Source organism: Halomonas sp. AOP7-E1-9, from assembly GCF_052376035.1.
GTDB lineage: Bacteria > Pseudomonadota > Gammaproteobacteria > Pseudomonadales > Halomonadaceae > Vreelandella > Vreelandella citrativorans.
This window is the reverse complement of record NZ_JBQSVC010000006.1, coordinates 55,329-111,650: the sequence shown is the minus strand read 5'-3', so window position 1 is coordinate 111,650 and position 56,322 is coordinate 55,329. Positions and strand designations below refer to the sequence as shown.

Here is a 56,322-nt window from a genome sequence, read left to right as displayed (position 1 = left end):
CGCAGCGGCCACCGTTAGGTGCATCGCCTTGTTAACGATAGCGCTGAGCATCCTTGACATTAATCCTCCTGCAGGGCGCGAGCCAGCATATCGTTGATCGGCTTGGCAATATAGCTTGCAAACGTGCGCTCACCGGTGCGGATCATTACCTCAGCGGGCATGCCTGATAAAAGCTGCATCTGCTCATTCATCTGCTCATGCCCTGAATCTGTCACGCGTACTCGCGCCTTGTAATACTGCTGCTTGGTCGCTTCATCTTCAAAGCTGTCGGCGCTTATGTAAATAACTTCGCCGTCAATGATATCGGTGAGTCGTTGATTAAAGGCACTAAAGCGAATTTCTGCAAACTGGCCTAAAAAGATGTTATCGATATCGCGGGTAGGGACTCGTGCTTCCACCACAAAACCATCGTTGGAGGGCACAACATCCATGATGGTGTCGCCTGGGCGAATAACCGCACCCACCGTATTCACTTGGCGCCCTACCACCGTGCCTGTAACAGGCGCAGCGATGACGGTGCGCTCAACCTGGTCAGCGTATGAAACAATTTGCTCTTCCGATTGGGCAATTTGCGACTGGGCTTCCCGTAGCTGTTCGCCTACTTCTTTTTGAAACTCCTGCTGCTGAATTTCACGCTGCATACGATTTTCGCTAATTTGCGAACGCAATTGCGCGATATTGGCTCTGAACTCAGCGTTATCGCCTTGATACTGGAGTATTTGCCGCTCCAGCTCACGCAGGCGCTGGTTGTTGCCCAAACCTTCGCGATAGAGAGAGCGAAAATCCTCAGCTTCTGAGCGTAGTGAGGCAGTGCGCTGGTTATTGACACTGATGCGCTGCTCTAGTCCTTCAATTTGCTCCTGCATCTGGATGATCTGTTCGTCCAGAGACTCCAGGGTACTGATGAGCGACTGTCGACGTGCTGTAAACAGGCTTTGCTGAACGGCAACCACCTGCTGAACGCGAGGGCTTTCAACATTTTGGATATCGTCAGGAATAACCATCATGTCTGCGCCTTCCTGCTCGGCCAGCAGTCGTGCTTCCATCGCCCGGCTAATCAGGTATTGGGAACGGGCGATTTCAAGCTGCGAACGCGCCTGGGTATCGCTAAGGATAACCAGCGGCTGCCCGGCTTCTACCTTGTCGCCATCTTCTACCAGCAGCTCACTCACAATGCCGCCTTCCAAGTGTTGCACCGTGCGTTTAAAAGATTCAATAGACACACTGCCAGGCGCTACGACGGCGATGGCCAGCGAGGCAGTTAGGGACCAGAGTATAAATCCGCCCAAGGCAAACAGCAGGATAAACATACCGAGCTTACGGTAGCCCTTGTCACTGGTAGGTAGATGCTCAGTTGCCTCGCCATCAATGGTGGCAGGCCCGCTGGGAGTGACGTCGATTTCTTGGCGGTTTTGAACGTTACGTTGCTCATCGCTCATATTACTTCTCCTCGCCCCCGTGCCCATTGGATACGGCTGAAAGTCGTGCGGCGTTTTGCTGGCTTACCTGTGCACGCGGCTTTTTGGCAAATTGCGCAAGCACCTGGTCACGTGGTCCAAACATGCTGACCTGCCCCTCTTTCATCACCAGCAGTTTATCCATATTCTTTAAAACATTGGTGCGGTGGCTAATCACAAAGAGCGTGACGCCTTCTGCTTTAAGTTGGGTAATGGTATCCGCCAATGCCCTTTCCCCGGCCTCGTCCAGGTTAGCGTTGGGCTCGTCCAGCACCACCAACACTGGGTTGCCGTAAAGCGCTCGCGCTAACCCGACCCGCTGGCGCTGCCCGCCGGAGAGTGCACCGCTGGTGGATGAAATGATCGTGTCATAGCCATTGGGCAGCTCAAGAATCATTTCATGCACGCCTGCTTTTTTAGAGGCATCGACCACTTTTTGAGGGTCAATATCACCAAAGCGGGCAATGTTTTCACTTACCGTGCCGTCAAACAGCTCGATATCTTGGGGTAGGTAACCTATAAAGGGGCCAATTTCGTCACGGTTATACTGCGAAATAACGCCACCATCCAGGCGGACATCACCTACCTGGGATGGCCAGATGCCTAACAACACGCGAGCCAGCGTAGATTTACCGGCAGCACTAGGGCCAATGATACCGACATGCTCGCCCTTCTCTACGCTAAAGTTAATGCCTCGAATCGTCGCCATGCGTGAGCCTGGCGGTGCGGCGGCCACCCCTTCCATGTCGATATCCCCCCTTGGGGCCGGTAGGGACATCTTGCGCTGCTCAGCGGGAATTTGCTCCATCAGTTCATTCAAACGCCCATAAGCGCCGCGTGCGGCGACAAAGCCTTTCCAACCGCCAATCATTTGATCAATCGGCGCCAGCGCACGGCCCATTAGGATTGAGCCCGCAATCATCATGCCCGCCGTCATCTCTCCTTCCAGCACCAGCAGGGCACCGAGCCCAAGAATTAATGACTGAAAGAGCAGGCGTAATATTTTCGATGTATTGGTTAGCGCTCCCGCGCGGTCACTGGCCTGGGACTGTTTGGAGAGAAACTCGTGATGACGCTTGGACCAGCGCCCCATGATGCCTGGCAACATGCCCATGGCGTGCAGCACTTCGGCATTGCGCAGATTAGAGTTGGCCAAGTTTTGTGCTTGAATGTGCTCGCTGTTGGCGTCTGCCAGAAGTTTCTTGGTGGCTTTTTCATTGGCAATTGCCAGCGCTACCAGAATAAGGCCAGCACAGGTTGCAAAGATGCCTAGCCAAGGGTGAAACAGAAAGAGAATACCAAGATAAATGGGCACCCAGGGCGCATCAAAAAACGCAAACAGGCCATTACCGGTTAAAAACTGGCGCAGACTGGTCAGATCGTTCAGCGGCTGGGCGCTTTGAGAGCCCTGCGCTACCAGGCTACGGCGGAACATGGCGCTATACAGACGTTCATTGATAGTGGTGTCTAACCGGTTCCCCACCCGTACCAATATACGCGAGCGCACCAGCTCAAGCCCGCCCATAATCATGAATAAAAATACGACTACTATCGTAAGCATCAAGAGCGTATCAAAACTCTGCGTGGTAAGTACGCGGTCGTATACCTGGAGCATATACATCGGCGGCACAAGCATCAGCAGGTTGACGAACATGCTAAAAAAACCGACCGATATAAACGAACCTTTGCAGGCTTTTAGTGCGCGCTGCAGATCCGTTGCTTCCTGTTGCTTTGACATGAAGAATTCACCGTTGAATCGAAGAGGCGTCACGTGCGGAAAAAATTAATCGCGGCAGCATACCAGAACAAGCCTTGCAGCGGTAGGCTGGATGCTTGTACGTCGACAAGCCCAAGAGTAATGAGCTTTTTGGGGAGGCGCGCTTACCAACCTTACAGATAAAGCGCGCGCTCTTTGGGTCTACCGTGATCAACGATTTAGCGTCATTTAAGCATTTATGCGATGCGCTCTTGGCCAACCGCATGACAAGCGAATTAAGCGATATTACTGAGAAAGCTCATCCACGTGACCTATTTGGTTGCAATTGCGGTGCGGTGCGCCTCGCCGCTCTGCCCGGCAAAGCTGCTGATGACATTGACTGGATAGGCACCATAGAAAACGGGCACCCTTGCGGGTGCCCGTTTTTGGCTGTCCTTAGCCGGAGAACTGGTTAGCCTGTAACGCAGCGTTGCGCTATTTGCTTTTCTGAATTACTTATAAACCGGGAGGCGGGCACATACCTCTGCCACTTTTTCAGCTACTTGACCCTCAATGGCGCCAGTGTCTTCGCCTTTGGCCAATACGTCCAGAATATCACAGATCCAACCGGCAAGCTTGCCGCACTCTTCTTCACCGAAACCACGCGTTGTAACCGCTGGCGTGCCGATGCGCAGGCCTGACGTGACAAACGGGCTTTGCGGGTCGTTAGGCACGGCGTTTTTGTTAACGGTGATATGGGCACGACCTAGTGCCGCATCGGCATCTTTACCGGTCACGCCCTGCTTGATTAACGAGAGCAGGAACAGGTGGTCTTCTGTACCGCCGGAAACGATATCAAAACCGCGCTCCATAAACACACCGGCCATTACCTTGGCATTTTTAACGACCTGCTGCTGGTAGGCTTTAAACTCAGGCGCCATGGCTTCTTTAAAGCAGACCGCTTTCGCCGCAATCGCATGCATCAACGGGCCGCCCTGGCCACCGGGGAATACGGCAGACTGCAGCTTTTTCTCAATGTCGGCATCGTTTTCAGCCGACAAAATCACGCCACTACGCGGGCCACGCAGCGTTTTGTGTGTCGTTGAAGTGACCACATGAGCATGAGGCAAGGGGCTTGGGTAAACGCCCGCGGCGACCAGACCCGCCACGTGGGCCATGTCGACTAGCAGGTAAGCGCCTACTTCGTCAGCGATTTCGCGGAATTTAGCCCAATCAACAATTTGTGAGTAGGCAGAGAAACCGGCAATGATCATTTTCGGCTTGTGCTCGCGGGCCAGTTCAGCGACTTGATCATAATCGATCAGGCCTTGCTCGTTTAAGCCGTACTGAACCGCATTGTACTGCTTGCCAGAGAAGCTAGGCTTGGCGCCATGGGTCAAGTGACCACCTGCGTCCAGGCTCATGCCTAAAATGGTGTCGCCCGGCTTAACCAGCGCTAAAAATACCGCGCTGTTGGCTTGGGAGCCGGAGTGCGGCTGAACGTTCACGTAGGTGGCGCCAAACAGCTCTTTTGCGTAGTCAATCGCGAGGTTTTCAGCGATATCGACAAACTCGCAGCCGCCATAGTAGCGCTTGCCCGGATAACCTTCAGCGTATTTATTGGTCAGCTGGCTGCCTTGCGCTTCCATTACGCGGGGGCTTGCGTAGTTTTCGGAAGCAATTAATTCAATGTGCGCTTCTTGGCGGGCCACTTCTTTCTGCATGGCGTCAAACAGCGCATCATCAAATCCGGCAATTGTCATATCACGGCTGAACATTGGCGGGAAACCTCGTAGATAAGGATCGTTCATGAAAGGAATCAGACCGCTATCATAACGCAGCCTGAGGTGACTTTCATCGCATCCGCGTCAGGTACTGCATGAATGGCTCTCATGAGGAGTATTTTGATAAGAATGAAGCCGTGCTTCCGTTGAGTTTTTTAGAGCGAGCGCTTTTCAACAAGCATTACGCACTTGGTAAAAAGACACATCGACTAGCGAATTTGAGACGTTGCGTTGCGATCTACAGTTTGCAGCTTAATCAGCAAATGCCCCTCGTTCGGATAACTCACAATGGCTTCATATTGATCAGGCTTCTGACTGACCTCTGCATGAAAACGCTCCATCACATCGACAAGCTCACGGATGAGTGCTTCTTTTTCTGGTATTTGCATCACATCCTCCCCACCAAACGCTTGGCGAACATCCGAAGGCACAGCTAGAAACCCACACTTCACCGTTAATTTTAATTTAATATTAATTAAGTTTAATCGTAAAGAAAGCTATCAAAAATGCTTTATTTTCCATGATGGCGAATGCCTCAAGGTTTGCCCAACCCAGGAGGCTTGATGTGGTTATGGAAGCAGGCTTCAGCCAGCGATGGGGTTGGTACAACCCCAAAGGCCTGATAAATATTGTGGAAGCAGGCTTCAGCCAGCTGATAGGGTTGGTACAACCCCAAAGGCCTGATAAACATTGTGGGAGCAGGCTTCAGCCAGCGATGGGGTTGGGCCAACCCCGGGAGGCCTGATGAGCCTGATAAATTGGGCTCCAAAAATGTTTACCTACCCACAAGGCTTGATGAACCAAACTTCCAATGTTTGCCTATCCCCAGAGGCCTGATAAATATTGTGGGAGCAGGCTTCAGCCAGCGATGGGGTGGCCTCCCTCAACAATAAACCGGGCTTCAAAGGTGGATAAATGTTCGACATCTAATTAAAGCCATACTGCATTCCAGTAACCATATTGATTCACATCCTGCACTAAATTTGCTCTTAGCGGATTGCCTACAATGTATCTGGCTACCTCTTTTAATGATCCTTCTTGGCGAATCATTCGATCATGAAAACCTCGTTGCCAGATGCTTTTTCCTACCCCTAACGAGACATAGCTTTTGTAACGGCGAACGGCTTCTGGGAGGCTGCCAGTAAGCTGAATAAGCCAGTGAATATGGTCTGGCATGACGACAAACGAAAGTGTCGATGCAAGCTCCTGGACACGAGGATGATAGAAACATTTGGAGGCACAGCAGGCCGCCTCAAACTGCGTGAAGACAGGATGGCGGTTTTGAGTGGTAATCGTAATTAGATAATAGGCATTCTCTAGCGAATACCTTCCCTGCCTAAGCCGATGACTTGTTTGCATATCATCTCCCATCGCTCATTTTAATTAGTCACAACATTATTAATTGAGGCAGCGCATGAAATAAAGTTGTAAATGCAGGCTTTAAAATAGAATCTGGTATTCAGCTTTAGTCGGCGACAGGATTAGCCAACATCGGGAGGCTTGGTAATCACTGTGGGAGCAGGCTTTAGCCAGCGAATGGGTTGGCTTAACCCCGGGAGGCCTTCGGCCTCCTTCGCCCAGTGGAACTGGGCTCCCACAATGTTTACCCACTCCCGGAGGTTTAATGGATTGGTTTTCCTGTATCGGCCCAGCCCCCTAAGGCCTGGTAAACCTTGTAAGAGCAGGCTTCTCCTTCGCCCAGTGGAACTGGGCTCCCACAATGTTTACCCACTCCCGGAGGTTTAATGGATTGGTTTTCCTCTATCGGCCCAGCCCCCTAAGGCCTGGTAAACCTTGTAAGAGCAGGCTTCTCCTTCGCCCAGTGGAACTGGGCTCCCACAATGTTTACCCCCCCGGAGGTTTAATAGATTGGTTTTCCTCTATCGGCCCAGCCCCTAAGGCCTGATAAACCTTGTAGGAGCAGGCTTCAGCCAGCGATGGGGTTGACTCAACCCCAGGAGGCCTTAGGCCTCCTGGGGTTTTCCTACAAAATTACGTCATGCCTCACCCAAAAGCCCCAGGCTTGCTGCAGGCGCCTGGCGGCGTAGCCCACGCGATAACGCATGGCCGATAAATCCGATCAGTAGCGCGCCGCCAAGGGGTAGCGTTAGCCAAAGGGTGAGGTGAAAGCGCGGCGGTAGTTCTAGCCAGTAGAGATAGAGTGCGGCGGTCGCGACTTCGGCCAGTACAGCGCCCATTAAACCGCTGGCAAACCCCAACAGGGCATACTCAGCCCCTTGGACCCGGGAAATCATTCGCTGGCCTGCTCCAAAGACACGCAGTAGGCCACTTTCATGGGCGCGTACCGGCTGGCTTGCGGTCAAGGCAGCATAGAGCACGCTGACACCCGCCAACAACACCAGTACCAGTACAAGCTCGATGGCACGCGTCACCTGAGTTAGCACATCACGTACCTGGCCTAAAATGGCATCAACGTTTATTAACGATACACCGGGGAAGTCGCTCACCAGTTGGCGGATTAGGCCTTGCTCCTCATCAGGCAGATGAAACGCGGTGATATAGCTATGTCCAAACGACTCCAACACGCCCGGCGGGAAAATCAAAAAGAAGTTGGGCTTAAAAGTGTCCCAATTGAGGCTGCGCACGCTGGTGATACGTGTTATCAGCTCATCACCGCCCACAGAGAAGGTGAGCGTATCATTGAGTGATAGCCCCAGCCGGTCCGCCAGGCCTTCTTCAATGGAAACAGGCACAGTATCGTCAGATACTGCATCAACCGCGCCTAGCCAGCCTTGTGGTTTATAAACGGAAGGCTCATCAACGGGTGCTTCACTTGTGAACCACTCCCCCGCCACTATCTGGTTATCTTCCGGTAGTTCGGCCTGCCAGGTCAGGTTCAGTTCGCGGCGCAGAGAGCCGTCGCCTCTGGCATCCTCAGGTACCGCTTCCATGGGAGGCTGCTGATTAATAGCGGTAATACGCCCACGCACCATGGGATACAGCGTGCTTTGGGCATCAATACGGGGCGCTACGGCTTGCTCAAAGGGGTCACGTTCATCAGGCTGGATATTAATGGCGAAGTAGTTGGGCATGTCATCGGGCAACTGGGCCTGCCAGGTTGAAAGCAGGTCACCACGCACCAGAACGATCATCGCCATGGCAAAGAACGTGACAGAGAATGCCAGTAGTTGGCCCACGCCTGCCTGACGGCGACGCGCCAGTTGGCGCCCGCCCAGGCGCAGCGCCTGTATCCACTCGCTTGTACCCGTTAGCTTTTTTATGCCGTAAAGAATGCTATTGAGTAGCAGCGCGCTGATGCCCCAAAGCGCACTAAGCATGATACCTCCCCCCAATAGCAGAGCGACCGCCAAAGGCGCACTACCGGAATAGAGCCATAGCAGGCCGCCAAATACGGCAGCGGCAACACCGGCTACCCACCAGGCGGCAGGAGGCAAAGGGTCCAACTCTCGACGCAGCACTTTCAGCGCACTGACCTGTTTAATGCGTAATAGCGTTGGCCCGGCAAACCCTACCAGCACCGCCATCGCCGTTAATACGCCCAGCCATAGCGGCATAATGCCCGGCGGCGGTAGCGTAATAGGTAAAAAGCTGGTCAAAAGATGCAGCAACAGCGCCTGTCCCGCTACGCCGAGCAGTGCGCCAAGCAAGGACGCCGCCAACGCCAGCCCGATCAGCTGTAGGCTAAACAGCATGACAAGCTGTTGCTGGCTAGCGCCAAAGCAGCGGAGCAATGCTGCCGTGTCCAGATGGCGTTCAACATAGCGCTTTGCTGACATAGCGACCGCGACCCCGGCCAGCAGTACGGCGGCAAGCCCTGCCAACCCCAGGTAGCTGTCTGCACGTTGCAGTGCGTTACCTAGTTGCGGCCGGTCCACCCGAACATCACGCACCTCGACCCCTTGCTGGCGCAACTCGGTGAGTAATCCTTGCACGTTGTCGATGGCTTGAGGAGGCCCGGCCGCCAATAATTCGAACTCGACACGCGAGCCTTCCTGAACAAGACCGGTTGCTTCCAGGTCCGCCGTATTGAGCATCAAGCGGGGATTAAAATTACTAAAGCCAGCGGATTGATCCGCTTCGCGTTCGATAATGCCGCTGATGGTTAACTCGGTTCGCCCTACCTGTACACGGTCGCCAAGCTCTATCTCAATCAACTGTGCCAAGCGCGGGTCTGCCCATGCCTGGCCCGCTGGTGGCCCCGAGGCTATCTGTTCGGCCCCCTCCCCTAAATCGACACGCGATACGCCATAGTGCGGGTACACGTCGTCCACGGCTTTAAGGCTAGCGGGTTGAAAACGGTCCCCCAAGCTGATCATGGAGACCAGCCCGACCTGGTCGCTTAGCGTAAAGCCTGCCTCTTCCAGCGTCGTGCGTAGCGCTTCTGAAAAAGGGGTGCGCTGCTCCAATACGATATCCCCTCCCAGCATTTGCCCAGCCTGACGCTCAAGGCCGCGCTCTAGCCGGTCGAGAAAAAAAGCGATCATGGTGGAGGCGGCAACCGCCAGCACAAGGGCGACAAAGAGCGCACGAACATCCGCCGAGCGTAAGTCACGCCTTAAGCTTCTGGCGGCCAGCCGCCATGGCATATCGCTCATTGCCCCTCTCCTGCCACACTGGATTCAGCAGGTGCATCAGCAGGTACAAAGGGGATTAGTTGCCCTTGGGTTAATTGCAGGCATCGATCACAGCGGCGTGCCAAAGCGTGGTCGTGGGTGACCAGGATAAGCGTTGTTCCAACCTCGTGATTTAAGGTAAACAGCAGGTCGATCACCTGAGCGCCGGTATCAGGGTCGAGGTTGCCGGTCGGCTCATCCGCAAACACCAGTTCAGGGTCGGTGACAAACGCCCGGGCAATCGCTACCCGCTGCTGCTCGCCGCCTGAAAGCTGCTTGGGTAGATGGTCTACGCGTTCACCCAACCCCACTTTAGCAAGCCATGTTTGGGCAATATGGTCTTCTCCGGCACGCGGTGAAAGCTCCAAAGGCAGTAACACATTCTCTAGCGCGCTTAAGGTGGGTAGCAGCTGAAAGTTCTGGAACACAAAGCCCACGCGCCCAGCTCTTAACGCCGCGCGGCCATCCTCATCCAAACGGCTCAGCGACTTACCAAACAGCGTGAGTTCGCCATCGCTGGGGGTATCCAACCCGGCAAGCAGACCCAACAGTGTTGATTTTCCAGCCCCGCTTTTGCCTAAAATGGCAACGCTCTCTCCGGCCGCTACGCTTAACGACAGTTGGTCCAGAATAGTTAGCGTGCGTTCGCCACTGGTCACTTTCTTCGATAGCATTTCTGCATGCAGCACAGGCCGACCCAACGCAGCATGGGGAACCTTGTTCTGCGCAATACCGTCAGTGATAGAGTGACTGCCTGCTTGTGGCGACGCATCAGCGCTGGACGAGTATGCAGCTTTATCTGAGGAGTGAGGCATGAAGCGAGGCATCCCTGTGACATGGCAAAAACGTAACCGTATGGTAACCGGCTATCTGGTGGTTCTGATAGTCACCTTAAGCGTTCCTGCGCTCAACGCAAGTGAGCCTCCCACCATACTCGTTATGGGTGATAGCCTGAGTGCTGCTTATGGTATTGAGCACGAGCAAGGCTGGGTTCCTCTGCTAGAAGAGCGTCTGGGCGGCCAAGCAGACGTGGTCAATGCCAGTATTAGCGGCGAAACCACCTCAGGTGGATTACAGCGGTTTAGCACCATTTTGGAGAAGCAGCAGCCTGATATCGTGCTACTGGAGTTGGGGGGCAACGATGGTTTGCGTGGGCTGGCACCCAATCAGATGCGTTCTAACCTGGCCAGTATGATTGAGCAAAGCCAAGAGGTTGATGCTCAGGTACTGCTGTTAGGTATCGATATCCCACCCAACTATGGCCAGGCCTACCGGGATGCCTTTACCGGCGTTTACCACTCCCTGGCCGAAGAGTATGACGTACCGCTGTTGCCGTTTTTATTAGAGGGCGTGGCGCTTAACGAACAGCTTATGCAGGAGGATGGCATCCACCCCACGGCCGAGGCACAGCCCCTGATTCTAGATAACGTGTGGCCTGAGCTTGAACCACTTTTGGGCGGTGGTTATCAGGCATCGGCCAACTGATCACAAATGGTCTTCGCCGCCCCAGGTTGAGGCAAGGAAAAGCTACGCTGGCCCCAGAGGCTCCGACACATAGAGCGGCTTGATGGCGCATCATGCTTTTCCTGTACCTAACCCCATGCGCAGCGGGCGATAAAAATGGGACTTATTGCTCGACAGCAACAGGCTTCACCTGAAGCTGCTGAAGTGCCAACCCAAATAAAATCAATCCCAATCCAATAAACGTAGAGAAAAGCAGAGGCTCATCAACCACTAAATAAAGCAGCATCAGCGAAACCGGAGGCGAAAGAAAAATCAGGGTCGAGACTTTTGCTGTGCGCGAAACCTTATGAACGGCCATTTGCCACAGGACAAACGCGATTCCCATTTCGAACAGTCCAACATAGACCCCAGCACCAACACCTTTCCAGCCATGCCATTGAAGCCCAGGCCCCATAAGCAATAAAACGGTTAACACCGGTAGTCCAACGGTGAAGTTCTGCCACTGCCCGACGATAGGCTTGCGACGATCGCGTGCGTTAAGCAACCAGTAAAGCGCCCATAACAGAGTCGATGAAAGCGCGAACAGCACGCCAACAGGGTCCGCAAACGACACATTGAGTACCGCGCCCCGTGTCGCAATTACCCATACGCCCGCATAGGCCACCACACCTGCCAAAATATCCACCCGGGTTAACCGCTGCCCCAGTATGGGAACCGCCAGGAATGCCATCGCTAGCGCCCACGTATAATTAAGCGCCATCGCTTCCTGGCCAGGCAGGCGATCATAAGCAGCAAACAGCACCAGGTAGTAAGCCACGGGATTCATGATCCCCGCCCATAAGGCGGTTTTCCATCCGCTGGTTAGCGCCTGCCTCATAGCACCTTGTTTAAGCACCAGAGCGCCCATTAAAAGCCAGGAAACCAACGCCGCAAGCCACATTAATTCAACCGGCCCCATCAAACCCAGGCCGACTTTAAAAGCAGTCGCCACCGTTGACCACAGCGCCACAGCACCTAGCCCGTAAAGAATAGCCTGACGATCCTGGTTCATCGGTCGATATGCCCCAGGTCACGGTGCGGTTCGATCTGGTCGCGAACGCGCTGTTTCAGCACTTTGCTGTCCGGGAAGCCGCTATCACGCTTGCGCTCCCAAATTAAGGTGTCATCACACCAAATTTCAAAGGTACCACCATGCGCAGGTGCAAGGGCCACCTCATCTAAATCCTCCCCGAAAGTGGAGAGTAGCTCCTGAGCGTACCAGGCACTGCGTAAAAGCCATTGGCATTGCGTGCAATAGCGAATCTGGATCCGTGACACTTTCGCTCTCCTTACCCATATAATGGTGGCATTCTGTCGCTGCATTTTGTCATTCCGGGAGTATAACCGCCAAGGAGCTGTCATGGCTGGACCCAATATTTCTCAAGCGCGTGTTTTTGAGTGGCTAACGGGCGATGAGGACAGCCGACTCTGTGCTGATATTCCGGAGCAGGCCTGCGCCGAACAACCACGTAATTTTTTTCTGCACTTATGGGCCTCCCTGGGGAATAAGCTTGCTGACGAGCTATCCAGCGCACGCTTGGTGCTTCCCTGGCTAATGGGGATTATTGGCGCGCCCATCTGGATGGTGGGGCTGTTGGTGCCTATCCGTGAGTCTGGTGCCCTGTTACCCCAGATATTCGTGGCGGGCTTTATTCGTCTAAAACCCAAGCGTAAAGGCGTTTGGGTTTTAGGTGCGCTGTTCCAGGCACTTGCCGCATTTGCACTTGCTGTCTTGGCACTTGTGGGGAGCGGAAGCCTGGGTGGCGCTGCGGTGTTAGCTGTACTTGTGCTGCTCTCCTTGGCACGCGGGCTTTCATCAATTGCCAGCAAAGATGTCATGGGCAAAACCATTGCCAAACGCCGCCGAGGCGCCCTGATGGGGTGGAGCGGTAGCCTAGCGGGCGGCGCAACCCTGGCGGCGGGTGGCGTACTGATGTTGCTGGGTAATCAACCAGGCAACCTCTCCCTGGCGGTACTCTTAAGCGTTGCCGCCTTCAGTTGGCTACTAAACGCGTTCTGTGTTGCACGTATTAAAGAAGTACCAGGTGCAGTGGAAGGTGGAGAGAGCGCTTGGGACAGCATCAAGCTTGGCTTATCGCTCTTAAAAAAGGATCGCACGTTTCTACATTTCAATGTTGCCAGAGCATTGCTGCTCTCCAGCGCACTGGCGCTACCCTACATTGCGCTACTCGGCCAGCAGCAAAGCGGCTCTGATTTGGGTGGGCTTGGTCTGCTTGTCGTGGTATCAGGTCTTGCAGCAATGGTGGCAAGCCCTGTCTGGGGTAAATTAGCCGACCAATCCAGCCGCCGTGTAATGCGTAATGCGGCTATTGGCACCGTTACTTGCTGTTTACTAGGCGCTGGCTTGGCCTGGCTACCCGGTGCCTGGACTCAGAGTGTTTGGCCATATGCCTTGGTGTATGCGTTGCTGGTGATCGTCCATCACGGTGTCCGCCTGGGGCGCAAAACCTATATTGTGGATATGGCAAGCCAGGATGACAGGGCTCTGTATGTTGCTCTTTCCAATACCTTAACCGGCCTGCTCATGCTCGTCGTCGGCGGCATTATTGGCGGGCTGGCCCAATGGCTGGGTAGTGCGGCGTTGCTGTTGCTTTTGGCACTTACGGCGACTGGGGCGGTGCTTAGTGCGCTGAAACTGCCCGAGGTGGAATAACAGACATGATTGCAATGCAACGCTCTCCACAACACCCGTTTTTGATGAAACAGACCAGCTGATGTATTTCATCGGCGTACAAAAAGATGTTCCTGAGCGCGTGGAAGCACAACTGGCTTTAGCTGAAGCTGAATGACAACGCAGTGATAACACCGCCCATAAAGCACAGGACTCATTAATTAACGCCAACACTTGACCTTCAGCCCATGTAGCGCTATATAGCGGCTAGGCGCTTCTTTCAAACGAAGCCATCGTGACGCCGGCCTGCCGGCCTGGGTTGGAGGGCATACCATGAGCCGTGACCCCTTAAATCGTGAGAACTACTCAGCAGAAAACCTTGAAGCTGACGAATTCGATAATCTTGATGCCGTAAACGATGATCAATACGGCAAGCATAAACCAAGCAAAACCGACTCGTTACGCGCCCGCCGACAGGTGGAAGCGTGGCTTGAGGAGCGTCGTTTACAGCGTGCCATTGAAGATGATTGGGATGCGTAAATAGCTGCTTTAAGTGGGCAGCGAGCCAGTTGCCCTCTTCATCACCATCCAACACATCACAAAACCCACGCTTTCTTTTTATAGCCATTGGATGTTGCCCGGTGGCATCTTCTGGCCTTTCCAAGCACAGAGCACTATCATCTGAGGCTACTCAGCACGTTGCTGTCTCATTCATCAACCTAACGGATTTCCATGGCGCAATACGTATTCACCATGAACCGGGTTGGCAAAGTTGTGCCACCCAAAAAACAAATTCTCAAGGATATTTCGCTATCGTTTTTCCCGGGCGCCAAAATCGGCGTTTTGGGTTTAAACGGTGCCGGTAAATCCACACTGCTGCGCATTATGGCGGGTGTCGATAAAGAGTTTGAGGGTGAAGCTCGTCCGATGCCGGGTATCAATGTCGGTTATCTCCCCCAAGAACCGCAGCTTGATGATGAGAAAAATGTCCGCGACACCGTTGAAGAAGCACTAGGCGCTATCAAGGAAGCGCAGGAGAAGCTGGACGCTGTTTATGCTGCCTACGCTGAGCCTGATGCCGACTTCGATGCACTGGCAAGCGAGCAAGCACGCCTTGAAAACATCATTGAAGCCGCCGATGCCCATAACCTTGAGCGTAAGCTTGAGGTCGCTGCCGAAGCGCTTCGCTTGCCACCGTGGGATGCCAAAGTAGGCAACCTTTCAGGTGGTGAGCGACGGCGTGTCGCGCTTTGTCGCCTACTGCTTTCAAGCCCGGACATGCTGCTTCTGGATGAGCCAACCAACCACCTGGATGCCGAATCGGTTGCCTGGCTGGAGCGCTTCCTGCATGACTATAACGGTACCGTTGTGGCGATTACCCACGACCGTTACTTCCTGGACAACGTAGCGGGCTGGATTCTGGAGCTCGACCGTGGCCAAGGCATCCCGTTTGAAGGCAACTACTCTCAGTGGCTAGAGCAAAAAGAGCACCGCCTGACCCAGGAAGCCAAGCAGGAAGCATCGCGGCAAAAAGCCATCAAGCAAGAGCTTGAGTGGGTGCGTAGTAACGCTAAAGGTCGTCAGGCCAAAAGCAAAGCCCGCCTTAACCGCTTTGAAGAAATGCAGTCCGGCGACTTCCAGAAACGCAATGAAACCAATGAGATCTATATTCCGCCTGGCCCGCGCTTGGGTGATAAGGTCATCGAGTTTCATAATGTCTCCAAGCGCTTTGAAGACAAGCTGCTGTATGAAGATCTTTCCTTCACTATTCCCCAAGGTGCGATTGTTGGCATCGTCGGCGGAAACGGTGCGGGTAAATCGACCCTGTTTAAACTCATCACCGGTAAAGAGCAGCCAGACACGGGTGAAGTGGTCATCGGAGACACGGTTGAGATCGCTTACGTTGAGCAGCTACGTGATGCGCTTGATGACAAGCAGACGGTTTGGCAGGCGGTATCTGGCGAGCAGGACATTCTCAACATCAACGGCTACGAAGTGTCTTCACGTGCCTACGTTGGTCGCTTTAACTTTAAAGGTAATGACCAGCAGAAGCGCCTGGATGAACTGTCCGGCGGTGAGCGAGGACGCTTGCAGCTTGCTCAAACGCTCAAACAGGGCGCCAACGTACTCCTGCTGGATGAGCCATCTAACGACCTTGATATTGAGACACTGCGTGCGCTTGAAGAAGCCCTTCTTGCCTTCCCAGGCTGCGCCATGGTGATTTCTCATGACCGCTGGTTCCTGGACCGTATTGCCACGCACATTCTGGCGTTTGAAGGTGATTCTGAAGTCGTCTTCTTCGACGGTAACTATACCGACTATGAAGACGATCATAAAAAGCGGGTAGGTAACGATACGCCCAAGCGCATGAAGTACAAGCGTATTGATGCCTGATTTTTTAGCGTTCCATACCCGGTAACAGTACGGCTGCCCCGTATGCAAAAAGCCCCAAACGGGGCTTTTTGTTTAGCTGGTTCTATCAAAAGTCTTTATGAAAAGCCTTTATGAAAGGTCTCTATGAGTAGCCCTTATGCTAACGGCGTCGCCCTGTAAAGAGCGATACCACAAACAGGATGAGAAACAGAACGAATAGAATTTGCGCGATGGTCGATGCAACCCCCGCGATCCCCGAAAACCCAAGCACACCGGCGATAATCGCAATAATCAAAAACAGCATCGCATTGCCTAGCATCGTCTTTCTCCTTTTCCCTGGTGACGCTTTTCTGCTTTAGAAAACGCACGTTACCTTACGTACGATTAGCGTTGACATGATTAAGCGTTGGCGATAACTCGCCATTCGTCAAGAATTTAAGGATAACTTGCCTTCCTTGCTGATGCTTTTCATTCCCGATGCCGGTACTAAGCAATAGCACGTCAGAAATAGCACATCAGAAATAGTAGGCGCCTTTAGTGGCACCTTGAGCGATAAACCGTAGCCCCCATTTAATCGGCGCAGGGAAACGCAGGCCCCCCGCCTCTATCGCTAAATGCGCCTGGTGCACTTCATCCGCAGCCATCTGACGAAGCAGCGCATGCGAGCGCTGATCGTCTGCCATTAGCCTGGCCTGCTGCTCTTCAAAGTGTTTACCTGAAAGCTCGCAGGTAGCGGCAATCATACCAAGGCTTAGACGCTCGCTGGTTAACCCAGAGATAGCCCCAACCCCAAATGCAGCGGTATAGAAAAAGGGCGTAAAGTAGCTGGTGCGACTATTCAGTTGCGCCAGCCGCTCTTCACACCACGCCAAGTGATCAAACGCCTCCGCAGCGGATTGCACCATTTGCGTACGCGCGTGGGGAAGCGCTGCGGTAATACTCTGGCCCTGATACAGCGCCTGATTCGATACACCAATCACATGATTAACACGCATCAGGCCTGCGGTATGACGTCGTTGGTGGCCATCAAACACCCTATCTGCAAGTTTACTGGCGGGGTGGTTACGCTGTGATGTAGCGGCGCGAGGTATCAGCGACCGTAACGCTGTATCAAACTGATGAATTAAGCAATCAGACCGACTAAGCTGGCGCTTCATGGCTTACTCCGCTTAACAGCAAACTGTCTTAAAGGCTGTCTTAAAGATAGCTTGAAGGCCGTATGTTAGCCCGCAGGCCACGTAAACTGACGGCCACCTAATAAATGCATGTGCATGTGGTACACCGTCTGACCGCCCTTTTCGTTGCAATTCATCACAACACGATAACCGTCTTCGGCAAAGCCCTGCTGCTTGGCAAGCCTGGCAGCAGTGAACTGCAAACGGCCGACCAGCTCAAGATCACCTTCTTCAATGTCATTTAAGGTTGCGATGTGCTTTTTGGGAATAATCAGCTGATGAGTGGGCGCCATAGGGCTAATGTCGTTAAAGGCAAGAACGCGCTCGTCTTCATAAACGATATCAGCCGGGATCTCACGATTGATGATTTTGCAGAATAAACACTCCATACCCACTCCTTGTTATCGTTGCAGCTTGTCGCCCGGCATTTGCAAACGCGGTTAACGAAAGCGGCGCTGGGATAATAAATGGCGCACCAGGGGTGCCAAAATCAGCTCCATGGCTAATGACATGCGCGCGCCAGGCACGACCAGCGTATGTGGCCGCGTCATAAAGGCATCCTTGATCATTGCAAGAAGCCAAGGAAAATCAACGGTTGATGGATCACGAAACCGGATCACCACAAACGATTCGGCATCTGTGGGGATATCCTGCACTTCAAAGGGGTTGGACGTATCGACGGTAGGCACCCGTTGAAAGTTGATATGGGTGCGGGAAAATTGCGGCTGAATATAGCGCACGTAATCGTTCATGCGGCCCAGAATCGTATCGATCACCGCTTCCTGGGAGTAGCCACGCAGCTTGGTATCACGGTCAATCTTCTGAATCCATTCAAGATTCATGGTCGGCGCAACGCCTACCAACAGATCCACATGGCGAGCAATGTCATACTCTTGGGTTACCAACCCGCCATGTAAACCTTCATAGAACAACAGGTCGGTACCACATGGGAGCGACTGCCACTCCGTAAAGGTGCCTACGCGGTAGCCCGCTTCGATTTTCTGCTTGTCTTCCGCGTGAATATAGTGCCGAAACGTGCCCGTACCGTGCTCGCCATACTCGGCAAACACCCCTTCAAGGCGGTCAAGCAGGTTGGCTTCGACTGCAAAATGCGAGAGCTCATGCTTACGCTCAGGCTCTTCACGAAACATGCGGTGAAGATCATCGCGTGTATAGCGGTGAAAAGCGTCACCGTCCACCATGGCCGCATGTACATCTTCGCGTAGAAACATGCGCTCAAAGCTTCGTCTTACGGTCGTCGTGCCCGCACCCGAAGAGCCTGTCACGGCGATAATGGGGTATTCCCGCGACATTAAGCGCTCCTCGCTTGGGCCAAGGCCTGCTTGATGGGCTCAGGTATCGCAACCGGCCGCCCAGTATTGGCGTCGATGAGCAACTGGTTAACGCGGGCGGTCGCCACGATATGTTCGCCGTCGCGCTGCAAAATACGCTGGTAAACGGTTAATGCCTTGCCCTGCGGCTCAGGCACCGCCGTTTCAATGGTCAACGCATCAGGCCAACGCGCTTCACGTTGATACTGCACGGCCAAGTCGGCCACCACGCTTGGATAGCCGTGCATGTCCCATTCCGATAGCGCCAGGGCGGAAAAAGCGTGAACGCGGGCTTCATGTAGCAGCGAAACCACTGTGTCATGCCCCAAATGCCGACCGTAATTCATATCGGTTACCCGCACCGTTAAAGGGTGACGATGAATAACCGCGTTAGCGGGAAAATCCAGCGTGACACGTTCCATACCTGTTTCCTTTCGGTGGTGATAAGTGGCCCGCCCCTTGCGCTACGGTATCAACGCGCTTATTACGCTTTTTCTCTCGCAATAGCACGGTAAGCGATATCACGGCGATATTCAGCGCCCTCCCAGCGAATCTCCTTGACGCCTTTGTAAGCCTGCTGCTGTGCGCTAAAGACACTCTCACCCAGTGCCGTCACACACAGTACACGACCGCCGGAGGTCGTTACCTCGTTGTTCGCGTTCAGCGCGGTGCCCGCATGGAACACCTTGCTGTGCTGCTCGGCTTTTGCCAAACCATCAATGACATCGCCTTTACGGTAGCTGGCTGGATAACCGCCCGCCGCCATGACCACACCCACCGCGGCACGTGAATCCCAATGGCACGTTTTACCCGCCAACTGCCCCTGGGCACCGGCAAGGCAAAGCTCAGCAAGATCCGACGTCAGGCGCATCATGATGGGCTGAGTTTCGGGGTCACCAAAGCGGCAGTTATATTCAATCACTTTGGGCTGCCCGGTCTGGTCGATCATCAACCCGGCATACAAAAATCCGGTATAGGCATTGCCTTCAGCGGCCATCCCTTTAACCGTGGGCACGATGACCTGCTCCATGATGCGGGCATCAACGTCTGGCGTAACGACCGGCGCAGGTGAGTAAGCGCCCATGCCGCCGGTATTAGGGCCTGTGTCGCCATCATAGGCGCGCTTGTGGTCTTGGCTTGTGGCCATGGGAACGATGTTTTCGCCATCGACCATGACGATAAAGCTCGCTTCTTCGCCTTCCAGAAACTCTTCAATGACAACGCGAGCACCGGCATCGCCAAAGGCATTGGCTTCGAGCATATCGCGAATGGCGGCTTCGGCCTCCACTTCGCTCATGGCAACGATCACGCCCTTACCTGCCGCCAAGCCATCCGCCTTGATAACGATAGGCGCACCGACCGTGTGTAAATATGCCAGCGCAGGCGTTACCGCGGTAAACGTCTGATAAGCCGCCGTTGGAATAGCATGGCGCGCCAGGAAGTCCTTGGTAAACGACTTGGAGCCTTCAAGCTGGGCCGCGGCTTGGGTAGGGCCAAAGATGGTTAGGCCAGCCGCTTGAAAGCGGTCAACGACGCCTTCGACCAGAGGCGCTTCCGGACCGACGACGGTCAAGCCAATACGCTCCTGGAGCGCAAATGCTTCCAGCCCGGCCAAGTCGGTGGCCGCAATATCGATATTGGTCAGCTTATCTTCGGTCGCCGTACCGGCATTGCCGGGCGCTACGAATACCTGCTCAACATTATCAGATTGCGCTAATTTCCACGCCAACGCATGTTCGCGGCCGCCGCCACCTATCATCAAAACCTTCATGTTCTTCCTTCTCGAACGGGAGAGCGATTATGCGCCGCATTATGCCACAAGGTGACCACTCGTGGCGTTAGGAGGATTTATCCTCATCCTTGTCGCTGGTGGAGGGCGGCTGGTTCAAGGTGCTTTGCCAAAAGCGCATATTTTCTTCGGCCAGCTCGCGCATAAACTCCATGGGCGTATGGCGCATGGCCTGCTGCCATTGGCTTTGCAAACGCTTTTGCTGCTCCAGCATAAGCTGCGTGCCTTGCTCCAGATAACGCGCCAGCGGTAAAGGCGACGACATATCATAAACCCGGATGAGCTGCGCCAGCAGGTCGTTAGAGAATACTTCGGCTTCGTTATCCGACTGCTCCTGCTCAATAATGATGGAGAGCAGAATGGTACGCGTCAGGTCTTCACCGCTTTTGGCATCCTCAACCCGAAACGGCGCTTCTTCAATAATAAGATGGCGCAGATCTTCAAGCGTGACATAACGACTTTGCTGAGTGTCGTACAACCGGCGATTGGCATACTTACGAATTACGCGCACAGCGCATCTCCTTAAACGCGATAGGGGGTGTTCCCCAATGCTATTATTGTGCCTGCACCACGCGCCCATGCAAGCCATGTGAGTAGAATATTGCGCAACAGCGTGCCCACCCTTCGACCAATAGATGCCGATTATGAACTTGATTTTGCTTCACCCCAGCGACCTCGACCACCAGGGCCATGCGCGCATAACAGATGCCCGCAGATTAGCGCATTTACGCGACATCCATCGCGCTGCCCTCGGTGACCGGTTAACGGTGGGTATTCAGGGTGGCTTAATGGGAAAAGCACAGCTGGTCGAATTAACCACTGAGCTTGCCGTATTTGCCCTTGGCCCGTTAGCTGACGTGCCTCCCCCCGCTCTTCCCGTGCATTTGGTACTCGCGCTACCTCGACCACGCATGCTGGCGCGAACGCTTGAGCATGTGACAGCGCTAGGGGTGAAGGAAATTACGCTACTGCATACCAAGCGCGTAGAGAAAAGCTATTGGCAATCACCAGAGCTTCTTCCCGAGAAAATTCATCAGCACCTGGTGCTGGGTCTGGAGCAATCACGTGATACCCAACTACCGAGCGTGACACTGACCAAAGGCTTTCGGCCCTTTCTTGAAGAGCAACTGCCTGCTTTACTTCGCGGTCGCCGTGGCCTTGTGGCTCACCCGGGCATGCCGATGGCCTGCCCACGTGGCATCAGCGACAATACGCTGCTGTTGGTCGGCCCAGAAGGTGGGTTTATCCCATGGGAAGTTGAAAAACTGCTGGACGCTGGCTGTGAGGGGATGCATCTTGGGCCGCGCATTTTACGCGTTGAAACAGCCGTCACAGCATTGCTGTCACGGCTGTTTTAGAGCCCAACACCTAGGCTTGCTGGTCTTCCGGATCGTGAGGCACCACCTCAGCATCGTCACTGCAGGATGGCTCTTGCTGGAATGTTTCGCGCACGTCCAGCAAGCCTAAATGGCTGATGGTACGCCGGCCAAGCAGCAGTGGATAATGCATTTCTTCGCGATCACGTAGGCTAAATTGCTCTTCGTAAACCGTATCGCCCATGCACACATTCATTAATACAACGGGGCGCTCATCACGCCCGCCCGCGCCGCGCACTGCCAACTCACGATAGAGCGGCCGTTCAAGACGGTCGCTAAACACTTCGTCGTTCTGCTGGTCTGTTAGCTTTAAGCGAAAGCGCACCCACTCCTCGCCCTCTTTCTCAAACACTTCGATATCACGCGCATCCAGAGATGACGTCAGGGCACCACTATCAAGCTTGGCCTTCACCATAATGCCCCAGGGCTCTATGGTGGCATTTTCAACCCAGCCAAACACTTTATCATCATCGCTTGCCACTGCGCTGGCGGCTAATGCACTTACCAGCACACTACTTAACAGCGTTTTTGCCACAAATCCCATAGCATCATCCTTGGTGAAATAAGTGATTAATCATTAACTACGCACCTAGCGCAGCCTTTCAAGCAGCGCCTGAGTAGCGAAGCCATCCGGCGTTAGCCCTTGGCTGCGTTGAAAGTCACGCACGCCTTGGCGTGTATTGGGCCCCATCACACCGTCAGCCCCGCCTACCGAATAGCCCGCTTCATTCAAGCGCCGCTGGAGTTCTTTGACATCGTCGCGGGTTAAAGGTGTCTGCCCTCGCGGCCATGTCTGGCGTATTCCCTCACGCCCGGCAATTTTATCAGCCAGCGTCGCCACGGCCAGGGCGTAGCTGGTGGCATTGTTATAGCGCAAAATCGCTCGAAAATTAGCGCCTACCAAAAAGGCGGGCCCTTCCGCCCCGGCCGGAATGGCGATAGCCGCGCTCTCGAAATTGGGCAGTTCACCCTGCAGGGCGCGTACACCTTGACTCGCCCACTCAGCGCTACTGCGGCGCTCGGTCTGTGAATAATCAAACGATGCAGGAAGCGCTAACTCAACCCCCCAGGGTTCGCCTGCTTGCCAGCCTGCCCGCGCCAGATAGTTGGCGGTGGAGGCCATCACATCGGGGATACTGCCCCAGATATCACGGCGGCCATTGTTATCACCATCCACGGCATAAGCTTCAAAGCTACTGGGGATGAACTGGGTATGCCCCATAGCCCCCGCCCAAGAGCCTTTCATTTGCTCGGCTGCGATATCGCCCTGGTCGATAATACGTAACGCCGCAAGCAGTTCACCGCGTGCAAAATCCCGGCGACGCCCGTCGTATGCCAGGGTAGCGAGCGCCTCAAGGGTTGAGAAATCACCAAAATTGCTTCCGTAATTGCTCTCGATGCCCCAAATCGCCACGATGATTTCTGAGGGCACGCCGTAGCGTTGCTGCATTTCTAATGCCGTCTGGCGGTGGGCGTCAAGTTTCTCACGGCCTGCATTGACGCGCGTATCGGAGGCGGCGGTGTCGAGATATTCCCAAATAGGCCGCACAAACTCCGGCTGGTAACGATCCAGTTCAATCACCCGTTCACGGTAGCGCACGTTATCCAGTGCGGTGGCTAGCGTTGATTCACTGATCCCCTGAGCAGCTGCATAACGACGGAACTCATTGCGCCACTGTTCAAAGTTGGCATAGCGTAGCTCTTCGGCACCGCGGGCATCCACTTCTGTCATCAACTGCGGGTTAGCGTAGAGGCTTCCGCTAAACATTACCGATAGCACCCCGGCAGTAACTACCAGTGATGTATGACAAAAAGCGCGACGTAATGGCAAATTAATCTTGGGCAACATGGTGTCTCTTCCTGGGCTGTCCTTGGCATGCCTGATGATGGCCTGGAAAACAAGCAGATACCAGAATTTGTACGAAAACAACGCGTGCTTAGCCGTTGTGGCGTAAACCCTGCCTACCAACCTTTCACCAGATAAAGTCACGGCGCTGACATTTCCTGCTGATACATTGTGTTATAAAAAAACCACCCGAAGGTGGCTTCTTATCGATTAGTTATTTACTAGCCGCTAAATTAGTGCAATACATCAGTCGGGATCCGTCGCTCGTGGCTGACGTTTAGCATTTTCATTCGTTTCCATGCCGCTTTTTAATTCGTGGGTTAACGGGTCGTAGTTGGGACGAAGCTCATCCTTGACCGTACCACTCCAAAGTCGAGAGCCCACAAAGTAACCCGCCCGTCCTATCACATGCGCCGCAACGGGGGCTGTCATCAGGATAAACACGATAATCGCAAAGGAGCGAGCGACCACGCCTACCTCAGAAAAATGCATTGCCGATGCCAGCATGATCAAAATAACGCCTAATGCCGCCGCTTTGGTAGTGGCATGCATACGTGTTAGTAGATCCGGCAAACGTAGCAAGCCAATAGCCGCCAGGAGCATAAATAAAGAGCCTGTCAGCAATAGCGCACCTTTAATCGCTTCAATCATCGCGAGGCCCTCCCCGTTCCAAAAAGCGTGCAAAGCCAATCGCGGCCAGAAAGCCCATTAGCGCGATAACGATAGCGGCATCCAGAAAGCTGGCTACCCCGGATTGAATGGCGTAAACGCCTACCAGCCCGACCACCGTAGTAGAAAAAAGCTCAAGCGCCACTACTCGGTCAGGCAGGCTTGGCCCGCGCACCACACGCACAAATGTCAACACTAGCGCCAGCCCCATAATGATCTGGCTAATCAAGAGAACCGTATCCATTAGCGAAATAACTCCAGGGCTCGATGCTCCATTTCTTTTAAGTTGCGTCTTAGCTCTTCTTCATCATCAAGAAACATGGCATGGATATAAAGCACCTTGCGGTCATCAGAGACGTCCAGGCTCAGCGTTCCCGGGGTTAAAGAGATCAGGTTAGCCACCAGGGTAATTTCCATTTCCGTGCGTGCGGAAAGCGGCATGGCAATCACGCCTGGCTGCATGTGCCAAGGCGGCGTCACAATATCAAACGCAACACGCAGGTTGGCTTGAACAAGCTCCTTTAGAAAAAAGCCCAGAAAGCCAATAATGCGTGGAATCCTGGCCGGGTAGCCTTTTAATGCGCTGACTTGCGGCTCAATCATCACCAGCGCGATATAGCCGAAAATCATGCCTACCAGCAGGTTTAAGCCAGTGAAGTCGCCGCTTAGCAGCACCCACGCCAATCCTAACAGCAGGTTCCAAATAGCACCGGTCATGGCGCGCCCCCCCCGCCTATTATTTCTACCTGCAACTCGCCTGGTATCAGTAGCGCATCCTCAGCGCTCGCGGACACGCCCAACACCGCATCAATATAGCCTCTGGGGGCCAGCAATTGATCACCAATAGTGGTCATCACATGCATAATGGGTTCCGCAAAAATCCCGATGAGCACTGAAAACAGAGCCAGAACCACCACGGGCAAATACATCATCCACAGGCTGGGTTTAATAAGCCGCCCGTCATCCCCAGAGGGGGTATTCGATACAGGCACCTGGTTATCGTCTGGTAAGGATTTCCAGAAGACTTCGTTCCATATCTTGACCATGGAGTAGAGCGTTAATAACCCCACACCCAAGGCAATGGCTGTAATCACATACGCCTCGGCTTCAATACCTGCCCGCACGATGACAAACTTGGCGAAGAACCCGGATAACGGAGGAACCCCCGCGAGGGAAAATGCTGAGATAAAAAATGCAACGGCAAGCCAAGGACGCTCTTTATAAAGCCCACCCATCTTTTTTAGCTGATACGTGCCCTGCAAGCGGTGGGTGATACCGCTAATCAAAAACAGGTTCGTCTTGACAATAATATTGTGCATGATGGCAAACACGCCGCCAGCAATCGCCAAGGGGGTATACAGCGCCAACCCCAGAATCATATAGCCGATCTGGCTGACGATATGAAACGACAAAATACGCCGAAACTCATATTGAGCGGCCGCACCCAGCACGCCGGTCACCATGGTAAGCACCGCCCCCCACAACATTATCTCCTGTAGGTAGCCCATCGTCTGGTCAAAGATCAAGGTAAACACACGGAACAGTGAGTACACGCCTACCTTGGTGAGAAGACCTGCAAAAAGCGCTGAAACGGCAACCGGCGGCGTATGGTAAGACGCAGGCAGCCAGAAAAAGAGCGGAAAGGCCGCCGCCTTGATCCCAAAGGCCACCATAAACATCACCGCGAGCACCTCGACCATCCCGTTGTGCTCAACAGCATTCATGCGCAGTGCGATATCGGCCATGTTAAGCGTACCGACCGTGCCGTACAGCAGCCCCACCGCTGTCAGAAAGATCACCGACGCCAGCAGGTTAAGCGTTACGTACTTTATTGCTCCCTCCATCTGGGCCCGCTCGCCGCCCAAAATCAGTAGCGCAAAAGAGGCCACCAGCATTACTTCAAACCATACATACAGGTTGAAGATATCGCCGGTCAAAAAGGCTCCCGCCACCCCGGCTAACAACAAGTGCATTAACGGATAATAGCCAAATTTCTCATGGCCACGGCCGGTCGTCGCCAAGGAGTAAATCCCCATGGCGAGGCCGATGATACCGGTCAGCAGCACCATCACCGCACTTAACATATCGGCGATGAGCGTAATCCCAAACGGTGCAGGCCAGCTGCCCATTTGCATGGTGACATAGCCTTCGGAAAGGGTTGTCGTAAACAGCCAAAGGCTAACGATCAGAAATGCTATATTTCCAGCAACGGCGATAAAGCGTTGCATTGGCCTTGAACGCCAAAACAGTAGTGAAATAGCCCCTGAAAGTAAGGGTAAAAGGACGGGAAGAGCAACTTCAGGCCTCACGTATCAGTATCCTTCATCTTATCCAGGTCATCCGCCTTAACCACTTCATAGGCACGACGAATCAATACAACAGCAAAGGCCAGCACACCAAATGCGATAACAATAGCCGTCAGTACAACGGCTTGGGGCAACGGGTCAGCGACATCGCCCATAGGCTGAACCATGCCTTCTGGAATCAGCGGTGGCGCGCCCCGCGTCATTCCGGCAGTAGTAAAGATCAATAAGTTAGCAGCGTTGGAAAGCAGCAGTAGTCCAATAACCAGTTTTACAATGGAGCGTCGCAGCATCATAAAAATAGCGGTGGCGTACATAACCCCAATCGCTAGCGCCATTACCGGTTCCATGCGTATCCTCCTGCTATGTTAAGGCTCATCCTTATCCACCTCCATCAACGCCATCACCATGCCAATCACCGCTCCCAACACCGCCAAGTAAACGCCAATATCAAAAATCAGCGGAGTGGAGGCTTTAAAATCAATAACCGGAATGGTCCACCACTGCGCGGTTAAAAACGGCTGACCCATAAACCAGGCAGGTACAACAGAAATCATGCCTAACAACAGCCCCACGCCAATCAAGTCGCGAGGGTCGACCATACGTAATACCTCTTTTGTGGCACTGACGCCAAACGCCAACAGGTACAAGGTAAACGCCCCCGCCGCCACCAACCCTGCAATAAACCCACCGCCGGGCTCGTCGTGTCCACGAAGCAGCAAAAATATCGAAAACATGAGTTGCAGCGGCATTAGAAAGCGGGCCGCCGTGTTTAAAATAATCGTTCCCGATTTAACCATCGTACGGCTCCCTGCTATCAGTATTCCCACTATCATTGGTGGGCTTAGCGCTTTCTGGCTCATGGCGCAGCTTCAGCATAGCGATAACGCCAATGGCGGCTAGCGCCAGTACAAACATCTCGCCCAACGTATCCAGTGCCCGGTAATCCACCAAAATGACATTGACGATGTTGCGGCCAAAAGCGAGCGGTGCGCTGTTTTCAACCATATAGGTAGAAATGGACTCGAACTGGTTAATACTCCAGGCCGTCATGATCAGAAGGAAAATCAATATCCCCATCATCGCAGCTACCGAGCCATCGCGAATGCGCTCCAGGCTGGTCGAAAGATGCGAGAAGCGAGGCAGCCTGAACAGTACCAGCACCAGTAAAATAACTGTGAGCGTTTCAACCAGAAGCTGGGTAATCCCAAGATCAGGGGCGCTGAAAAGAATAAAGACCAGCGCGATTGAGAACCCCATAATACCCACTGACACGACGGCACCCAGCCGGGAGCGGGTGATCGTTGCATACAGGGCACCCATCACCATTGTGCCGACGACGATGGCCTCATGAAACCGTACATCAAGTTCAAAGGCTAACAGCGGAGAGTGGCGTACCAGAATGGAGTTGCCCAACAGCGTAATCAGCACGACCAGCATGACCAAAATATAGTTGCGCATATAGCCATTTTGCAGCACACGGGTTTGCCATTCCGCAAACCGAACCAGGCCATTTAACAAGCCTTCATAGCCCGCTTCCGGGCCGTAACGCATAACAGGGGCCAGCAACGTTAGCTTGCCTCGCATGCTGTCCCAGTACTTGAACAGCAAAAAGCCCAACCCCAGGCTAACAACGGACATTATCAGCGCCGCATTAACGCCGTACCAAAGTGACAGCGCCACCTCGCTCGGCTGCCCAGCCACCGCGCTTGCCGCTGACGTTAAAAGAGCGTCAACGCCAAACATGGCGGGCGCCAGACCAAAAACCAGCGAGCCTACGCTTAGCAGTGCGGGGCCCATTAACATGCCGAAAGGTGCTTCATGCGGCGTTTTTGGGGTTTCGTGACGCTTCCCGTAGAAAGGCCGTAGCGCAACAATCGCCGCCACAGCGATAGTCATAATCGCGCTGACAAATGCGAACACGACGAGCAAGCCTTGAAAATCCCCTGCGCCCAGCACCGCTTCAAACTTAAGCTCTTTGCCAATAAAGCCAAGCAACGGCGGCACCCCTGCAAGTGATAGCGCCGCTATCAATGCAATGGTGGCCGTCACCGGCATCAAAGACCTTAACCCGCCCATTGCGGTGACATCCTTGGTGCCCGTTTCATGATCGAGAATACCGGCCACCATGAACAGCGCCCCCTTGTACAGGGAGTGTGCGAGCAAAAAAGTTACGAATGCTGTCATGGCGTACTCGGTGCCAATGCCCAGCAGCATCGTCAATGTGCCGAGCGCCATAATGGTTGAGTAAGCCAGCAGCTTTTTAATGTTCGTGTGATGAAGCGCCAGGAAAGCGCCCAGCAGCAGTGTGATAGCACCCACCACAGAGAGGATGCTTATCCAGAGTGCCGTTCCACCCAGTTCAGGCTGAAGCCTTGCCATGAGGTAAATACCGGCTTTCACCATGGTGGCGGAGTGCAAATAAGCCGAGACAGGTGTAGGGGCTGCCATGGCGTTGGGCAGCCAGAAATGAAAGGGAAACTGAGCTGATTTAGTGAAGGCGCCCAACAGCAAACAGATAAGCATGGGCGTATAAAGGGCATGCTCTCGCAGGTCGGTTTCCATTGCGCGAATATCGGTTAACGACCACTGGTCGCTGGCGATGCCCAGCAAGATAAGCCCGGCCATCAACGCAAGCCCACCCGCAAAAGTGACAAAAAGCCCTTGGCGAGCCGACTTACGCGCCTGCATATCGGTATGGTTAAACCCGATCAGCAGGTACGAAGTAACGCTGGTTAACTCCCAAAAAATAAACAGCGTGATCAGCCCATCGGCCAACACTAGCCCCAGCATGGACACCATAAAAGCCATCAGCGCGATATGAAACCGGGCGATCTCCGGGTGGCCTTTTAAGTAACTCCCCGCATACACCAACACGCACGCGCCAATAACGCTGATTAACAAGCCGAACAGTAAGGACAACCCATCCAGCATAAAGGTGAGGCTGATACCTAACGAAGGCACCCACTGCCACTCCATTAGCAGCGGGCCGTCATTGATGATTGTGGGTGCTTGAGAAAACAGCCACGCAGCGATGAGGGCAGGAAAAAGGGCCAATACCAAACTCGTACGGTCTGCAAACCAGCGCTGCATAAGTGGTGCCAACGCGGCTAATACAAACCCCATCAAAACGGCGAATTGCATCTAGCGATATCTCCTGTGTATCTGCCCCATGATGAAGCGGGTTCGTTGAGCATCAATACCTCTCGCGGTGAGTAGCGATCATCATCCCTGTTCACTGCTCTCTCTTAACTGCTCTGTCTCAAGCACCCTCTCTCAAGCACTCTGTCTTAAGCGCTCGGACCAGATTTTAACGAGCACGCTGAAAGCCGTAGAGTAACAGCGCCTATTTTAAACACGCGAGGTGATCATAAAGTCGTAGACTCTATAACAGGCCACTGCCTGTTACCAGGCAATCATTCAAAATCAAATAGATAGCGTGCTTATCGTTACTTCATCGCCATTTATAACGCCTTGATTATCGGCTCATTACGACCGTGGGAGCCAACCCAAAAGCTCGTTATTTACGATGTCCAGCAGCGCCTTTATGTGATCATTACGATCATTTAAGCAGGGAATGTAACTAAACGTTTCGCCGCCTGCTTCCATAAAGCTATCGCGGATCTCCTCCTTGATTTCTTCTAGCGTTTCCACACAGTCGGAGGAGAAAGCAGGCGATAGAATCGCAATATGTTTATGGCCCTGCTTGGCAAGCGCAGCTACGTGCTCGACCGTTGCAGGCCCCACCCACTTTTCAGGACCAAACTGTGATTGAAAGGTGGTATCCACTTCCTCCTGACTAAAACCTAGCGTTTCGCCCAGGAGACGCGTGGTTTTCTGGCACTGGCAATAGTAGGGGTCGCCTTGCATCAAATAGCGCTCAGGCACGCCGTGGTAGCTGGCAACTAACTTGGTGGGCCGCGTCTCAAGTTCGGCGTAAACATCTGTTACTGAATTAGCCAGTGCCTGTAGATAAGCAGGGTGATCAAAATAGGCGGGCACCGTACGAATAGAGGGTTGCCACTTCATCTTCATTAAGGCGCGAAACGCCTCGTCATTGGCGGTTGCAGTGGTCGGCGAGGCGTACTGTGGATAGAGCGGAAAGAAAACAATCTTCTCACAGCCCTTTTCTTTCATCTGCGTGAGCACACTGCGCGTTGAAGGATTGCCGTAGCGCATACAGAAATCCACTTCAACGTTGTCGCCGTATAAGGCCTTAAGCTGCTCCGTCAGTTTTTCGGTTTGCGCCCGCGTGATCGTGAGTAGCGGGCTTTCGTTTTGTTCGGTGTTCCAAATACTTTTATACGCTTTACCCGACGAAAAAGGCCGTTTGGATAAAATAATCAGTTGCAGAAGCGGCTGCCACTTCCAATCGGGATAATCGACTACCCGCTTGTCGGAGAGAAACTCACTTAAATAACGTCGCATCGACCAATAATCAGTGGCATCGGGCGTCCCCAGGTTAGCCAGAACTACACCTACTTTTGCCCGCGGCACGGCCGGATGATCACTGGATGCATGGGCCAAGCGGCCTTCGCCCGGCTGGTCCACCACAACGCTATCGGTCATTACGCTTACTCCAAAGACGGCTTCTAATTATCAAAAATCTTAACACTTTTCGATAAGGCGCGGCATAAAGTTATACTATCAACATCATTTGTATAACCACCGGTAAAGTGGCACCCCGCCGCCCCGCGCCTTACTTCAAATACGCTTTAAGCACAGATCGAAGATACTTAAAAAATAGCGGCAAGGTGGTCAGAAGCAAAACACCTGGAAAGCACGGCGAATAGAGGCAAGTTAAGCGGTTAAAGCAGTGCGCTGGCCAGGATGCTGGTAGGGCTTTGTTGCTACCGAGCCTGCAAGAGGAGATGAATGCAGGCTGCTGTTTCTTTGCCTGTCACCGCATTAGGGTTTAGGCGAGGGTGGGAAAAACGTTACGCTAACTGTTGTGTGTGCATTCAGTAAATACACAGAGTGATTCATCAACCGCTTTTTAAAAAACCAGCGGCATTCGTGAGGCTAGCGGCTCGCTGTAATGCGCGTCACGACCAATAACTTCGTCCTGAGGCACATGCTGAACCAGATACGCGCGATGAATACCCGCACGTTTTAGTTCCAAATACACATCATCTAACGAGCGAAACAGCATGGGCTTACCACGTTGGGTGAGCATATGCCGCGCGCCTTCTACATCTTCAAGTTCAAGCTGATAAAAACGACTACCCGAATGCGTAATAACGCGAATTTCGAAATTATCGTGGCTATCGACGAACTGTTTAAGTGCTTTCAGTTCCATGATTCCCTCCTGTTATTGGATACAACAATAGGACCCAGCATGACTGCGTCCTATTACATTCCTGTTACCTTACATTGGCACTTATTGACCAAGAGGGCAACTTTTCAGGAGGTTTCCAGGCTATCAGTCTATTAACACAGCCAAGCTACTGATATTCAGAAGGATCAATCGCCTTACCAAGCGAGTTACGATCAATCCAGTTACCGCCCTTGGTCTCTTTGTAGCGAAATACCACGTTATCGCCGATAGCGACCGGAAGCTCAGCATCTTCTGTTTGATAGCTGTACTTCTCACCATCAACGACCAGCTGATAGCGATAAAGGTCTGGCATACCCAGCCACTCTTTAAAAGGCCCTTCGCGCTCTAATTCCTGAAGTTCTCCGCGCCCTTGAAGCTTGGGAAGACGCTGACGATTACCACGCCGAAAACCACCTGCCATGAATTACTCCCGTTCGTTCTTTTTTCCGTATGCTCAATATATCAAGGACGTGATGCTGGTCACACCCTCACTCTAGTCACCAAAAGCTTCGCCATAGCTGTCGGGAGCCAGGTCTTCAAAACGGGTATATTTGCCGATAAACGCCATATGCACCGTTCCGATAGGCCCGTTACGCTGCTTACCGATAATGAGTTCAGCCAAGCCCTGATTATCTGGATTATCCTGGTTATACACCTCATCACGATAGACGAAGGCGATAACGTCCGCATCCTGCTCGATGGCGCCTGATTCCCGCAAGTCAGACATAACCGGGCGCTTGTTGGGGCGCTGCTCCAGCGAGCGGTTAAGCTGAGAAAGCGCCACTACCGGACATTTAAACTCTTTCGCCAAGCCTTTTAGCGAGCGCGAAATTTCCGATATCTCCCCCGTGCGGTTTTCAGAAAAACCGGGGATCTGCATCAGCTGAAGGTAGTCGATCATGATCAGCGACATATTGCCGTGCTCACGCACGACACGGCGCAAGCGCGAGCGCATTTCATTAGGTGAAAGCGCAGCGGTGTCATCGATAAAGAGCTGCTTGTCTTTAAGCAGATTGACCGCCGACGTTAGGCGCGGCCAATCTTCATCCTCCAACTGCCCCGAACGTACGCGGGTTTGGTCGATGCGTCCAAGCGATGACAGCACCCTGAGCATTAGCGATTCAGCCGGCATCTCCATGGAGAACACCATCACGGGCTTATCGCTGGAGATAACCGCGTGTTCGACCAGGTTCATCGCAAACGTGGTTTTACCCATGGAGGGACGCCCGGCAATGATGACCAGGTCCGAAGGCTGAAGCCCTGACGTCATCTCATCCAGATCACGAAAGCCGGTTGATAGCCCCGTCATTTCGCCCTTCAGGTTGAAGAGTTCATCAATGCGATCAACCGCTTTGGTGAGAAGCTCGCTCATGCCAATTGGGCCACCCGTTTTAGGGCGCTCTTCGGCAATCTGAAAAACCAACCGCTCAGCTTCATTAAGCAGCTCATCGGCTGGCCGCCCTTGGGGGGCAAAGGCGCCTTCTGCAATCTGATTCGCCGCTCGAATCAGCTTTCTAAGCGTTGCCCGCTCACGCACAATATCCGCATAGGCGCGAATATTGCTCGCCGAAGGCGTATTGCGGGCAAGCTCCGCCAGGAAAGCCAAGCCACCCACGGTATCCAGGTGATCTCGCTCTTCAAGCGCTTCAGACAAGGTGATGACATCAAGGGGTTGTCCAGACTCCGCCAGATGAATCATGACGTTAAACACCAAACGGTGCTCATAACGATAAAAGTCATCGGCTACCAGGCGCTCGGAAACCGTATCCCACGCCTGATTATCCAGCATTAGCCCGCCTAACACCGACTGCTCCGCCTCCAGCGAATGCGGCGGCAGCTTCAGCGCTGCCGTTTCCTGATCAGCAGAAGGCTGGTCCATAGCGAGCTCCTTTCAATAGTGCAGCATAGCCGACAAAGACCACTATCTTAATCGGACAAACCGTTAGCAACCACCGCTAGGTCATCGCATAAAGGGTTATTTCTAAACGCTCAGGGCTTTCAACAAACCACTAGCCGCTTGAAAATAAGCCTTCGTTAAATAGCAACGGGCTTAAATAACACAGGGTTTAAATAACACAGAGCTTAAATAACAAAGGGCGCGGGAAATCCCGCGCCCTTTTGGCGTAAATAGCAGCAGCAAAGTTTACTCTGCGACGACTACCACGCGAACAACGGCGTCCACTTCTGCATGCAGGTGGAGGTCGATGTCGTATTCGCCAGTTTGACGAATCGGGCCTTGCGGCATACGCACTTCGCTCTTGGCAACCTCGATGCCAGCAGAGGAAATAGCGTCGGCCAGATCACGAGGACCGATAGAACCAAACAGCTTGCCTTCGTCGCCAGCTTTAGACACAAGCGAAAGCTCGATGTCGTTCAGCTGCTCAGCGCGGGCTTGGGCTTCTGCTTTACGCTCAGCCGCTTGAGCTTCAAGCTCAGCACGCTGTGCCTGGAACGCGTCAACGTTCTCTTTGGTGGCCGGTACGGCTAAACCGTAAGGCACCAGGTAGTTACGACCATAACCAGGCTTAACAGTGACCTTGTCACCCAGGCCGCCCAGCTTACCAATGTTGTCGAGCAGAATGACTTCCATCTCGTAAACCTCTTGTCAGTTGCCGCGGGCAAGGCGTGCGCGAATGTTCGCGAATGTATCAATCAGCCCCAACAGCAGCACAATGAGAATCGTGGGCCAGGTCGTGATCAGCAGCACATAAAATGCTACCAGCCACAGCCCGTTCATCCCCTTTAATCCAATATAACCATGCACTAACGCAATGCCGGCAACGAGTAGTGGTATCCAGCCGAGTACTGCTAACGCATGCCCCCCAAGCATCATGCCGACCACACAAAGCACCGCTAACACGGCAAGCTCTTTGGGTGCGAGTCGTAACGCATGAAACTCTTCACGAAACCCGCCCGGGTTATATAACCCCGCTTGCCAGCTTCGCGCCAAGGCTAAACATGCAATCGACGCAATCAGAACCACAAGCCCCGTAACGCCCCCCACCACAATGGCAGCCAGCATTTGGGTATCGTACCCTTGATTAGCCAACTCTGTGAGCATACGATCAACGTCCGGAGAGCCTTGTCGTAGTTGCTCAAGCATTGGCCCCATGTCGCCTGGCAGGCTAAAGATGCCGAACTGTACCATTGCTGCAGCCACGAGGGTGCCCGCCAGCAATGCTTCACTCCAACGCATCCGTTCACGCAGGACAACCGCCATCAGCGTTACCAGCAATACGCTGGCCAGCGGGATAACGTCGCCTTGCGACCACCAAAAACCGGCGGGTAGCGCCGCTGCGATAATAACCGGTAGCGCAGGTGCAAAGCCTTTACGCAGGGTTACCAAAGCAGCAATAGCAGCACCTAACCAAAACAGCCACGGCACTAACGTGGCCAGCGCTGCCCCGCCTACGGCGTAAGGCAGCCCTCGCATTAGCCATCTTGCCAGTGCCAGCATCACGTTAAACGCTTACTGGTGGCTATCGGAGTAGGGCAGCAGCGCCAGGTAGCGCGAACGCTTGATAGCAGTCGCCAGCTGACGCTGGTAGCGTGCTTTAGTGCCGGTGATACGGCTCGGAACGATCTTGCCAGTTTCGGTGATATAAGCTTTCAGGGTGTCCAGATCTTTATAGTCGATCTGCTTGACGCCTTCAGCAGTGAAGCGGCAAAACTTACGGCGACGGAAAAAACGTGCCATGGATTAGCTCCTTAAAACGTGCAGTGGATAGAATCAGGCAGTTTCGACGTCTGAATCAGACTCGGACTCATCAGCGCGCGACTTGTCTTCGCGACGCGGACGCTTCTCTTCTGCCGGCTTCATCATCGGAGAAGCTTCAGTAACCGCTTCCTTGCAGCGTACAACCAGGCTGCGGATGATGGCATCGTTGAAGCGGAAGATGTTCTCGATTTCTTCGAGCGTCTCGCCAGTACATTCAACGTTCATCAGCACGTAGTGGGCTTTGTGAATCTTGTTGATCGGGTAAGCCAGGTGACGACGGCCCCAATCTTCAAGACGATGTACAGTACCAGCGTTTTCGGTAACGATGCTGGTGTAGCGCTCGACCATAGCCGGCACTTGCTCGCTCTGATCCGGGTGGACCATAAACACGATTTCATAATGACGCATGAGATCTCCTTGCGGTTTGACAGCTTCCGGTGTGTGCCCCGCACAAGCGAGAACGACGACAGGGAAGCAAGGAGTTACTGAAATGCACCTAACTTACCGCCAAACGGCAATTTAAGGCATTAAGCAGAACTGGTGTTCAACTAACGTACAGGTATCTAACCAACGTACTGGTATTTAACCAACGTAAACATCTGCGCCCGCCTGTAGACAAACGGGCGCAGGTATTCTAGTGGGCACAGGGTTAACTTGCAAGCTGGCGTTGTCGTACTGCCTCAAACAAACAAATCCCGGTAGCCACAGAGACATTAAGGCTTGAAACCTGCCCTGCCATGGGTAGCTTGGCCAGGTTATCGCAGGCTTCCCGGGTTAAACGCCGCATGCCCTTCCCTTCTGCTCCCATTACTAGCGCAGTAGGGCCGGTCAAATCGATGTCAAATACACTAGCCTGGGCTTCACCTGCTGTACCGGTAATCCATACGCCGGCATCTTTAAGCTTGGCAAGCGTACGCGCCATGTTGGTGACCTGATAAACCGGCACTACCTCGGCAGCACCGCAAGCCACTTTACGCACGGTTGCATTTAGCGGTGCGGCCTTGTCTTTTGCCACAATAACGCCATGTGCCCCAGCGGCATCGGCGCTGCGCAAGCAGGCACCAAAGTTATGTACGTCTGTCACGCCATCCAGCACTAGCAAAAGCGGCGGCGTTGGCGCCTGCCAGGCACGCAGCTTTAACCACAAGGACTCTTCGCCTTCAGGCGTAAGTGGCGGACAGAACGCCACCACTCCCTGATGCGCAGCCCCTTGAGTCAGCTGGTCCAGCAGATCACGCGGCTGCTCTTTAATTCGCGCACCACGCGCTTGCGCCTGGGCAACCACTTCGGCCAAACGACTACCGGCTCCTTGCTGAACCCATAGCTCGCGCGGCGTTTCACCGCGCTCCAACAAACTTTGCAACGCGTGGGTACCATAGACCTGGTCCAGCCCATCCGGCGTACGTACCGTAGTACGTGCACCACGTCGAGACGACGCCGATTTCATACTTAACTTCTCCTGGGCGTTGACTGACGCGTACGTCGCGGGCCACGACGCGTAGATGGCTTATCTTTCTTGGGCGCAGCGTCGCTCTTGGGAGCGGCCGCTTCATTAGTGTCGCCACTGCGGCGTTTACGCGGCTGGCGGCGCGGGCGAGGCTTATCGTCGGTCAAACTGAAATCAATTTTCCGGTCGTCCATATCGACGCGCGCCACTTGCACCGTCAAGCCATCACCCAAGCGATAGGTGGTTCCGGTACGCTCGCCTTTCAGGCGATGCTTCTCTGCCTCATAGTGATAATAATCCGACGGCAGCGACGTCACATGCACCAGGCCTTCGACATAGAACGCATCCAGACGCACAAACAAGCCAAACTGGGTAACCGACGCAATCGTGCCTTCAAAGGTTTCGCCCAGCTTGTCGGACATAAACTCGCACTTCAGCCAGCTTTCTACATCACGGGTCGCTTCATCGGCGCGACGCTCAGTCATTGAGCAGTGTTCGCCAAGTTCAAGCATCTGCTCAAATGTATAAGGGCACCATTTGCTCGGCGGATCGACCGGCGCTCCGTCAACGCGCACGACGGTATTGGTTTGACGCGGCCCCCGGATGACCGAACGAATGGCACGATGCACGAGCAGATCAGGATAACGACGAATCGGCGACGTAAAGTGCGCATACGCCTGATATGCCAAGCCGAAGTGACCTTCATTCTGCGGTGAGTACACCGCCTGGTTCATGGAGCGCAGCATGACTGTCTGGATAATATCGGCATCAGGGCGATCAACAATTGCCTCTCGTAGTGCCTGATAATCCTGCGGCGTAGGCATATCGCCGCCACCCACGGAAAGGCCCAATTCGTTCAGGAACAAGCGCAGCTTATCCAACCGCTCAGGCGTTGGCCGCTCATGAATACGGTACAATGCGGGCAGGTCGTGCTTATCAAGAAAACGTGCGGTTGCAACGTTCGCGGCCAGCATGCACTCTTCAATTAACTTGTGCGCATCGTTACGCTTACGCGGCACAATTTTTTCGATCTTGCGCTCGTCATTGAAGATGATCGCCGTTTCAGTGGTATCAAAATCAATCGCGCCACGCGCTTCACGAGCCCCGCGTAGCAAGTGATAAAGCTCATGCAGGTTTTGCAGCGGCTTCACCAGCTCGCGGTGTTCCTCACGCAGCGCATTGCCCTCTTCGCTCTCGTTATCAAGCATCGCCGCCACTTTGTTATAGGTGAGGCGAGCATGAGAGTTCATCACGGCTTCATAGAAGGAGTAGCGACTGATCGCCCCGGTCTTGGAGATATTCATCTCGCAGACCATGACCAGGCGATCCACGTTCGGATTGAGCGAGCAAAGACCGTTGGATAAAAGCTCCGGCAGCATGGGCACCACCTGCCCCGGAAAATACACCGAGTTACCCCGCGTGCGGGCTTCATTATCCAGCGCCGTTCCCGGACGCACATAGTGAGAGACATCCGCAATCGCGACTAATAGCTTCCAACTGCCTGACTTGGTTTGCCACGCGCACACGGCATCATCAAAGTCCTTGGCAGACTCATCATCAATCGTAACCAGCGGTGTATCTCGCAGGTCAACGCGATGCTTTTTATCTTCCTCCAGCACTTCCGCTGAAATGCCGCTGGTTTGATCCAGCACCTCAGGCGGAAATTCAGCAGGAATATCGTAGCTACGAATCGCAATATCGATTTCCATGCCAGGGTCCATACGCTCACCCAACACTTCAATCACTTCACCCACAGGCTGCACGCGGGTAGCCGGCTGCTGAACAATTCTGGCCGAAATCACCTGGCCATCCTTCGCCCCAGCGCTGGCACTGTGAGGAATAATAACTTCCTGAGTAATACGTGGATTTTCAGGAATCAGTATGCCAAATTCCGGCGTATTGCTGCGATATACACCCACCATTGTTTGCGTATTGCGGGCGATTACATCGGCAATGGTCGCTTCGTCGCGGCCACGGCGGTCTGTGCCGCTGATACGGACCAATACATGGTCACCGCTGAACACGCGACGCATCTGGCGAGGAGGTAACAACAGATCTGGTTTTTTACCATCATCACGAATCAAGAAGCCAAAACCGTCCCGGTGCCCCAGTACGCTGCCCTTGATCAAATCAAGCTTATCAATTAATGCATAAGCGCCGCGCCGGTCACGCAACACTTGACCATCACGCTCCATGGCCGCCATCCGGCGGCGAACGGCCTCAAGGTGATCTTCGTCCTCGATGCCCAGCATGCGGCTCATATTTTCATGGGTAATCGGTTTGCCGTACGTTTCCAACGCCGCTAACAGATACTCACGACTAGGCGCCGGATTATCATATTTTTGCGCCTCGCGCTCGGCGTGCGGATCATCACTCAACGTCCAATACTTCATGCGATCGACATCCTTAATTGCATTTGCGGGAGGCGGACAAAAACAGCAGCGGATAGTCGCTGCAGGTAGGGATAGTCAGCGACTGCGTTAATAAGCAGTAAGCTGAAAAACGTCATATTTTGTTTGGTCATGGGGCCAGTATAGCGCTGCATGTTCCATGACCCAACCACCTTAAGCAGCAATTGTGCAATTTGCGCCATAAAATTATCTTTCAGGTCTTGCATTTAACCAGCACCCCGGTATCATACGCGCCACTTGCCCAGATGGCGGAATTGGTAGACGCGCTAGCTTCAGGTGCTAGTGTCCGTATGGACGTGGAGGTTCAAGTCCTCTTCTGGGCACCATGTTTTCTCATGTTATCCTCTTTTCATGAGTAGCGGGTGCAGCGGCAAGTTGATGTGGTTGATGCTTGATATGTATTCGCCCAGGTGGCGGAATTGGTAGACGCGCTAGCTTCAGGTGCTAGTGTCCGTATGGACGTGGAGGTTCAAGTCCTCTCCTGGGCACCATACGAATACAATCAGCAAAATACCCGCAGTACAAATGATGCGCCCAGGTGGCGGAATTGGTAGACGCGCTAGCTTCAGGTGCTAGTGTCCGTATGGACGTGGAGGTTCAAGTCCTCTCCTGGGCACCATTACGTTGGTCCCGTCCGCATCATTGAACAATCCTTTCTATTATTAATCCCCATATTTTGAATATTGTGCCTACGTTTGCGTTGTTCTACTACGTCGTATTTAGCCTCCTTATTTCGTCGATATTACTGAGGGCTTTCCCCCCCCCCAGCTGAAGCACATTAAATAGTCCACTTACGCTAATCAAAAACGTTACGCTACTGAAAACGCCCAGGTCGCCGTGCGACCTCCTCCAGTGCCCACCCTTGCGTACGCAACTCACCTTCCAGCACGGTTTCCATTTCGGGTGTCAGGTCCGGGAAAAAATTAAGCCCGGTACGCGCTTCTATGTCATTAATAGTGACCAGGTAATCATCTAACGGTTCGTTGCCGCGAACGTCCTGGGGCATGATGAACGCCAGCGCGAGCGGTGCCTCATCGTGTGGGGCAACAATAATCTTATAGAACGCCTCTGGCACTTCGACAAAACCCACCCGATTAAACACATTATCCATAAAATGTTCAGGGAATATCGGCCCGGTAATCACCTGTACGCGATCAAAACGCGGCGCAAAGTGATTGATCACCGACTCCTCCAACCGCTGCCACAGCTGACGATTTAGATTAGGCCGCTGCGGCGTCATGTTACTCATCAAAAACGTATCAACCTGGGCATCGCGCCCGTGCACTGCGGCAATGGCATAGTTAGGTGCCATATGTCCCCGGTCATAGCCACTCCGGGCATAGCTGTCGGTTTTTACCGGCCAGAGGGTCCGCCAATCCGCTTGAAAACTGGGCCGTGAGCCAATCTGGGTCCCTTCCGGCACCGCCTCCAGCTGGTAACTCACCCACAGCGGGTTAACACGCACATCCGACCAGCCAACTAAATAGCCCTCATTGCGTAATACGCGGTGAAACGTGGTGGGATGAAAACTCTCCCACGTGGGAACGCCCATCCAGGTATACGCATCCTGATGCTGACGCTCCTGAAACTCCCATAACCCCGCTCCCGCGACCACAAACAGCAAAGCGACGCCCAGACGTCGCCCCTCTCGACGCCAGCGCCAAAACGATATCCCCACGTTCCCCTACTCCCCACACGCTAATTTTTATCGCCCGCTTATGACACGCGGCCATTGCGGTGGCCGGTGCCTATGTCCACATTACCAGCCTAGTGAAAACATGGTTTCAAGGTCGTGGCGTGAATGTACCTGCATGGCGTTAAGCGTTTCCGTATCGCTGATCCCCTCAACCTCGTTAAGGCGCTCGGTCACCAGCTCAGCCAGGCTTTCAAAATTCGGGGTACGTGCAATGGCTACCAGGTCATAACGCCCACAGGTGGAGTACACCTCACTAATGCCTTCCACGTCCGCTAAACGCTCTGCTACTGCTTTGACCTGGCCTTTTTCAGTATTAATTAAAATAACTGCGTTTTGCATAGCGCCCTCACTAAAAAAATGTAAGTGATACCGAGGCCTATCGTCATTTTACTCACACCGTCTACACCTGTTTAGTGGCGTAATACGCAAGAAAAACGTCAACAGCCGCCAAAGCGTGGAGTATAACAGGCCTGGTTAAATCCGCAGCCTGGACACGAAATCTCTCTAAATCCTTGCCTTGAACGAAGAAGTCGCGCACCACGCATCTATTCGTTAGCATGGATGGATAACAACGCGATATTTAGGGTCAAATGAGAGTGACCTATAAGGAGAGACCATGGCTAATCAGAGCCGCCGTCATTTTATACGCACCAGTGTATGGGGGCTGGCAACCCTCCCCTTGGGCATCGGTATTTTATCGAGAACGGCCTTTGCTCAATCGCTACCTCGCCTTGCCCCTTCAGCACCCAGTGCCCAAGCGCTGAACTATGTTGAAAAAGCGAGTGATGCCAGCGACCACCCTGCTTATACATCAGGTGAACGGTGCGACAACTGCATGTTTTATACCTCTGCTAATCAAGGCTGCCAGCTGTTTCCTGAAAACAGCGTTGAACCTGGTGGCTGGTGTCAATCCTGGGTGGCTCAGGGGTAAGGCTGCTAAACATCCCTGCCAAACGCAGGGACTTTTCACTGTACTCACCGGTAAGCGGTGACCATTTACGGGTTGTCTTTACTTTCCTCCTCTATGGGCCAACGGTAGCGATGCGTCACCCGCCCTTCATCCATGGAAACCAGGCGTACGGGGAACCCCCAAAGCTCATGCAGGTGCCGAATAACCGGGTAGGCACTACGCCCAAGGGGGCGGCGACCGTCCTGCACGTGGTGCAGTGTTAATGAGCGATCGCCCCGGATATCAGCCTCAACCACTTGAATATTTGGCTCTTTCACCGACAGCGCGTACTGAGTAGAAAGCGCATCGCGCACCCGGCGATAGCCCTGTTCATTATGAATAGCCGCAACTTCGAGTGTTTCCGACTGATCATCATCCACAATTAAAAATAGCTTAAGGTCGCGCATTACCTTGGGCGACAGAAACTGCTGAATAAACGACTCATCCTTAAAGTTGCGCATAGCAAATTCAAGCGTACTACGCCAAGGCGTACCCGCAATATCAGCAAACCACTGATAATCCTCCTCGGTCGGTGCTTCGCATATCCGTTTGATGTCCATAAAGATGGCAAACCCCAACGCATACGGATTGATACCGTTGAAGTAAGGACTATCAAAGTCAGGTTGATTAATGACCGCGGCGTGAGACTGCAAGAACTCAAGCATCAGACCTTCATCAACATCGCCTTCGTCATACAAGCGATTCATCAACGTGTAATGCCAAAAGCATGCCCACCCCTCATTCATGACCTGAGTTTGGCGCTGGGGGTAAAAATACTGCGCCAGCTTGCGCACAATACGTACTATTTCACGCTGCCAAGGGGCCAATAACGGGGCATTTTTTTCAATAAAATAGAGCAGATTTTCCTGAGGCTCCGGCGGGTAAATTCCGCCGCTGTGCAGTCCTAGCGGATCGTTGTCGCTGTTAAGGCTACCAGGCAGCGGTGACGCATTGTCAGGCGGCTCAGGAATCGTACGCCACAACATATTCACTTGCGTTTGCAGGTAGGCTTCCCGTTCATCCTGGCGCCTGGCCTCCTCTTCAGCCGAGATCGGCGAAGGTCGCTTATAGCGGTCAACGCCGTAATTTTGCAGCGCGTGACACGCATCCAACAGTTGCTCAACCGCATGAACGCCGTGGCGCTCTTCGCATTTAGCAATGTAGTGACGTGCAAACACCAGATAATCAACGATCGATTCGGCATCGGTCCAGGTACGAAACAAATAATTGCCCTTGAAGAAGGAATTATGCCCATAGCAGGCATGCGCCATGACCAGCACCTGCATCATCAGGGTGTTCTCTTCCATCAAATAGGCAATGCAAGGGTTGGAATTAATCACCAACTCGTATGCCAAGCCCATTTGGCCCCGCTTGTAAGCTTGCTCAACGGCCAGAAACTGCTTACCAAACGACCAGTGATAGTAGCCCACCGGCATGCCCACACTGGCGTAAGCATCCATCATCTGTTCGGTGGTGATGACTTCTATTTGGTTGGGGTACGTATCCAGGCGGTACTCGTCGGCAAGCGCAGCCAGCTTGTCGTTAAAGTGCTCCAGAATACTAAAATTCCAGTCAGAACCAGTCGCAATGGGCTTTTGGGACGCATTCATAGCGTACTCCTCAACACGCACGCGTTTAGCGCGCTTGATTCAAGCGGCGTTTAAACAGCTCACGAAAAACAGGGTAAATATCACTGGCTTCGACAATTTGGCGCATCGTAAAGCGTTCAGGAAAGTGTTCAGCGACGTTCTGGTACTCATGCCAAAGCGACTGATGATCGTGAGGGGTAATTTCTACATACGCGTAGTACTGAAGTTGAGGCATCAGCTTTTTAATCAGTAAATTGCGGCAGGTATTGGAATCATCGTCCCAATTGTCGCCATCCGATGCCTGAGCCACGTATAGATTCCACTGCTCAGCGGGATAGCGCTTTTGAATAATGTTATCCACCAGCGTGAGTGCGCTTGAGACAATGGTGCCGCCCGTTTCGCGGGAGTAAAAGAACTCCTCCTCACTCACTTCTTTTGCGGCTGTATGGTGGCGGACAAACACCAGTTCGACCTTTTCGTAGTGTTTCTCTAAAAAAAGATAAAGCAGCAGAAAAAACCGCTTCGCAATGTCTTTATGGTTCTGTGTCATGGAGCCTGAAACATCCATGACACAGAACATTACCGCCTGGCTTGAGGGCTGAGGCTGCGCTGCCAACTGGTGATAGCGCAAATCGTAGGTATCAATAAACGGCACTGCCTCGATGCGTTTCTTTAAACGCTCGATGTCAGCTTTCAGTTCAGCCACCCGTGCCGGATTACGTAGCACGCTGTCCTTGCGCTCTTCTGCCTCCAGTGCTTGCTCAGCTTCTTTTAGCGCTCGCTTGATCGGTGCTCGCATGGCAATACGGCGGGCGTAGGCCTCCCGCATGGAACGCGTAATACTGATACGCGAGGGCACGCCATCCCGGGAAAGGCCCGCGCGCACCATTTTCACTTCTTCCAATGATTTAAGCGGCTTACGCTGCAGGTGCGGAAGCTCCAAGCCATCGAAAACAAACTCTAAAAACTCCTCCCGGCTAAGCGTAAACGCAAACTCGTCGTTACCTTCGCCTTGGTCAGAAGCATTCCCTTCACCCGCGCCGCCTCCGCCGACTTGGCCACTGGGGCGGCGAATCCTGTCGCCCTGTAGAAACTCTTTATTACCCGGCGAGACGATATTGCGCGCCCCACCAGGGCCATGCTGAAACACCGGCTCGGAAATGTCCTTGGTGGGGATAGAAATTTTTTCACCGCGCTCCATATCAGTAATGGAGCGGCGGTTAACCGCCTCTTCAACAGAGCGCTTGATATGCTGACGGTAGCGCTCCAAAAAGCGCTGACGGTTAACCGCGCTCTTATGTTTAGCGTTAGGTCTTCGATCAATAAAGTAGGTCATACGACCTCCTTAACCCAAAGGGCCTTTTCAGTACCGGCGCTTACTGCGACTTGCGCACGCGCAGGTACCACTCGGAAAGCAGACGCACCTGCTTCTCGGTATAGCCGCGCTCCACCATCCGAGCGACGAAGTCCTCGTGCTTTTTCTGGTCCGACTTTGAGGCCTTGGCGTTAAACGAGATGACCGGCAAAAGCTCTTCGGTATTGGCAAACATCTTGTGTTCAATAACCCCTTTAAGCTTCTCATACGACTGCCAGCTGGGATTCATGCCATTGTTCTGGGCACGCGCTCGCAGCACAAAGTTAACCACTTCATGACGGAAGTCCTTGGGATTGGAGATGCCCGCTGGCTTCTCAATTTTTTCAAGCTCTTCATTTAGCGATTGGCGATTCAACTGCTCGCCGGTATCCGGGTCGCGGTACTCCTGGTCTTGAATCCAGAAATCGGCATAGGTCACATAGCGATCAAAAATATTCTGCCCATACTCGCTGTAGGATTCGAGATAAGCCGTCTGGATCTCTTTGCCAATAAACTCCACATAGCGCGGAGCCAAAAACTCTTTAATAAAGCCCAGATAACGCTCAAATACTTCAGAGGGCAGTTGCTCACGCTCAAGCGCTTGCTCCAGCACATACAGCAGATGCACCGGGTTAGCGGCAACTTCGGTGCTGTCAAAGTTAAACACCTTGGAAAGAATCTTGAACGCAAAACGAGTGGAGAGTCCTTGCATGCCTTCGTCCACACCTGCCGCATCGCGGTACTCTTGTATCGACTTGGCACGCGGGTCGGTATCTTTTAGATTTTCGCCATCGTACACGCGCATTTTGGAGTAGATACTGGAGTTCTCGGGCACTTTTAACCGAGACAGCACCGAGAATTGTGCCAGCATGCGCAGCGTATCGGGCGCGCAGGGTGCGGCATTGAGGGAGGAGTCTTCCAGTAGCTTTTGATAGATTTTGATCTCTTCAGATACTCGCAAGCAGTAAGGCACTTTGACGATATATACGCGGTCAAGAAAGGCCTCGTTGTTGCGGTTATTGCGAAATGCCTGCCACTCGGATTCGTTGGAGTGCGCCAGGATAATGCCATCAAACGGAATGGCGCCCATCCCCTCCGTTGGGTTGTAATTCCCCTCTTGGGTGGCGGTTAACAGCGGATGTAGCACCTTGATCGGCGCCTTAAACATCTCAACGAATTCCATTAACCCTTGGTTAGCGCGGCAAAGCCCGCCCGAGAAGCTATAAGCATCCGGGTCATCCTGGGAGTAAAGCTCAAGCTGGCGGATATCGACTTTACCCACTAACGAGGAGATATCCTGGTTATTCTCGTCACCCGGTTCCGTTTTAGAAATTGCTATCTGGTGCAGCCGCGAAGGATAAAGACGCACTACACGAAACTGGGAAATATCGCCGCCGTACTCTTTTAAACGCTTGGCGGCCCAAGGGGACATCACACTTTTCAGATAGCGCGGCGCAATCCCATACTCTTTTTCAAGCAGCTCGCTATCCTCTTCAGGTGAGAACAGCCCAAGCGGCGACTCATAAACGGGTGAGCCTTTAATGGCGTAAAAAGGGATGCGCTCCATTAGCAGTTTTAAGCGCTCCGCAAGTGATGATTTACCGCCACCCACCGGCCCCAGCAGATAGAGAATCTGCTTGCGCTCCTCAAGCCCTTGGGCGGCATGACGGAAGTAAGCCACGATCTGCTCAATGGCCTCCTCCATACCATGAAACTCAGCAAAAACCGGGTAGCGGCGTATCACCTTATTGGAAAAAATACGCGATAAGCGCGGGTCCTTTGCCGTATCAATAACAGCAGGCTCGCCGATGGCATCCAGCATGCGCTCCGCGGCGCTGGCATAAACCGTTGGGTCACGACGACAAAGCGCCAGATACTCTTCCAAACTCATGTCTTCTTGCTGCACGCGGGCAAAACGGTCTTGAACGTGGTCAAAGATGCTCATGAAACCCTCCTATGGCCATCCCCAGGCAATCACCACCCGGATGAATATTTTATTGTGGTGAGCCGAACGAGGTGTCGCTCTATTAGCGTAGCCAGCATTAGCAAAATGTGATGACTAAAACTTCAACGCTAACATGTGATACGCATAGGCATACGCCAGAAAAGTCCCGCACTTCAAAGGCAGGATGTTGATACAACAGGGTTTTAACCAAAAAGCACTTCATCAGAAACGTTTAACGATTCTCTAATGATCAACATTGGCATGGCGGGCCAGGCGTCACGCCCTTTTATTGAACGTCTACAAAAAACCGCCGCTGCGTGTGCAGAGGCGGTAAAAAAAGCGATACGCCTGAAAACTCCAGAGTCTCTTACTATCCAGAATGCTGTTCAAGAGCAATTTTGACATCCGCGATAAGTAAATCCAGTAATTCAACGGTGGTATTCCAGGCACATACAAAGCGTGCTCCTCCGGCGCCAATAAACGTATAGAAGGTCCACCCCTTGGCTTTTAGGGCGCTAATTGCATGGGCTGGCAACTCAACAAAGACGCTGTTTGCCTGGGCAGGAAACATCAACGACACGCCAGGCAGCGCTTGCAGCCCTTGCGTTAAATATTGTGCCATTGCGTTAGCATGTTGAGCATTGGTGAGCCACGCCCCGCTCTCCAAAAGGCCCAACCACGGCGCTGATATATAGCGCATTTTGGATGCCAACTGACCTGCCTGCTTGCAGCGATACGAAAAATCTTCTGCCAGCTCGCGATTAAAGAACAAAATCGCCTCGCCCATCGCCAAGCCATTTTTAGTCCCAGAAAAACACAGTGCATCAACACCTACCTGCCAGGTCAGCTCGGCAGGCGTAGCATTCAAGCTGGCACAAGCATTGGCAAACCGAGCGCCATCCATGTGTAAGCGCAAATCATGCTTATCGGCAATGGCACGAATGGCCAGTAGTTCTTCGCGGGTATATACCGTTCCTACTTCGGTTGCTTGGGTCAGCGAAACCACTTTAGGTTTTGGGTAGTGAATATCGCTCCGCCGCGTCACCAGCGCCTCAATCCCCTCAGGGGTAAGCTTGCCATTCGCCCCTGGCGAGGTCAGCAGCTTGGCGCCATTGGAGAAGAACTCCGGGCCGCCGCACTCGTCGGTTTCAATATGCGCCAGCTCATGACAAATCACGCTATGGTAACTGCGCCCCATCGCAGAAAGCGCCAGTGAGTTAGCCGCAGTACCGTTAAAAACAAAAAACACTTCGCAGTCATAATCAAACATTTGACGAAAGCGGTTCGCCGCTCGCTCGGTCCAATGGTCATTGCCATACGCCAGGTCATCAACCTGATTAGCGTCCAGTAGATACGCCATGGCTTCCGGGCAAATACCAGAAGTGTTATCGCTGGCTAAAAAACGGGGGGTACACTCCGACGTCATGACAATTATCCTTATACCTCATATTGTTACAGCGCCAGCTGGGTGCCACTAGCGCCTTTAACATCACGTTATGCTTAATAAGGTGATGGATCAGTCAGTCTATCGTCATTTATGGACGAGCGTCACCCGCCACTATCAACGCGGTTAAAGCTGGGCAGCCAAGCGCATTCCCTGATCAATAGCGCGCTTGGCGTCAAGCTCTGCCGCCTCATCGGCACCGCCAATGATATGAATCTGTTTACCGAGCGCTTCAAGCGGCGCCACTAAATCACGCACCGATTCCTGCCCTGCGCATACCACCACCGTATCCACACCCAGCACGCTGTCCTCGCCATTGCGGCGAATATGCAGCCCATCATCATCAACTTTAAGGTACTCGCAGCCCGTCAAGGTCGAAACGCCGCGCGCCTTTAGCGAAGCCCGGTGTACCCAGCCAGTGGTTTTACCCAGGTACTTGCCAGGCTTTGAGGTTTTACGTTGTAGCATGACAATGTCACGTGCTACAGCGGGCGCCACAGGGGCTTTTAAACCGCCGCGTTCGCTAACGGCCAGGTCAACGCCCCACTCGTCGCACCAGGTATCGATATCAAGGGCCGGATGTTCTTCATGGGCCAAAAGCTCGGAAACGTCAAAACCAATACCGCCTGCCCCGATAACGGCAACCCGGCGGCCTACCCGTTCAGGGGATTCAATGGCATCGGCATAGCTCAGCACACTGGGGTGTTCAGCGCCGGGCAGCGACAGCGTGCGTGGGCGTACGCCGCTGGCAATAATAATATCGTCAAACTCAGCCAGTGCTTCTGGGATGGCACGGGTGTTCAAACGAATCTCTACCGCGTACTTTTCCAGCATTACGCGGTAGTAGCGTAGGGTTTCGTTAAACTCCTCTTTGCCTGGAATCCGGCGCGCGTAATTAAACTGCCCGCCCAGCGTGTCACGCTGCTCAAACAGCACTACGTGATGGCCACGGCTGGCGGCGGTAACGGCCGTGGCAAGCCCCGCTGGTCCACCGCCCACCACGGCCACGCGTTTAGGCGTGGTGGCGGGTTCAATCACAAGCTCGGTTTCATGGCAGGCGCGCGGATTAACTAAACAAGAGGTTAACTTGCCTGCAAAGGTGTGATCCAGGCAGGCCTGGTTACAGGCAATACAGGTATTGATTTCATCGGCCTGCCCCGCTTCGGCTTTACGCACCCACTCAGGATCCGCCAAAAACGGCCGCGCCATGGACACCATATCGGCGTGGCCTTCGGACAGCACCTGTTCGGCAATCTCTGGCATATTAATCCGATTAGTAGTGATCAGCGGCACCGAAAGCGCTGCTTTTACTCGCCGGGTCACTTCGGTAAAGGCGGCACGTGGCACGCTGGTGACAATCGTGGGCACCCTCGCTTCGTGCCAACCAATCCCGGTATTGATGATATCGGCACCTGCGGCTTCCACCGCCTGGCCAAGCGTAACGATCTCTTGCCACGTACTGCCGTCTTCCACCAGATCAATCATCGACAGACGAAAAATCACCACAAAGCGCTCGCCCACCGCCGCTCGAATGCGTTTAACAATTTCCAACGGAAAGCGCATGCGATGCTCAAAACTACCGCCCCAGGCATCGCTTCGCTGATTGGTACGCTGGCAGATAAACTGATTAATCAGATAGCCTTCCGAGCCCATTATTTCGACGCCGTCATAACCTGCCTGTTGCGCCAGGCATGCGCAGCGCACGTAGTCGGCAATTTGCTGCTCAACGTCGTCACTACTTAGTTCGCGGGGAGTAAACGGATTAATGGGTGCCTGAATTGCCGAGGGCGCCACCAATTCAGGCGAGTAGGCGTAGCGCCCCGCATGGAGAATCTGCATGCACAGATGCCCGCCTTCCGCGTGAACAGCCTCCACGACTTGACGATGCTCTGCCAGTTGGGTTTCATCGGTTAGCGCGTTGGCGCCCTGAAACACCGCGCCTTCCGGATTAGGGGCAATGCCCCCAGTGACGATTAAACTTACCCCGGCCCGCGCACGCTCAGCATAAAAAACCGCCAACCTTGCAAACCCATTGGGCGTCTCTTCCAGATTGGTATGCATGGAGCCCATTAAAATGCGATTGGGTAGCGTTAAATGGCCAATCGTAATTGGCTGAAAAAGATGCGGGTAAGCGGGCGCACGGGTCATTACGGTTCTCCTTGGCGTTATTCAAACAAGCGTATGACATCCAATCGCCGTCGTACAGCCCTTTACTACTTACCAGCGACGTTCAGGCCATCGCTTCTCAGTCTTGCTCATTGCGTTAAAGCACGTAACATTATCCGGCTAACGATAAGGAAAACCGCTATGCCGCTGATTTACTTTTTGCCGCCACTTGCCACCGTGCTGATCTGGTCGGGCAACATGACCATCAATCAGTTGACCGTAGGCGCTATTGCGCCGAGCAGCATCGCTTTTTTACGCTGGCTGTTGGCGCTAGCGGTGATGACACCCTTCGTGCTTCCGGCCGTGCTTCGTCATCGTGCGGAAATACGTCGCAACTGGCCGAAACTCGCCTTACTGGGCCTTTTAGGTATGGGGTTATGGCAAGGGCTGGCCTATGTTGCAGCGGAAACCACAACGGCTACCAACATGGGCATTCTAGCTGCGATGGTACCGCTTTTAACCGTGCTGCTGAGTGCGCTTATCCTGCGTGATCCGCCAACCCTGGGCGGCGTTATGGGGGGCGTGCTGGCCTTTATCGGCGTCACCGTGTTGCTGGGCCGCGGTAATCCCTTATCGCTTCTTCAGCTTGAAGTTGCCCATGGCGATGCGCTAATGGTGGTGGCAGCAAGCTGCTACGCGCTCTACGGCGTTATGCTAAAGCGTTGGAAAATGAACTTACCGCCTTGGGTAATGCTCTATGCTCAGGTATGTTTTGCGGTACTGTTTTTGCTGCCGCCCTATTTGATGGGGCCAATGACGCCTGTAGATAGCCAGAATATTGGGCTTATTCTCTATGCAGGCATTCCTGCCTCCGTCATTACCACATTTTTATGGATGCGCGCGGTCCGCCAAATTGGCGCTAACCAGGCGAGCATTTTTATCAACCTGATGCCTCTGTTCAGCGCACTGATTGCCATGGCGATGCTGGGCGAACAGGTGGCTGGCTTCCACTTTACCGGTGGACTTCTGATTCTGGCGGGCGTCATCATGGCGCAAACCTTGACGCGCCCACTGGTGGGAAACGTGTCGGTGAATAAGCCGGGCAGCGCCTAGCCATCATGCACTAGGCTGTTTTCTTTTTTATTCTGGAACCCCCTGATATGTCCCTGGAAGACCTGCATCTAAATGTGCGCAACCTGACGAGCGATGATTACGATCAGCTCAAGACATTGATGGACGCTGTCTATCATAATATTGGCGGCGCCTGGCCCCGTCACACCATCGACAAGCTGATTCAGGAGTTTCCCGACGGCCAGATCGCCATTGAAGATGACGGCAATCTGGTAGGCGTCGCACTAACGGTTCAGGTGGATTACGACGAGTTTTCCAACCCGCATAAATATGACGACCTGATTGGCCATCGTGAGATTATTCTCAACGATGAAAATGGCGATGCGATGTACGGGCTGGATGTGCTGATTCACCCGGACTACCGCGGCTACCGCCTGGGGCGGCGCCTTTACGAAGCACGCAAAGAGCTGTGTCGTTCGCATAACCTGCGCGCCATTTTGGCGGGTGGGCGCATTCCCGAATACTATCAGCATGCCGATGAGCTAACGCCGGCCCAGTACATCGAAAAAGTCTCTCGCAAGGAGATTTATGATCCCATTCTGTCGTTCCAGTTGGCTAACGACTTTCAAGTAAAACGCCTGCTGCGCAAATACCTGCCCGAAGATGAGCAGTCAAAGGGCTACGCGACCCTGCTCGAGTGGAACAATATTCTCTTTGAGCCTGCCGAAAACGTGCTGGATACGCGCCCGACCCAAGTGCGTGTTGGCGCCGTACAGTGGCAGATGCGTGAGTTTGCCTCGGTAGAAGCCGCCCTCCAGCAGATTGAGTATTTTGTCGACGCGCTTTCAGATTACCAGAGTGACTTTGCGGTTTTTCCGGAGCTGTTCACCACCCCGCTGATGGGCTTGCAAGACCGCGCCGCTCAGCAGGACCAAATGGCGGCGATACGTTTTCTGGCAGGCTTTACCGAACGCTTTAAAACCGAACTTTCACGCATGGCGGTCTCCTACAATATCAATATTGTTGGCGGCTCAATGATTGAAGTGGGCGAAAATGACCGGCTCTACAACGTTGCCTACCTCTTCCACCGCGATGGTGAAGTCGACAAGCAAGCCAAGCTGCATATCACTCCTCAGGAGCGTCGCGATTGGGTAATCGAAGGCGGTGACAACTTGCAGGTGTTTAACACCGATGCAGGCCGCGTGGGCATTTTGATCTGCTACGACGTGGAGTTCCCGGAACTCGGCCGTCTACTGGCCGACCAGGACATGGATATCCTGTTTGTGCCGTTCTGGACCGACACCAAGAATGGCTATCTGCGGGTTCGTCACTGTGGTCAGGCGCGCGCCATCGAGAACGAGTGCTACGTAGTGCTCTGCGGTAGCGTCGGCAACCTGCCCTCAATTGAAAACCTGGATATCCAGTACGCGCAGTCTGCGGTCTTTACCCCTTCTGACTTCGCCTTCCCCCACGATGCAGTGCTGGCGGAAACCACACCCAATACCGAGATGATTTTCTTCTCGGACCTGGATTTGACTCGCCTAACCGTGGTGCGCGCAGAAGGCTCGGTGACGAACCTGAAGGATCGCCGCAAGGACCTGTTTGATCTGCGCTGGCGCGACTGGTCATTGAAATCAGGCTCCATTGAAGTATAAGCGCGAGCTGGAAGCCCTATGCCAATAACCAAGTACGGACGCAATTCGGGTACATTTTAATAAATGAGACAGCCAACAAGCCCACGATTTAGTCGTGGGCTTGTTAGTTAGGGGATGTTTTTAATTCTCACATAGCCCGTTTCAGGTCTACGTCTGGCTAGCCTGATACTGCAAACGAGCGGCCACGATGGTGCGGTGATGGGCATCTGCCCACGCTACCAGCTGTTGCATCGGCTCAAGAAAAGAGCGCCCCAACGGGGTTAGAGTATATTCCACCCGTGGCGGGACTTCAGGATAGAGCGTACGCGTGACAAAGCCATCCTGCTCCAGCTGTTTGAGGGTACGGGAGAGCATCTGCTTTGAAATATCACCAATCTCACGCATCAAGGCATTAAAACGCAGCGTGCCGGGGGCCAGGGCTTCCAGAATCAGTAAGCTCCACTGGTCGCCAATGCGGTCAAGCACATCGCGAATCGGGCAAGGCTGTTCAAGAACGATCTCTTCGCTAGCGGTAATGGCAGTCATCACGGCTCCATGGATGGGCATGCAGTGGGCATATAGATGTGACCGGGTCAGGTAAATGTGACTTCTTGTGCGGTCATGGGAATTCCTTTAAGTTTACCCCAAGGTCTACATTTTAGACCGTTTATTAAGGTGAAACTCAAGGGGCATGATGCGGTGATTAGTGCTGCGCCTTTGATCCATCTACCCGAAACAAGAGTGTTGACATGTCGTTACTGAAACCGTTGAGCGTTGCCACGTCGGTGCTGATGCTATCTTTACCCGCCGTATCGTTTGCGCAAGCCGAACGTGATCTTGAGGCCGAGGAAGCAAACCGGGCATTGGTCATCCAGTTCTATAACCAGTTCTTCAACGAGCATGAAACAGAGCAGAGCTCATTGGTGCTGGCGGAAGATTACATTCAGCACAATCCGGGCGTACCGGATGGCAAGGCGCCTTTCGTGGATTACTTTGCAGGCTACTTCCAGGAAAATCCGGACTACCAGAGCGAGATCGTGCGTAGTGCAACCGATGGCGACCTGGTCTGGCTGCATGTTCACTCTACCAATGGTGATGAGGATCGCGGTGAGGCCGTTGTGGATATCTTCCGCGTTGAAAATGAAATGATCGTCGAGCACTGGGATGTCATCCAGTCTGTGCCGGAAGAAGCGGCCAACGACAACAGCATGTTTTAAATCGGATAGTGTCAGATTATTGGCCCGAAAGGGCCTTTTCTACACCACTCAAACCTACCTACCGGTCGGTAGCTTTTATAGTATGATGCGTCGCTTGGTTTTTGACATGCTTTAAGCATGCATCATCAAGATGTTTCATGTTCGGAGACTCGAAATGTTATCCACGACAACACCCGCGCTACGCCGGGTGCTCAACGCGGCCGTTGCCCAGTTTGCCCGGCATGGTTATGAGGGCGCCTCACTGGCGGGGATTGCTGCCGACGCCGGTATTCGCAAAGCGTCGCTTTATTCGCATATCAAAAATAAGGACGCGCTGTTTTTGGCGGTGTTTGAAGATGCCTTGAAAATTGAATCGCAATTTGCTCATGAGTGCTTTGAGCATTCCAATACTGGACTGCCAGGCCAGCACTATTGCGAATCGTTGTTGGCACGTTACGCCGACTCTGAGCACTTTCGGTTTCTGCTACGCACCTCGTATATTCCACCTGAGTCGCTTTTCCACGAGCTTCAGGAAGGCTACGAAACTTACATGCAACAGCTGTTAGCAGATTTTACGGCAGCGCTGCGTCGCCATGTGGGGGAGGCACTCTCCGATCAAGATGCCCTGATACTGGGCCACGCTTACATGGGCATGGTGGATAGCCTCCACGTGGCGCTTATTTATATTGGCACCGAGCGCTTTGAGGCACGTCTCAACGCGCTTGAGCGCCTTATGGGCGACAGCATCGCCAAGCTTGTAGGAGAGCATCATGACTGAACAGGCCATCCGTGAGAATACTCACCAAAGTACCGTGGGCATGGCGCTAGTCACTCTGCTGGCCCTTTTGACCGCACTCGATGCCATGGCGATTGATATGTATCTGCCCGGCATGCCGATGATTGCGCACACCTATGAGGTCTCGGCAGGCAGCGTGCAGCAAACGCTGTCGGTCTTTTTGGCAGGACTGGCGCTGGGGCAGTGCCTTTATGGCCCGCTACTGGAGCGTTTTGGCCGCCGAATGCCGCTCCTGGTGGGGCTTGTGATCTTTGTGGCGGGCTCGGTGGTTGCGGCCATGGCGCCCACGCTTGAGTGGTTACTTGCTGCCCGATTTTTACAGGCCATCGGCGCGGCCGCCGGATTGGTCGCGCCGCGTGCCATTGTGGCCGATCTTTGCGATGTAAAAAGCTCTGCCAAAATCTTTTCGCTATTGATGCAAGTCATGATGATTGCACCCGTCGTGGCGCCCATGATGGGAGGCTTTCTGCTTGAGCACGGTGGCTGGCGCGGTATTTTCTGGATGCTGGCAGCTCTCGGCGTTATTGGATTGGCATGGAGCCTGGCCGCCATTCCCGAGACGCTTGATGTTGGGCAGCGCACAACGCTTAGCGTAAGCAGTGTCGTGCGTGGGTATCTGGCTCAGTCTCGTCGTCGAGTCTTCATGACTTATACGGCGGCCGGAGGCTTTGTTCTGGGGTCACTTTTCACCTATATCAGCGCCGCAGCGTTTGTGTTTACCGACCATTTTGGCATGACCCCGACCCATTTCAGCTATCTGTTTGCCGCCAATTCTGTCGGGCTGATTATCGGTGGCATGCTGTCCAATGCGTTGTCTGCACGCGGTATGACGCCTGCCGGGGTAACTTATATCGGGCTTGGTATACATGCACTGGCGGGTGCGCTTTTATATCTGGTCGTCACGACGGATATGGTCACGTTCGAAACGTACGTGGCGCTGCTGGGGGTGGCGATTGGAGCGCTCGGACTGGTGTTTGGTAATTTGACCGCGCTAACCATGAACGCTGGCGGGGCGCAGGCCGGCGTGGCTTCGGCGCTGATGGGTACCCTGCACTATGTGGTCGCGGCGGCCGTTGGCTATGTTGCCAGCTTGGCGACCCAGGGGCCGCATCTGATGCCA

General features: G+C 53.5%; 56 protein-coding genes and 3 tRNA genes (2 of these 59 running past the window's edge). 14 read left to right on the top strand and 45 right to left on the bottom strand.

All coding sequences use genetic code 11. The features are described 5' to 3' along the window. From ACT3R4_RS05705 to ACT3R4_RS05670, 8 genes are all read right to left on the bottom strand, one after another. Positions 1-60, bottom strand: the 5' portion of a protein-coding gene (locus tag ACT3R4_RS05705; RefSeq protein ID WP_441678316.1) for a TolC family outer membrane protein. The gene continues 1,410 nt to the left of window position 1, outside the view; only the first 60 of its 1,470 coding nucleotides appear in the window; the start codon lies at positions 58-60; the stop codon falls past the left edge of the window. Beyond that, positions 60-1,439 carry an HlyD family type I secretion periplasmic adaptor subunit gene (locus ACT3R4_RS05700; RefSeq protein WP_441678314.1) on the bottom strand — a complete coding sequence of 460 codons (1,380 nt, stop codon included), beginning with the start codon at positions 1,437-1,439 and terminating at the stop codon, positions 60-62. Before ACT3R4_RS05700 ends, ACT3R4_RS05705 begins: the two co-directional genes overlap by 1 nt. Before the next feature lies 1 nt (position 1,440). Then, entirely contained in the window at positions 1,441-3,195 is a 1,755-nt protein-coding gene (locus ACT3R4_RS05695) for a type I secretion system permease/ATPase (RefSeq protein WP_441678312.1), read from the bottom strand. Positions 3,196-3,665: 470 nt separating this feature from the next. Continuing rightward, entirely contained in the window at positions 3,666-4,931 is a 1,266-nt protein-coding gene (gene glyA, locus ACT3R4_RS05690; RefSeq protein WP_441678384.1) for a serine hydroxymethyltransferase, read from the bottom strand. A 215-nt stretch (positions 4,932-5,146) separates the two neighbouring features. After that, on the bottom strand, positions 5,147-5,326 hold the full coding sequence (locus tag ACT3R4_RS05685; RefSeq protein WP_441678310.1) for a hypothetical protein: 180 nt from the start codon (positions 5,324-5,326) through the stop codon (positions 5,147-5,149). A gap of 541 nt (positions 5,327-5,867) precedes the next feature. Then, the gene (locus tag ACT3R4_RS05680; protein WP_441678308.1) at positions 5,868-6,296 is read right to left on the bottom strand and encodes an REP-associated tyrosine transposase; all 429 of its coding nucleotides are present in this window, start codon (positions 6,294-6,296) and stop codon (positions 5,868-5,870) included. Positions 6,297-6,934: 638 nt separating this feature from the next. Continuing rightward, the gene (locus ACT3R4_RS05675; protein WP_441678306.1) at positions 6,935-9,514 is read right to left on the bottom strand and encodes an ABC transporter permease; all 2,580 of its coding nucleotides are present in this window, start codon (positions 9,512-9,514) and stop codon (positions 6,935-6,937) included. Next, positions 9,511-10,347 carry an ABC transporter ATP-binding protein gene (locus tag ACT3R4_RS05670; RefSeq protein WP_441678304.1) on the bottom strand — a complete coding sequence of 279 codons (837 nt, stop codon included), beginning with the start codon at positions 10,345-10,347 and terminating at the stop codon, positions 9,511-9,513. Before ACT3R4_RS05670 ends, ACT3R4_RS05675 begins: the two co-directional genes overlap by 4 nt. Between ACT3R4_RS05670 and ACT3R4_RS05665 the strand changes: the two genes are divergently transcribed. Continuing rightward, positions 10,346-11,017 (top strand): arylesterase, encoded by a 672-nt coding sequence (locus tag ACT3R4_RS05665; protein ID WP_441678302.1) that lies wholly within the window; start codon positions 10,346-10,348, stop codon positions 11,015-11,017. The genes ACT3R4_RS05670 and ACT3R4_RS05665 overlap by 2 nt on opposite strands. 142 nt (positions 11,018-11,159) lie before the next feature. Here the strand turns inward: ACT3R4_RS05665 and ACT3R4_RS05660 are convergent, their stop codons facing one another. Beyond that, positions 11,160-12,047, bottom strand: coding sequence for a DMT family transporter (locus ACT3R4_RS05660; protein WP_441678300.1), 888 nt, complete (start codon positions 12,045-12,047; stop codon positions 11,160-11,162). Next, complete coding sequence (locus tag ACT3R4_RS05655; protein ID WP_287077975.1) at positions 12,044-12,313, bottom strand: Rdx family protein; 270 nt, start codon at positions 12,311-12,313, stop codon at positions 12,044-12,046. Before ACT3R4_RS05655 ends, ACT3R4_RS05660 begins: the two co-directional genes overlap by 4 nt. Before the next feature lie 82 nt (positions 12,314-12,395). On the opposite strand from ACT3R4_RS05655, the gene ACT3R4_RS05650 reads away from it, so the two are divergent. From ACT3R4_RS05650 to ettA, 3 genes are all read left to right on the top strand, one after another. Next, positions 12,396-13,709 carry an MFS transporter gene (locus tag ACT3R4_RS05650; protein WP_441678297.1) on the top strand — a complete coding sequence of 438 codons (1,314 nt, stop codon included), beginning with the start codon at positions 12,396-12,398 and terminating at the stop codon, positions 13,707-13,709. Positions 13,710-14,000: 291 nt separating this feature from the next. Beyond that, positions 14,001-14,207, top strand: a complete 207-nt coding sequence (locus tag ACT3R4_RS05645; RefSeq protein WP_172116110.1) for a PA3496 family putative envelope integrity protein — start codon at positions 14,001-14,003, stop codon at positions 14,205-14,207. 192 nt (positions 14,208-14,399) lie between these two features. Then, positions 14,400-16,061, top strand: a complete 1,662-nt coding sequence (gene ettA / locus ACT3R4_RS05640) for an energy-dependent translational throttle protein EttA (RefSeq protein ID WP_172116109.1) — start codon at positions 14,400-14,402, stop codon at positions 16,059-16,061. 139 nt (positions 16,062-16,200) lie between these two features. Here ettA and ACT3R4_RS05635 read toward each other — a convergent pair whose 3' ends face one another. The 7 genes from ACT3R4_RS05635 to phaR form a co-directional block, all read right to left on the bottom strand. After that, on the bottom strand, positions 16,201-16,359 hold the full coding sequence (locus ACT3R4_RS05635) for a DUF1328 domain-containing protein (RefSeq protein ID WP_018918588.1): 159 nt from the start codon (positions 16,357-16,359) through the stop codon (positions 16,201-16,203). Between the two features lie 196 nt (positions 16,360-16,555). Then, complete coding sequence (coq7, locus tag ACT3R4_RS05630; RefSeq protein ID WP_441678295.1) at positions 16,556-17,197, bottom strand: 2-polyprenyl-3-methyl-6-methoxy-1,4-benzoquinone monooxygenase; 642 nt, start codon at positions 17,195-17,197, stop codon at positions 16,556-16,558. 65 nt (positions 17,198-17,262) lie between these two features. Further along, a complete protein-coding gene (locus ACT3R4_RS05625) occupies positions 17,263-17,604 on the bottom strand; it encodes a histidine triad nucleotide-binding protein (protein WP_441678293.1) in 342 nt (113 codons plus the stop codon). Between the two features lie 51 nt (positions 17,605-17,655). Next, positions 17,656-18,528 carry a phosphoribulokinase gene (locus ACT3R4_RS05620; RefSeq protein WP_172116106.1) on the bottom strand — a complete coding sequence of 291 codons (873 nt, stop codon included), beginning with the start codon at positions 18,526-18,528 and terminating at the stop codon, positions 17,656-17,658. After that, the gene (locus ACT3R4_RS05615) at positions 18,528-18,968 is read right to left on the bottom strand and encodes an acyl-CoA thioesterase (RefSeq protein ID WP_441678291.1); all 441 of its coding nucleotides are present in this window, start codon (positions 18,966-18,968) and stop codon (positions 18,528-18,530) included. The genes ACT3R4_RS05620 and ACT3R4_RS05615 overlap by 1 nt, the downstream gene beginning before the upstream one ends. Before the next feature lie 62 nt (positions 18,969-19,030). After that, a complete protein-coding gene (gene purD / locus ACT3R4_RS05610; RefSeq protein ID WP_441678289.1) occupies positions 19,031-20,317 on the bottom strand; it encodes a phosphoribosylamine--glycine ligase in 1,287 nt (428 codons plus the stop codon). A gap of 67 nt (positions 20,318-20,384) precedes the next feature. Beyond that, on the bottom strand, positions 20,385-20,846 hold the full coding sequence (gene phaR, locus ACT3R4_RS05605; protein WP_193057051.1) for a polyhydroxyalkanoate synthesis repressor PhaR: 462 nt from the start codon (positions 20,844-20,846) through the stop codon (positions 20,385-20,387). A 133-nt stretch (positions 20,847-20,979) separates the two neighbouring features. Here phaR and ACT3R4_RS05600 point away from each other — a divergent pair, with 133 nt between their 5' ends. Further along, positions 20,980-21,693 carry a 16S rRNA (uracil(1498)-N(3))-methyltransferase gene (locus ACT3R4_RS05600; RefSeq protein WP_441678287.1) on the top strand — a complete coding sequence of 238 codons (714 nt, stop codon included), beginning with the start codon at positions 20,980-20,982 and terminating at the stop codon, positions 21,691-21,693. 10 nt (positions 21,694-21,703) lie between these two features. On the opposite strand, the gene rloA3 is transcribed toward ACT3R4_RS05600, so the two are convergent. The 20 genes from rloA3 to ACT3R4_RS05500 all read right to left on the bottom strand — a co-directional run bounded on the left by rloA3 (position 21,704) and on the right by ACT3R4_RS05500 (position 39,628). Further along, the gene (rloA3, locus tag ACT3R4_RS05595) at positions 21,704-22,255 is read right to left on the bottom strand and encodes a retropepsin-like aspartic peptidase RloA3 (RefSeq protein WP_172116101.1); all 552 of its coding nucleotides are present in this window, start codon (positions 22,253-22,255) and stop codon (positions 21,704-21,706) included. A gap of 45 nt (positions 22,256-22,300) precedes the next feature. Next, positions 22,301-23,479 carry a lytic murein transglycosylase gene (locus tag ACT3R4_RS05590; protein WP_441678382.1) on the bottom strand — a complete coding sequence of 393 codons (1,179 nt, stop codon included), beginning with the start codon at positions 23,477-23,479 and terminating at the stop codon, positions 22,301-22,303. A gap of 324 nt (positions 23,480-23,803) precedes the next feature. Next, a complete protein-coding gene (gene mnhG / locus ACT3R4_RS05585) occupies positions 23,804-24,208 on the bottom strand; it encodes a monovalent cation/H(+) antiporter subunit G (protein ID WP_441678285.1) in 405 nt (134 codons plus the stop codon). Beyond that, on the bottom strand, positions 24,201-24,470 hold the full coding sequence (locus ACT3R4_RS05580) for an MrpF/PhaF family protein (RefSeq protein WP_192527952.1): 270 nt from the start codon (positions 24,468-24,470) through the stop codon (positions 24,201-24,203). The genes mnhG and ACT3R4_RS05580 overlap by 8 nt, the downstream gene beginning before the upstream one ends. Beyond that, complete coding sequence (locus ACT3R4_RS05575; protein ID WP_172116098.1) at positions 24,470-24,943, bottom strand: Na+/H+ antiporter subunit E; 474 nt, start codon at positions 24,941-24,943, stop codon at positions 24,470-24,472. Before ACT3R4_RS05575 ends, ACT3R4_RS05580 begins: the two co-directional genes overlap by 1 nt. Further along, complete coding sequence (locus ACT3R4_RS05570) at positions 24,940-26,535, bottom strand: Na+/H+ antiporter subunit D (RefSeq protein ID WP_441678282.1); 1,596 nt, start codon at positions 26,533-26,535, stop codon at positions 24,940-24,942. Before ACT3R4_RS05570 ends, ACT3R4_RS05575 begins: the two co-directional genes overlap by 4 nt. Next, positions 26,532-26,879: a Na+/H+ antiporter subunit C gene (locus ACT3R4_RS05565; protein WP_192527950.1), complete on the bottom strand. Its 348-nt coding sequence runs from the start codon at positions 26,877-26,879 to the stop codon at positions 26,532-26,534. Before ACT3R4_RS05565 ends, ACT3R4_RS05570 begins: the two co-directional genes overlap by 4 nt. Before the next feature lie 18 nt (positions 26,880-26,897). Further along, positions 26,898-27,329 (bottom strand): Na+/H+ antiporter subunit B, encoded by a 432-nt coding sequence (locus ACT3R4_RS05560; RefSeq protein WP_087107785.1) that lies wholly within the window; start codon positions 27,327-27,329, stop codon positions 26,898-26,900. After that, positions 27,322-29,673, bottom strand: coding sequence for a putative monovalent cation/H+ antiporter subunit A (locus ACT3R4_RS05555; protein WP_441678280.1), 2,352 nt, complete (start codon positions 29,671-29,673; stop codon positions 27,322-27,324). Before ACT3R4_RS05555 ends, ACT3R4_RS05560 begins: the two co-directional genes overlap by 8 nt. A 345-nt stretch (positions 29,674-30,018) precedes the next feature. Then, positions 30,019-31,098 carry a ferrochelatase gene (gene hemH / locus ACT3R4_RS05550; protein WP_441678278.1) on the bottom strand — a complete coding sequence of 360 codons (1,080 nt, stop codon included), beginning with the start codon at positions 31,096-31,098 and terminating at the stop codon, positions 30,019-30,021. 427 nt (positions 31,099-31,525) lie between these two features. After that, a complete protein-coding gene (locus ACT3R4_RS05545; protein ID WP_172116093.1) occupies positions 31,526-31,828 on the bottom strand; it encodes a DUF6482 family protein in 303 nt (100 codons plus the stop codon). Positions 31,829-31,973: 145 nt separating this feature from the next. After that, positions 31,974-32,267: a hypothetical protein gene (locus tag ACT3R4_RS05540; protein WP_087107793.1), complete on the bottom strand. Its 294-nt coding sequence runs from the start codon at positions 32,265-32,267 to the stop codon at positions 31,974-31,976. A 72-nt stretch (positions 32,268-32,339) separates the two neighbouring features. Next, positions 32,340-33,725: a replicative DNA helicase gene (gene dnaB / locus ACT3R4_RS05535; RefSeq protein WP_172116092.1), complete on the bottom strand. Its 1,386-nt coding sequence runs from the start codon at positions 33,723-33,725 to the stop codon at positions 32,340-32,342. A 264-nt stretch (positions 33,726-33,989) separates the two neighbouring features. Further along, positions 33,990-34,436, bottom strand: coding sequence for a 50S ribosomal protein L9 (gene rplI, locus ACT3R4_RS05530; protein ID WP_172116091.1), 447 nt, complete (start codon positions 34,434-34,436; stop codon positions 33,990-33,992). 15 nt (positions 34,437-34,451) lie between these two features. Continuing rightward, positions 34,452-35,303, bottom strand: a complete 852-nt coding sequence (locus ACT3R4_RS05525) for a hypothetical protein (protein WP_441678381.1) — start codon at positions 35,301-35,303, stop codon at positions 34,452-34,454. Positions 35,304-35,315: 12 nt separating this feature from the next. Continuing rightward, a complete protein-coding gene (gene rpsR, locus ACT3R4_RS05520) occupies positions 35,316-35,543 on the bottom strand; it encodes a 30S ribosomal protein S18 (protein ID WP_009097135.1) in 228 nt (75 codons plus the stop codon). Between the two features lie 33 nt (positions 35,544-35,576). After that, positions 35,577-35,972, bottom strand: a complete 396-nt coding sequence (gene rpsF, locus ACT3R4_RS05515) for a 30S ribosomal protein S6 (protein ID WP_087107800.1) — start codon at positions 35,970-35,972, stop codon at positions 35,577-35,579. Between the two features lie 241 nt (positions 35,973-36,213). Next, positions 36,214-37,011 carry a 23S rRNA (guanosine(2251)-2'-O)-methyltransferase RlmB gene (gene rlmB, locus ACT3R4_RS05510; protein WP_172116090.1) on the bottom strand — a complete coding sequence of 266 codons (798 nt, stop codon included), beginning with the start codon at positions 37,009-37,011 and terminating at the stop codon, positions 36,214-36,216. A 2-nt stretch (positions 37,012-37,013) separates the two neighbouring features. Beyond that, a complete protein-coding gene (gene rnr / locus ACT3R4_RS05505; RefSeq protein ID WP_441678275.1) occupies positions 37,014-39,404 on the bottom strand; it encodes a ribonuclease R in 2,391 nt (796 codons plus the stop codon). Then, positions 39,401-39,628, bottom strand: coding sequence for a hypothetical protein (locus tag ACT3R4_RS05500; RefSeq protein ID WP_441678273.1), 228 nt, complete (start codon positions 39,626-39,628; stop codon positions 39,401-39,403). Before ACT3R4_RS05500 ends, rnr begins: the two co-directional genes overlap by 4 nt. A 33-nt stretch (positions 39,629-39,661) precedes the next feature. On the opposite strand from ACT3R4_RS05500, the gene ACT3R4_RS05495 reads away from it, so the two are divergent. The 3 genes from ACT3R4_RS05495 to ACT3R4_RS05485 all read left to right on the top strand — a co-directional run bounded on the left by ACT3R4_RS05495 (position 39,662) and on the right by ACT3R4_RS05485 (position 40,041). Next, a tRNA-Leu gene (locus ACT3R4_RS05495) sits at positions 39,662-39,748 on the top strand. Positions 39,749-39,826: 78 nt separating this feature from the next. Then, positions 39,827-39,913 (top strand) — tRNA-Leu (locus tag ACT3R4_RS05490). Between the two features lie 41 nt (positions 39,914-39,954). Next, positions 39,955-40,041: transfer RNA gene (locus ACT3R4_RS05485), tRNA-Leu, on the top strand. A gap of 195 nt (positions 40,042-40,236) precedes the next feature. On the opposite strand, the gene ACT3R4_RS05480 is transcribed toward ACT3R4_RS05485, so the two are convergent. Together ACT3R4_RS05480 and ACT3R4_RS05475 are read right to left on the bottom strand one after the other, a co-directional pair. Beyond that, entirely contained in the window at positions 40,237-41,100 is an 864-nt protein-coding gene (locus ACT3R4_RS05480; RefSeq protein ID WP_193057060.1) for a DNA/RNA non-specific endonuclease, read from the bottom strand. 81 nt (positions 41,101-41,181) lie between these two features. Then, positions 41,182-41,457 (bottom strand): Lrp/AsnC family transcriptional regulator, encoded by a 276-nt coding sequence (locus ACT3R4_RS05475; RefSeq protein WP_172116086.1) that lies wholly within the window; start codon positions 41,455-41,457, stop codon positions 41,182-41,184. A gap of 277 nt (positions 41,458-41,734) precedes the next feature. On the opposite strand from ACT3R4_RS05475, the gene ACT3R4_RS05470 reads away from it, so the two are divergent. Then, positions 41,735-42,049: a high-potential iron-sulfur protein gene (locus tag ACT3R4_RS05470; RefSeq protein WP_441678271.1), complete on the top strand. Its 315-nt coding sequence runs from the start codon at positions 41,735-41,737 to the stop codon at positions 42,047-42,049. 65 nt (positions 42,050-42,114) lie between these two features. On the opposite strand, the gene ACT3R4_RS05465 is transcribed toward ACT3R4_RS05470, so the two are convergent. The 5 genes from ACT3R4_RS05465 to ACT3R4_RS05445 form a co-directional block, all read right to left on the bottom strand. Continuing rightward, entirely contained in the window at positions 42,115-43,677 is a 1,563-nt protein-coding gene (locus ACT3R4_RS05465; RefSeq protein WP_441678269.1) for a SpoVR family protein, read from the bottom strand. Between the two features lie 25 nt (positions 43,678-43,702). After that, positions 43,703-44,992, bottom strand: coding sequence for a YeaH/YhbH family protein (locus ACT3R4_RS05460; RefSeq protein WP_192528215.1), 1,290 nt, complete (start codon positions 44,990-44,992; stop codon positions 43,703-43,705). A 40-nt stretch (positions 44,993-45,032) separates the two neighbouring features. Then, positions 45,033-46,955 carry a PrkA family serine protein kinase gene (locus ACT3R4_RS05455; protein ID WP_441678267.1) on the bottom strand — a complete coding sequence of 641 codons (1,923 nt, stop codon included), beginning with the start codon at positions 46,953-46,955 and terminating at the stop codon, positions 45,033-45,035. 370 nt (positions 46,956-47,325) lie between these two features. Further along, positions 47,326-48,381 (bottom strand): threonine aldolase family protein, encoded by a 1,056-nt coding sequence (locus ACT3R4_RS05450; RefSeq protein ID WP_087108506.1) that lies wholly within the window; start codon positions 48,379-48,381, stop codon positions 47,326-47,328. Between the two features lie 144 nt (positions 48,382-48,525). Beyond that, positions 48,526-50,547, bottom strand: coding sequence for an FAD-dependent oxidoreductase (locus ACT3R4_RS05445; RefSeq protein ID WP_441678265.1), 2,022 nt, complete (start codon positions 50,545-50,547; stop codon positions 48,526-48,528). A gap of 159 nt (positions 50,548-50,706) precedes the next feature. Here ACT3R4_RS05445 and ACT3R4_RS05440 point away from each other — a divergent pair, with 159 nt between their 5' ends. Beyond that, on the top strand, positions 50,707-51,618 hold the full coding sequence (locus ACT3R4_RS05440; RefSeq protein ID WP_441678263.1) for a DMT family transporter: 912 nt from the start codon (positions 50,707-50,709) through the stop codon (positions 51,616-51,618). A 47-nt stretch (positions 51,619-51,665) separates the two neighbouring features. After that, positions 51,666-53,231, top strand: coding sequence for a GNAT family N-acetyltransferase (locus ACT3R4_RS05435; protein ID WP_441678261.1), 1,566 nt, complete (start codon positions 51,666-51,668; stop codon positions 53,229-53,231). Between the two features lie 147 nt (positions 53,232-53,378). Here ACT3R4_RS05435 and ACT3R4_RS05430 read toward each other — a convergent pair whose 3' ends face one another. After that, entirely contained in the window at positions 53,379-53,756 is a 378-nt protein-coding gene (locus tag ACT3R4_RS05430; RefSeq protein ID WP_087108499.1) for a winged helix-turn-helix transcriptional regulator, read from the bottom strand. Between the two features lie 203 nt (positions 53,757-53,959). On the opposite strand from ACT3R4_RS05430, the gene ACT3R4_RS05425 reads away from it, so the two are divergent. From ACT3R4_RS05425 to ACT3R4_RS05415, 3 genes are all read left to right on the top strand, one after another. Further along, complete coding sequence (locus tag ACT3R4_RS05425; protein WP_087108497.1) at positions 53,960-54,427, top strand: nuclear transport factor 2 family protein; 468 nt, start codon at positions 53,960-53,962, stop codon at positions 54,425-54,427. Positions 54,428-54,581: 154 nt separating this feature from the next. Continuing rightward, the gene (locus ACT3R4_RS05420) at positions 54,582-55,184 is read left to right on the top strand and encodes a TetR/AcrR family transcriptional regulator (protein ID WP_176372204.1); all 603 of its coding nucleotides are present in this window, start codon (positions 54,582-54,584) and stop codon (positions 55,182-55,184) included. Continuing rightward, positions 55,177-56,322, top strand: partial view of a multidrug effflux MFS transporter gene (locus ACT3R4_RS05415; RefSeq protein ID WP_441678259.1) — the 5' portion only. 105 nt of this gene lie beyond the right edge of the window; only the first 1,146 of its 1,251 coding nucleotides appear in the window; its start codon is at positions 55,177-55,179; its stop codon lies off the right edge, out of view. The genes ACT3R4_RS05420 and ACT3R4_RS05415 overlap by 8 nt, the downstream gene beginning before the upstream one ends.

Excerpts from the sequence above, each read along its gene's own strand:
- ACT3R4_RS05590 (WP_441678382.1), bottom strand. The coding sequence starts at position 23,479 with ATGTTTAGCGGAAGCCTCTACGCTAACCCGCAGTTGATGACAGAAGTG.
- ACT3R4_RS05545 (WP_172116093.1), bottom strand. The coding sequence starts at position 31,828 with ATGGAACTGAAAGCACTTAAACAGTTCGTCGATAGCCACGATAATTTC.
- ACT3R4_RS05580 (WP_192527952.1), bottom strand. The coding sequence starts at position 24,470 with ATGGATACGGTTCTCTTGATTAGCCAGATCATTATGGGGCTGGCGCTA.
- ACT3R4_RS05670 (WP_441678304.1), bottom strand. The coding sequence starts at position 10,347 with ATGCCTCACTCCTCAGATAAAGCTGCATACTCGTCCAGCGCTGATGCG.
- ACT3R4_RS05555 (WP_441678280.1), bottom strand. The coding sequence starts at position 29,673 with ATGCAATTCGCCGTTTTGATGGGGTTTGTATTAGCCGCGTTGGCACCA.
- ACT3R4_RS05575 (WP_172116098.1), bottom strand. The coding sequence starts at position 24,943 with ATGACCGGTGCTATTTGGAACCTGCTGTTAGGATTGGCGTGGGTGCTG.
- ACT3R4_RS05660 (WP_441678300.1), bottom strand. The coding sequence starts at position 12,047 with ATGAACCAGGATCGTCAGGCTATTCTTTACGGGCTAGGTGCTGTGGCG.
- ACT3R4_RS05540 (WP_087107793.1), bottom strand. The coding sequence starts at position 32,267 with ATGGCAGGTGGTTTTCGGCGTGGTAATCGTCAGCGTCTTCCCAAGCTT.
- ACT3R4_RS05430 (WP_087108499.1), bottom strand. The coding sequence starts at position 53,756 with ATGACTGCCATTACCGCTAGCGAAGAGATCGTTCTTGAACAGCCTTGC.
- ACT3R4_RS05445 (WP_441678265.1), bottom strand. The coding sequence starts at position 50,547 with ATGACCCGTGCGCCCGCTTACCCGCATCTTTTTCAGCCAATTACGATT.
- ACT3R4_RS05500 (WP_441678273.1), bottom strand. The coding sequence starts at position 39,628 with ATGCAAGACCTGAAAGATAATTTTATGGCGCAAATTGCACAATTGCTG.
- ACT3R4_RS05525 (WP_441678381.1), bottom strand. The coding sequence starts at position 35,303 with ATGCTGGCACTGGCAAGATGGCTAATGCGAGGGCTGCCTTACGCCGTA.
- ACT3R4_RS05615 (WP_441678291.1), bottom strand. The coding sequence starts at position 18,968 with ATGGAACGTGTCACGCTGGATTTTCCCGCTAACGCGGTTATTCATCGT.
- ACT3R4_RS05450 (WP_087108506.1), bottom strand. The coding sequence starts at position 48,381 with ATGACGTCGGAGTGTACCCCCCGTTTTTTAGCCAGCGATAACACTTCT.
- ACT3R4_RS05675 (WP_441678306.1), bottom strand. The coding sequence starts at position 9,514 with ATGAGCGATATGCCATGGCGGCTGGCCGCCAGAAGCTTAAGGCGTGAC.
- ACT3R4_RS05635 (WP_018918588.1), bottom strand. The coding sequence starts at position 16,359 with ATGCTAGGCAATGCGATGCTGTTTTTGATTATTGCGATTATCGCCGGT.
- ACT3R4_RS05680 (WP_441678308.1), bottom strand. The coding sequence starts at position 6,296 with ATGCAAACAAGTCATCGGCTTAGGCAGGGAAGGTATTCGCTAGAGAAT.
- glyA (WP_441678384.1), bottom strand. The coding sequence starts at position 4,931 with ATGTTCAGCCGTGATATGACAATTGCCGGATTTGATGATGCGCTGTTT.
- ACT3R4_RS05470 (WP_441678271.1), top strand. The coding sequence starts at position 41,735 with ATGGCTAATCAGAGCCGCCGTCATTTTATACGCACCAGTGTATGGGGG.
- ACT3R4_RS05560 (WP_087107785.1), bottom strand. The coding sequence starts at position 27,329 with ATGGTTAAATCGGGAACGATTATTTTAAACACGGCGGCCCGCTTTCTA.
- mnhG (WP_441678285.1), bottom strand. The coding sequence starts at position 24,208 with ATGATTGAAGCGATTAAAGGTGCGCTATTGCTGACAGGCTCTTTATTT.
- ACT3R4_RS05645 (WP_172116110.1), top strand. The coding sequence starts at position 14,001 with ATGAGCCGTGACCCCTTAAATCGTGAGAACTACTCAGCAGAAAACCTT.
- ACT3R4_RS05600 (WP_441678287.1), top strand. The coding sequence starts at position 20,980 with ATGAACTTGATTTTGCTTCACCCCAGCGACCTCGACCACCAGGGCCAT.
- ACT3R4_RS05425 (WP_087108497.1), top strand. The coding sequence starts at position 53,960 with ATGTCGTTACTGAAACCGTTGAGCGTTGCCACGTCGGTGCTGATGCTA.
- ACT3R4_RS05460 (WP_192528215.1), bottom strand. The coding sequence starts at position 44,992 with ATGACCTACTTTATTGATCGAAGACCTAACGCTAAACATAAGAGCGCG.
- ACT3R4_RS05420 (WP_176372204.1), top strand. The coding sequence starts at position 54,582 with ATGTTATCCACGACAACACCCGCGCTACGCCGGGTGCTCAACGCGGCC.
- ACT3R4_RS05465 (WP_441678269.1), bottom strand. The coding sequence starts at position 43,677 with ATGAATGCGTCCCAAAAGCCCATTGCGACTGGTTCTGACTGGAATTTT.
- ACT3R4_RS05440 (WP_441678263.1), top strand. The coding sequence starts at position 50,707 with ATGCCGCTGATTTACTTTTTGCCGCCACTTGCCACCGTGCTGATCTGG.
- ACT3R4_RS05565 (WP_192527950.1), bottom strand. The coding sequence starts at position 26,879 with ATGGAACCGGTAATGGCGCTAGCGATTGGGGTTATGTACGCCACCGCT.
- ACT3R4_RS05435 (WP_441678261.1), top strand. The coding sequence starts at position 51,666 with ATGTCCCTGGAAGACCTGCATCTAAATGTGCGCAACCTGACGAGCGAT.
- purD (WP_441678289.1), bottom strand. The coding sequence starts at position 20,317 with ATGAAGGTTTTGATGATAGGTGGCGGCGGCCGCGAACATGCGTTGGCG.
- ACT3R4_RS05665 (WP_441678302.1), top strand. The coding sequence starts at position 10,346 with ATGAAGCGAGGCATCCCTGTGACATGGCAAAAACGTAACCGTATGGTA.
- rlmB (WP_172116090.1), bottom strand. The coding sequence starts at position 37,011 with ATGAAATCGGCGTCGTCTCGACGTGGTGCACGTACTACGGTACGTACG.
- ACT3R4_RS05475 (WP_172116086.1), bottom strand. The coding sequence starts at position 41,457 with ATGCAAAACGCAGTTATTTTAATTAATACTGAAAAAGGCCAGGTCAAA.
- ACT3R4_RS05685 (WP_441678310.1), bottom strand. The coding sequence starts at position 5,326 with ATGCAAATACCAGAAAAAGAAGCACTCATCCGTGAGCTTGTCGATGTG.
- rloA3 (WP_172116101.1), bottom strand. The coding sequence starts at position 22,255 with ATGGGATTTGTGGCAAAAACGCTGTTAAGTAGTGTGCTGGTAAGTGCA.
- coq7 (WP_441678295.1), bottom strand. The coding sequence starts at position 17,197 with ATGAAGCGCCAGCTTAGTCGGTCTGATTGCTTAATTCATCAGTTTGAT.
- ACT3R4_RS05625 (WP_441678293.1), bottom strand. The coding sequence starts at position 17,604 with ATGGAGTGTTTATTCTGCAAAATCATCAATCGTGAGATCCCGGCTGAT.
- ACT3R4_RS05620 (WP_172116106.1), bottom strand. The coding sequence starts at position 18,528 with ATGTCGCGGGAATACCCCATTATCGCCGTGACAGGCTCTTCGGGTGCG.
- rnr (WP_441678275.1), bottom strand. The coding sequence starts at position 39,404 with ATGAAGTATTGGACGTTGAGTGATGATCCGCACGCCGAGCGCGAGGCG.
- hemH (WP_441678278.1), bottom strand. The coding sequence starts at position 31,098 with ATGACCGATAGCGTTGTGGTGGACCAGCCGGGCGAAGGCCGCTTGGCC.
- ACT3R4_RS05700 (WP_441678314.1), bottom strand. The coding sequence starts at position 1,439 with ATGAGCGATGAGCAACGTAACGTTCAAAACCGCCAAGAAATCGACGTC.
- dnaB (WP_172116092.1), bottom strand. The coding sequence starts at position 33,725 with ATGGACCAGCCTTCTGCTGATCAGGAAACGGCAGCGCTGAAGCTGCCG.
- rplI (WP_172116091.1), bottom strand. The coding sequence starts at position 34,436 with ATGGAAGTCATTCTGCTCGACAACATTGGTAAGCTGGGCGGCCTGGGT.
- ACT3R4_RS05455 (WP_441678267.1), bottom strand. The coding sequence starts at position 46,955 with ATGAGCATCTTTGACCACGTTCAAGACCGTTTTGCCCGCGTGCAGCAA.
- rpsR (WP_009097135.1), bottom strand. The coding sequence starts at position 35,543 with ATGGCACGTTTTTTCCGTCGCCGTAAGTTTTGCCGCTTCACTGCTGAA.
- ACT3R4_RS05695 (WP_441678312.1), bottom strand. The coding sequence starts at position 3,195 with ATGTCAAAGCAACAGGAAGCAACGGATCTGCAGCGCGCACTAAAAGCC.
- rpsF (WP_087107800.1), bottom strand. The coding sequence starts at position 35,972 with ATGCGTCATTATGAAATCGTGTTTATGGTCCACCCGGATCAGAGCGAG.
- ACT3R4_RS05650 (WP_441678297.1), top strand. The coding sequence starts at position 12,396 with ATGGCTGGACCCAATATTTCTCAAGCGCGTGTTTTTGAGTGGCTAACG.
- ettA (WP_172116109.1), top strand. The coding sequence starts at position 14,400 with ATGGCGCAATACGTATTCACCATGAACCGGGTTGGCAAAGTTGTGCCA.